The following is a 56,532-nucleotide window of genomic DNA, read 5'->3' as shown; positions in this document are numbered from 1 at the left end:
TGACGTCATCGACATTCCTGAAGAGGCGAGAGAGGACACCGAGCAACTCGGCAGCAAGCCCAAGTTCTGGGTGACCTTGAACGGCCAACGTTGGCTGTTCAAGGAGGTTCGCCCCAACACGGGGGAGGACTGGGCGGAAAAAGCAGCCGCGGAAGTCGCGGTGGCCCTGGGCGTGACGGCCGCGCGTGTTGAGCTGGCGCAATATGGCGGCCGGCGAGGATGCATCTCGCTGAATTTTGTCGACACGCGCCGCGGCGAAGCACTCGTCCACGGCAACGAAATCATGGCCGGCCATGTGACCGGCTATGACCGCGCCAAGATCTTTCGGCAGTCGGACCATACGTTGGCGAACGTGGTGTCCGCAGTCAGGGCCATGTTCGACCAGGAGCCACTGATTCATCGCGTGCTGACCAGGTTGGCCAGCTATCTCGTGCTCGATGCCCTGATCGGGAACACGGATCGCCATCACGAGAACTGGGGATTTCTGGTCCGATCCAGCATGGAGGGCGGCAATGAGGTGATTTCGGTCGCCCCCAGTTACGACCATGCGTCATCGTTGGGGCGAGAGCTTCTGGATGCCAAGCGTTCCCAGATTTTGAGCCATCGGCAGCTCGGTCGTTACATAGAGCGCGGTCGGGGCGGCATCTTTCTGGATGCCGCCCAGCCGCATGGAGAGAACCCACTGCGCTTGGTGCTGCAGTCTTCAAAGGACTATCCTGCGTACTTCCGCCCTGCACTCGCACGGGTAGCATCATTGGGCGCGGAACGCCTGCGCATGATCGTCGACCAGATTCCCGACACGAGGGCATCGTCATGTGCCAAAGCCTTCGCGCTCGAAATGATGCTGTGCGCGCAAACCTCGTTGAATGAGATTCGCGAATGAATACCTTGTTTGTCGCCTGGCAAGCACCCGAACCCACACGGGCTTGGTTCCCCATCGGTCGCCTCGACGCTGATCCACATGACTATGTGTTCCGCTACACCCGCGGTGTTCTGAAAGCGCGACAGCAAGCTGGATTCGAGGCGTTGGTTTCTTTCCCAGACCTGCAACGTCGCTACGAGGCCGTGGAGCTGTTCCCGCTGTTCAAGAACCGAGTGCTGGATCCGAACCGAAAGGATTTCGCGGAATATCTTCATTGGCTGGATCTGGATCCGGGCCAAGCCGATCCGATCGAAATCCTGGGCATTACCGGCGGGGAGCGTCAGACCGACAGCCTGGAAGTCTTCCCGCAGCTGAAGAAAGTACACGACGGCACGGTGACCGCCCGCTTTTTCCTCCACGGTCTTCGACATGTGTCGGAGGCCGCGCAGTTACGAGCCAAGCGCCTGCAACCTGGAGAGGCACTTCAGGTCGCCATTGAGGTCAACAACCCCGCCACGGGCCACGCCATCCAGCTCCAGACTGCGGATGGTCATCTGATTGGCTGGGCGCCGCGGTATCTGATCGACGACCTCCGGATCCCACTTCTGGAGCGTCCGTCCGCTCACGCCTGTGTGAGGCGAATCAATGAGGCTGGGGCGCCGTTCTCTCGTCGAGTGTTGGTTGAGTTGACCTGCGGCGTGCCGGCCGCTTTCGAGCCGATGACGTCCAACGACTACGCCGTGCTGGCCCCCTGAACTCGGGCAGACTGCCCACAGCTCACGGCCGGCACCGGCACGCCCGGGTTGCGCCGCCCACTCAAAACCTGAACTCGACACCCAACAGCCAGGCGTTCACGTTGACGCGGGTGTAGCGCTCATAGCCGAGCGTCGCAGCGATGTTGCTGCCCAGATGCATCGCCAGCCCGGCGCCGGCGGACACCGAGGTGCGGTCGCCGGTGCGATCGCCGCTGCGCTTCATCTGCGTCTGGCCCAGGCCGATGCGACCGGTCACACCGAAGAGGCCGTTCAGCGGCAGCTCGCCCGTCAGGGCCACGCCACTGTGCCGCTCAGGATAGGCGTAGCTGGTCTGCCAGCGCAGCAGCTCGAAATCGAGCCCGCGGGTGAAGACCTCCACACCCCACTCCGGCGCGAACCGATAGCCCAGCCCGCCACCCAACGACGGGCTGCCCCCATTGCGATAGGTCGGATTGCTGCCATCGGTCTTGCCCGCCACGATCGTGGCGTACACACCTGGGCTGAGGTCTGCGGCGTGGGCGGCACTGGCCCCCACGGCGGCGGACACCACCAGCACGGTGGTGGCGAAGGTTGTCTTCATGCTGCTCCTGTTCACTTTGTAGGGTGACTCGCCCGGGCTGGGCGATGGCAGCATAGCCAGTGGACACCGGCGTACAGGAAGTTCCCCCTTCCGGGTGTGACCGGGCGACCTCGGCGTGGTCAGCCGACGTCGGGGGACCGCCGGCTCACCGCACCATGACGTGATGGGCCCGGAGTGACCGAGGGTCAGGGCTTGATGCTGTAGTTCACCGGCACCCAGGCGTAGCCCTTGCCCTCGGCGCGCAGACGGCCGATGCCGGGGAACGAGACATGGGCCACTGCGACGTAGTAGCCGTTCTTCGCGGCGTCGGCATAGGCCTTGCGACGTTCCGGCATGGCGAGCTTGGAATCGTTGTCGAAGTTGATGGTCACCGTGGGATCGGGAAACTGCACCGCAGCCACATGCATCAGATCGCCCCAGACGGCCAGCTTCTGGCCGCGGCTCTCCACCATGTAGACCGTGTGGCCCGGGGTGTGGCCATAGGCGGCGTGGGTGCGAATGCCGGGAATGAGCTCGGTTTCGCCGCTGAACGGCTTGAGGCGACCCGCGTCCTGGTACGGCTTGAGGGCCGCGATCACGCCGGGGAAGAAGCCGCGATGGCCTTCGGCCACCTTGGCCGCATTGTCCGGATTGAGCCAGAAATCGGCGTCATGCTGATCCATCCGCACCACGGCGTTCGGGAACACCACCTTGCCGTCCTGGAACAGGCCGCCCGCATGGTCCGGGTGGAGGTGGGTGATGTAGATCTCGTCGACCTGCTCGGGCTGGTAGCCGGCAGCCTTCAGATTGGCCAGCAGGCGACCGGCGGTCGGTCCGAACAGACCTGCCGCACCGGTGTCGATCAATACCAGCTTGGTGCCGGTGTTGATCAGGTAGCCGTTGACCGAGGTCTCGACCGGCGGCTTCAGATAGGCCTTCTGCAGGGCCTTCACCACGGTGCCGGGCTTGGCCTTGTCCATCAACTGATCGACCGGCAGGTCCAGCGTGCCGTCGTTGAGGGCGGTGATCTCGAAGTCGCCCAGCATCATGCGGTAGTAGCCGGGGGCCTGGGTCTTGATCTGCGGGGCGGCAGCCTGCACGCCGGCGGCGGCCAGGGCGAAGGCCAGGCCGAGGGCCGCGGCGCGGCGATTGAGTTGGAACATGGCGAAGCTCCTGTCGGGACGTTCGATGAGTGTCATGGGCACGCGCAAGGTGTCTCGGCGCGGCGAGGCGCAGCATAGCGAGACGGCCGGATCTCTGCCGTCGAGCCGAGTCATGCCCTGTCCTTTCGGAGGATCTGCGCGGCGGCATGGGAACCATGGCCTCGGCGTGCGCACCCAGGTCCCCAGGGTTAGTCCTTGCGCAATGCTGCGTAAAGGGTTCTACGCTGTCGGCGGCGGGTCTGCTCGCCCTAAATTCCACGATCCACTACCGAGGCGCCGGTCACCGGCGCCCACCCTTGCGCCGATGAGCAACCTCATCCTGGAGACACGCAAACTGACCAAGGCATTCAAAGGCTTCACCGCCGTGGATGCCGTGGACCTGCAGGTTCAGCGGGGGCACATCCACGCGCTGATCGGCCCCAACGGCGCCGGTAAGACCACCTGCTTCAACCTGCTGACCAAATTCCTGATCCCGACCCACGGTCAGATCCTGTTCAACGGCACCGACATCACCGGCGAGAAGCCCGCGCAGATCGCGCGCCGCGGGGTGATCCGGTCGTTCCAGATCTCGGCGGTGTTTCCGCACCTGACGGTGCTGGAGAACGTGCGGATCGGCCTGCAACGCTTCACCGGCACCAGCTATCACTTCTGGAAGGGAATCACGGCGCTGCGTCGCCTGGACGACCGCGCGCTGGCGCTGCTGGCGCTGGTCGACCTGCGCGACATGGCCGATGCCCGCGCCGCCGACCTGCCCTACGGCCGCAAGCGCGCCCTGGAGATCGCCACGACGATGGCGATGGAGCCGGAGCTGATGCTGCTGGACGAACCCACCCAGGGCATGGGCCATGAGGACGTGGACCGGGTCACGGCCTTGATCAAGCGGGTGGCGGAAGGCCGCACCGTGCTGATGGTGGAACACAACATGAAGGTGATCAGCAGCATCGCCGATCGCATCACGGTGCTGGCCCGCGGGGCGGTGCTGGCCGAAGGCGATTACGCCACCGTCTCCAAACATCCCAAGGTGCTCGAGGCCTACATGGGCAGCGATGCCACCGAACTGCAGGGAGCACACTGATGGCCCCAGCCACTCGCCGCGCGTGCATCGGCCATCGTCCCGAGGCGGGCCGACACGCTCACCCTGGTGAAGAACGCCGCCGTGTGGCGCCGGCCGACCTGGGCCGACAGCGACGGGCACGCCGATGAGCGCAGCGCTCGAACTGCGCGGCCTGCAGGCCTGGTATGGCGAGAGCCACATCCTGCATGGCATCGACCTGACCGTCCCGGCGGGGCAGGTGCTGACGCTGCTGGGACGCAACGGGGCCGGGCGCACCACCACGCTGCGCGCGATCATGGGACTGACCGATCGCCGCAGCGGATCGATCAAGGTACATGGCCAGGAGACGATCGGCCTGGCGACGCATCGCGTGGCGCAGCTCGGGCTCGGCTATTGCCCCGAGGAGCGCGGCATCTTCGCCTCGCTGAGCACCGAGGAGAACCTGCGACTGCCGCCGGTGCTCAAGGGCGGCCGTGGCAAGGTCATGTCCGAGGCCGAGATCTATGCGATGTTCCCCAATCTCTCGGAGCGCCGCCACAGCCCCGGCACGCGTCTGTCGGGCGGCGAGCAGCAGATGCTGGCGGTGGCCCGCATCCTGCGCACCGGTGCGGACATCCTCTTGCTGGACGAGATCTCCGAGGGTCTCGCTCCGGTGATCGTCCAGGCCCTGGGTCGCATGATCACCGCGCTGAAAGCGCAGGGATTCACCATCGTGATGGTGGAGCAGAACTTCCGATTCGCCGCGCCGCTGGCGGACCACTTCGTCGTGATGGAACACGGCCAGGTGGTCGAGTCCTTTCCCGCGTCGCAGCTGGACGAAAAGCGGGCGCTGCTTGATGAACTGTTGAGCGTTTGAGTCTGAAACCCGACCTGAGCCGGTCGAGCGAGGCCCTTGAAAGGCCCGTCATCAAAGGAGACAAGCGATGAAGATGTCCATCAAGACCGTGGCCCTGGCCTCGGTGCTGGCCTGCGGCAGCCTGGGCGCCCAGGCGCAGGTGTCGGGCGATGTGGTGAAGATCGGGTTCATCACCGACATGTCCAGCGTGTATGCGGACATCGACGGTGCGGGCGGCGTGGAGGCCTTGCGCATGGCCATCGCCGACCTGAAGGGCCAGGTGGCCGGCAAGAAGATCGAGCTGGTCTTCGCCGATCACCAGAACAAGGCCGACGTCGCCGCCTCCAAGGCACGCGAATGGTTCGACACCCAAGGCCTGGACTTGCTGATCGGTGGCACCAACTCCGGCACCAGCCTGGCGATGGCCAAGGTGGCGGCGGAGAAGAAGAAGCCCTTCATCGCCATCGGCGCGGGCACTGCGCGGCTGACCAATGAGGAATGCACGCCGTTCACCATCCACTATGCCTATGACACGGTGGCACTGGCCAACGGCACCGGCGCTGCGGTGACCAAGTCGGGGGGCAAGACCTGGTTCTTCCTGACCGCCGACTATGCCTTCGGCAGCTCGCTGCAGTCGGACACCTCGGCGGTGGTGACCAAGTCGGGCGGTCAGGTGCTGGGCGCGGTGAAGCACCCGCTCAATGCCAGCGATTTCTCGTCGTTCCTGCTGCAGGCGCAGAGCTCCAAGGCGCAGATCCTGGGTCTGGCCAATGCGGGTGGCGACACCATCAATGCGATCAAGGCGGCCAACGAATTCGGCGTCACCAAGACGATGAAGCTGGCCGGGCTGCTGATGTTCATCAACGATGTGCATTCGCTGGGCTTGAAGACCACCGAAGGCATGTACCTCACCGACAGCTGGTACTGGAACCAGTCGCCGGAGGCCCGGACCTGGAGCCGTCGCTTCTTCGAGAAGATGAAGCGCATGCCGTCGTCGCTGCAGGCGGCGGACTACTCGGCGGCGACGCATTACCTGAAGGCGGTCGAGGCGCTGAAGTCCGATGACGGCGAGAAGGTGATGGCGCAGATGAAGGCCACGCCGATCAACGACTTCTACACCAAGGGCACCATCCGCAAGGAGGACGGCCGCGCGGTGCACGACATGTTCCTGCTGCAGGTGAAGTCGGCCAAGGAATCCACCGAGCCATGGGACTACTTCAAGGTGGTGACCCGCATCCCCGGCGAAGACGCCTTCACCAAGCCCGCAGACAGTAAGTGTAGGAAGTAACCCCCCTACCGCCTGCGGCGGCCCCCCCAGGGGGGCGAGCAGGAGCCCGGCAAAGCCGGATCTCCGTGCTCCGCTTGACCTGTCGGCCGCCCGGTGGGGTGAGAGCTCAGCGCCCTCGCCGGTGGCGGGGTGGGATGGGTGCATCGCGTATCGTCAATTGCAACAGGAAGCGCACCGTTCATGTCTGAAGTGTTTGGAGTGCCTCTGCCGGCGTTGCTGGGCCAGTTGCTGCTGGGCCTGGTGAACGGGTCGTTCTATGCGATGTTGTCGCTGGGACTGGCCGTGATCTTCGGGATGCTCAACATCATCAACTTCGCCCACGGGGCGCTCTACATGATGGGCGCGTTCCTGGCATGGATGGGGATGAGCTACTTCGGCATTAACTACTGGGCGATGCTGGTCCTGGCCCCGCTGATCGTGGGCGCGTTCGGGCTGCTGATCGAACGGCTGCTGCTGCAGTGGCTCTACAAGCTCGACCATCTCTACGGCCTGCTGCTGACCTTCGGCATCACGCTGGTGATCGAAGGCGTGTTCCGCTCCTTCTACGGCGTCGGCGGCCAGCCCTATTCCGTCCCCGACGCCCTGTCAGGCGCCACCAACCTCGGCTTCATGATCCTGCCCAACTACCGCGCCTGGGTGGTGGTGGCCTCGCTGGTGGTGTGCCTCGGCGTCTGGGCCCTGATCGAGAAAACCTCCCTCGGCGCGACACTGCGCGCCGGCACCGAGAACCCGAAGCTGGTGCAGGCCTTCGGCGTGAATGTGCCGCGGATGATCTCGCTGACCTACGCCGGCGGCGTGGCCCTGGCCGCCTTCGCCGGGGTGCTGGCCGCGCCCATCCTGCAGGTCAATGCCCTGATGGGCTCCAACCTGATCATCGTGGTGTTCGCCGTGGTGGTGATCGGCGGGATGGGCTCGATCCTCGGCGCCATCCTCACCGGCCTCGGCCTGGGCGTGGTGGAAGGCCTGACCAAGGTCTTCTATCCCGAAGCCTCCAACACCGTGGTGTTCGTCATCATGGCCCTGGTGCTGCTGGTGCGCCCCGCCGGCCTCTTCGGAAAAGAACGATGAGCCCCTTCTGCGCCGGCGTTTGCGCAGCGGTTCGCGCCGCTGTCTGCGCCCCAGTTTGCGCCGTCACCCCCTCCGTCCCCACCCTCCGTCGCGCCTGCGGCCACTGACATGAATTCAAAGACTTCAGGCTATCTGGCGCTGTTCGTGGCGGTGGCGCTGCTGCCGCTGCTGGGCGTCTATCCGATCTTCGCGATGAAGGTGATGTGCTATGCGCTGTTCGCCTGCGCCTTCAACCTGCTGATCGGCTTCACCGGGCTGCTGAGCTTCGGCCACGCGGCCTTTCTGGGCACCGCCGCCTATGCCGCCGGTCATGCGCTGAAGGTCTGGGGCTTTCCGCCGCTGGTGGGCATCGCCTTCGGCACGCTGATGGCCGGCCTGGCGGGCTTGGCATTCGGCCTGTTGGCCATCCGGCGCTCGGGCATCTATTTCTCGATGATCACCCTGGCGCTGGCCCAGATGCTGTTCTTCTACTTCCTGCAAGCCCCGTTCACCGGCGGCGAGGACGGCCTGCAGTCGGTGCCGCGCGGCAGCCTGCTGGGGCTGAATCTGGAAAACGACACGTCGATGTACTACGTGGTGCTGGCGATCTTCGGCGGCGCGTTCTGGCTGATCTACCGCACGGTGCATTCCCCGTTCGGCCAGGTCCTGACCTCGATCCGCGAAAACGAGGCCCGCGCCACCTCGCTGGGTTACGACACCGATCGCTTCAAGCTGCTGGCCTTCGTGCTCTCGGCATCGCTGGCGGGGCTGGCCGGTGCGACCAAGACCTTGGTGCTCGGCTTCGCCACGCTGACCGATGCGGTGTGGACCACCTCCGGCCTGGTGATCCTGATGACGCTGGTGGGCGGCATGGGCACGATGGTGGGGCCGATCGTCGGCGCGCTGTTGATCATCGCGCTGGAGAACAAGATCGGTGACCTGGGCCAGTGGCTGGCCGGCGTCACCGGCATCGAGTGGTTCGTCGGCCTCGGCGAATCGGTCAGCCTGGTGACCGGGCTGATCTTCATCCTCTGCGTGCTGGCCTTCCGCCGCGGCCTGGTCGGTGAAGTCGGCGCCCTGTGGCTGCGGCTGCGCGGTCCCGGCAAGTCGGCCTCGGGCCATTGATCGGATCAGCCGTCGCCTGCCTCCATGCCGCCAGCTTCGCGTCGATGCTCGTTAAATCGATCCTTATCGACTTACGGCTCGATTTAACGAACATAACAACTTGGGATCAAACTTAGACAGATCGCTGGAATGATCGTAATATCGATCCTTAAGCCGATAAGGCTCGATTTAACGAACATGAAAGTCAATCAAACGGCAAGCCTTCCTCACCACCTCATTGACGAGGCTGTGCGTATCGGCGCGAAGGTCGCCCGGTTGCGCGTTGCGCGAGGAATGAAGCAGACCGAAGCAGCGCTGAGAGCGGGCATTTCCCGCAATACCGCCTATCGCATCGAGCGCGGTGATCCTGGGTTGGCGATGGGGCAGCTGCTGCGATATGTCGACGCCATTGCTTCCGGAACGACATTGCTTCATTTGCTGACCGAAGACGATCCCGCCTTGACGCGACAACAGCGTCACGAGCAACGACAACGCGTTCGAGGCCTCACACAGGCGGAACTGGATGACCTGAACTTCTGAGCACGCCATGGCCGCCAAGGATTCCCGACTCGCAGTCTTTGCCAATCTTTCAGGTGGGTGGGTACCTTGCAGCCAACTGCAATTGACCGAGACAGCGAACACACTGATCGCCTCCTCCCTCGCCTATGGCCTGAACTACCTCAAGCGGTCCAACGCCATTGAGATTGACCCGGTCGGCCTCGGCCTGTCGGACCGCCAGGCGATACAGGGTGTGCGCCTGCAACCACCGAACCGGCTTGCTTTCTTCGGTGGCATCCGCGATGCAGCACCCGACGCCTGGGGACGACGCGTCATCGAGGCAAAGCTGAAGGTTCCCGCGAACAGTCTGCCCGAGTCACAGTACCTATTGCACGCGGGCAGTGAGCGTGTCGGCGCTCTGGACATCCGCGCCACATTGAACGACGCGCCAAACGCCGCGACCGGCCAACTTCACACGCTTGCTTATCTGATGGAGGCTGCCCAACGTATCGAAGCGGGATTGCCTGTCCCGGCGCAGTTGGACGCCATCTTCATCAACGGAACGGCCATGGGCGGTGCTCGGCCAAAGGCATCGGTACGTGACGAATCCGGCGTGCTCTGGCTGGCGAAATTTGCCAGTGGCCAGGATCGAATCGACGTGCCGCTCATCGAATATGCAGCGCTACAGCTTGGCCGCGAAGCCTCGCTGAATGTTCCACCGGTCCGTACGCTGCAGGTGGGGGACCGCCGCGTCATGATGATCCGACGCTTCGATCGATATTGGGCCTCCACCGGAGAGCTCCCGACCCCGCACATCCCATTCACGGACACCATCCCAACGCCGGGGGCGGCTGAGCATCGACTCGCGTTCAACAGCGGTCTGACCTGGGTCGGCTGCGACGAAAGCGAATCACGAGAGAAGTCCTACGGCGACTTGGCAGAGGCCATCCGACGCTATGCCCATCCGAGCGTGATCAGATCAGACAACGCAGAGCTCTTCAAACGGATGATCTTCAACATCCTGGTCAGCAACGATGACGACCACCTCCGAAACCACGGCTTCATCTGGGATCCCCGCCTCCCAGGTTGGAGACTGAGCCCCCTCTACGATGTCATGCCCCGTCCGAGTCTCGCCACTGAGCGATTTCTCCATTTGGGCATCGGCCCTCAAGGACGCGTTGCCACGCTCGACAACGCGTTAGCCTCACATGCCCGCTTCACACTGTCAGAAAGAGAAGCCGCCCTGCTGATCGGCCAAGTTTGGGGCGTCGTGAGAGAGTGGCGTGTCTACTTCGAGCGCGACGGCGTGCCCGACTCGGAAATCGAACTCATCGCACCCGCCTTTCGCCACATTGACACCGTCTCCAGCCACGAGCTTCGGCGCAAGTTGCCCTGAGCGCACCTTCCCGCGCTTCGTCCTGCACATCCAGCGCGACAATCCCCCGCATGACCTCAGCCGCTCCCTCCTCCGCCGCGCCGTCACGCCTGTCGCTCTATCTGAATCTGGTCCGATGGGATCGGCCCGCCGGCACCTATCTGCTGCTGTGGCCCACGCTCGCCGCGCTCTGGATGGCCGCCGACGGCTGGCCCGGTTGGCATCTGCTGCTGGTCTTCGGCCTGGGCACGCTGCTGATGCGCAGCGCCGGCTGTGCGGTCAATGACGTCGCCGACCGCGAGTTCGACAAGCACGTCAAACGCACCGCACAGCGGCCCGTCACCTCCGGCCAGATCACCGTCAAGCAGGCCCTCGGCCTGGGCGCGGTGCTGACGCTGGTCGCCTTCGCGCTGGTGCTCACCACCAATGCGCCGACGATTCTGCTGTCGGTCGCTGCGCTGGCCGTGACCATCCTCTATCCCTTCACCAAGCGTTGGGTGTCGATGCCGCAGGCGGTGCTGGGCGTGGCCTTCTCGTTCGGCATTCCGATGGCGTTCTCCGCCACGCTGGGCGGACGTGAATGGGGCTTGCAGGCGATCCACGCCGCCGTGCCGCTAGCCGCCTGGGGCCTGCTGGTCGCCAACCTGTTCTGGGTGCTGGCCTACGACACTGAATACGCGATGGTCGATCGCGATGACGACATCCGCATCGGCATCAAAACCTCCGCCCTCACGCTCGGCCGCTTCGACGTCATCGGCGTCATGACCTTCTACGGCGTGTTCCTGGCGCTGTGGACCGGCCTGGGCCTGCGCCTGGGCATGGGCCACTGGTTCCTGGCCGGCATGGCGATCGCCGCCGCCCAGGTGGTCTGGCACTACATGCTGATCAAGGACCGCACCCGGGAAGGCTGCTTCAAGGCCTTCCGCGAGAACCACTGGGTGGGGTTTGCCGTCTTCGCCGGCACGGTCGTGGACCTGACGCTGCGCTGAACGCCGCTGCCGTCCCTCAGGACAGCAGACGCACGATGGCATCCGGGTGGATGGCCCAGCCGCCCAGCCCGGCCAATCCCATCAGCACACCGAAGCCGGTCGGCACCAGCGCCGCGGCATACAACCACCAGAGCTGGGTGAGCGCGGTCACCGCCAGCATCGCGATGGCAATGGCCAGCAGCGCATCGGAGAGATCGAACTGATCGTCCCGGTAGTTCAGCGCGTCATAGGTCTTCTGATCGGCGGCGGCGAGCTGACGCAGTTCTTCCTTCTTCTGCGCCTGATCGGCGGCCAGGGCGCGGTACTTCGCAATCGCCTGCTGATAGCCCTCCGCCGCGGAGGCCGGCGCGCTCAGCGCCTGCAGCTCCAGCTGCGTCAGCGTGGCCTTGGCCACTTCCTCCCGGGTGTTGCGGGCCTGGTAGAAGGACCAGTGGTCCAGGCGGTCCGCCTGGGCCTGCTCCATGGCCTGGACGATGTTGTCGTCCTTGATCTTGCAGATGCCCATGAAGGTGGCCAGCAGCGCCACAGTGACCGCCACGGTGGCATTGAGGCGCGGCGAACGCGGCGGAGGTCCCTCGCCGGGTTCCATGGCCTGCCGGGCGTTCTCGATCAGTTCTTCAGGGTCGATGTCCATCGATGGGCGTGGCCGCAAGGCCAGAGTGCGTGAAAGCGCGAAAGCCTGGAGAAGGCCGCGTGACGAGCGGTCACCCAGCGCGCCGGGGATCGCCGTCCATCATGCGGCAGGTGCTCACCGTCGTCGGCGCTTGAGCCGCAGCGGACCGGGGTGGCGCTCGGCCACGGCGGGTGCGAACAACTCCATCACCCGCAACAGCTTGCCGTGTCGACGAAAGACCGAATTGCGCGACCACTGCATGCCCGCTGGCGCCTCGGTGCCGGTGGCTTCCCGCCACTGCCGCTGCATCTGCGCATGGGTCGCGCCATGGCGGGTGACCCGCCGCGGTTGCAGCTCGCTGCGGTGGATGCGTGGATCGTCATAGAGCAGGTGACCGAGCGGACGGCTGCCCAGGCCCTTCAGCGCCTTCCACGGCCCCTTCAGCGAATCGCCGTGCACCGCCGAGCGGGCCCACACCAGCGGCTGGCCGTCGACCCGCAGCAGCACCTCGCGCACCACCGTCAGCCCGCGACGCGGCAGCCCGAGCGCCGCGCGCTCCTGCGGCCGCAGCGGCGCCGTGGTCTGGCGCAGCACCTGCACCTCGAAGCGGGCCCCCGTGGCCGCCAGCCGCTTGCTCAACGAGCCCGGTGCGCGCAGCCAGGCCCGCAGGCCCCAACGATCGGCAATCCCCATCGGCAATGGTCGAGGTCAGTAGGAACGGTAAAGGAACACCGAAGCCGCGAACGGCATCGCCTCAGACACGGCCGAACTCGTCACCCAGCTCGCGGGCGCGTCGGTGCGCCGCCTGAACCGCCCGCTCGACGGCCTGGCCAACACCGTCGGCCTGGAGACTGGAGATGGCGGCATGGGTCGTCCCGCCCTTGGAGGTGACCTTCTCGCGCAGCACCGAGGGCGGCTCGCCCGAGTGCTGCGCCAAGGCCGCCGCACCGCCGCAGGTGGCCAATGCCAGCTCGCGGGCCTGGGGCTCGCTCAGGCCCAGCGCCTGCGCGGCCGCGACCAGATGCTCGATGACGAAGAAGAAGTACGCGGGGCCGGAACCCGACAGCGCGGTGACGGTGTCGAGGTCCGCTTCCCGATCGACCCAGACGCTGCGACCGGTCGGCTGCAGGATGCGGGCCACGAGCGCTCGGTCGTCTGCGGTGACCTCATCGCGCGCATACAGCCCGGTGATGCCTTGGCCGATCAGCGCCGGCGTATTGGGCATGCCGCGCACCACGCGCGCGGCACCCACGGCGGCGGCAATCGCCTCGCTGCGCAGGCCGGCCATCACCGACAGTTGCAAGGCCTGGCCCACCCAGGGCGCCACCGGCACGGCCGCCTCCTGGAACAGCTGCGGCTTGACCGCCCACACCACCGCCTGGGCCCGGGCCAGCGAGGCATCGGCCGCCGCCAGCGGACTCACACCGAACTCGGCCGCCAGACGTTCACGCTGGGCCGCGACGGGCTCGACCACCAACAGATCCTCGGCCGGAAGACCCGCACGGCGCAGGCCACCAATGATCGCGCCGGCCATGTTGCCGCCGCCGATGAATGCGATGCAGGGACTCATGGGGCGGCAGTGTAGCCCTGCGTGACGGCGCATCAGTCCGATGCCCGCGCCCCCGCACGGCCATGGGCCCGCCGCATCGATCCGCAGCGTTGGCCGCCCGCCGCAATGACCCGGCGTTGGACATCGTCCATGGGTCAGGTCTGAGTCATCGCCACAAGCCGCTGGCTGCGGCTAGAGGCGTCAGGCGACGGGCGACGGTGGCCGGCTCAGTGAACGCCCGCCAGCAGCGCGGCGTTCCCGCCGGCAGCGGCGGTGTTGATGGTGAGGGTCTGCTCGGCCACGAAGCGGTAGAGCTGGCGCGGCTGAGCCGCCTCCGCGGTGGCGATGACCGGCAGGATGGCGCCGTCACGGCTGGCCAGCTCACGCTGGACCGGTCGCAGCACCGCGGCCGCTGCCACCACGCCGGCCAGGCGCGGCGCGCGCAGCACCGCCCCCAGTTGGTCCGCCGGCAACAGCGCGATGGCGCCGGCGGCGATGCCGCCGCGCAGCAGCGTCTGGCGCAGCTCCTGCGCGATGTCGCCACCACCCACCAACGCCACGGCATTGCCGGCGACCAGCGCCGCGCCCAAGGCCTGGGCCAGCTCCAGCGGCGAGGCGCCCTGCGCCAGCACCGCCATCACGCCGCGGCCATGCAGGCGCAGCTCATTGCTCTCACCGGTCGGGCCGGGCAGCGTCTGGTCGACCAGCCCGGTGCGTGCAGCCTGCGCGAGCGCGCGCCAAGCGGCAGCGATGTCCTCGCGCTGACCGGCCACGGCCCGTTCCAGCGCGGTGGCACGCTGGTCCACCGGGCGAGCGGCCCAGGCCTCGTGCGCCTGGAAGAGCGCCCCCAGGTCGGCGCCCGGCGTGGTGGTCGACACCGCGCCCGCACTGGCCGAGCCGGCAGCGCCGTCCGCTGCGGCGGCGCCGGCTTCGGCGGGCGCGACGAAACGCATCAGGTAGTGCGGGCCGCCGGCCTTCGGTCCGGTGCCGGACATGCCCTCGCCGCCGAACGGCTGCACACCCACCACCGCACCGATGATGTTGCGGTTCACATAGACATTGCCGATGCGGGCTTCCGACGCCAGACGCAGTGCGCGGCTGTCGATCCGCGTCTGGATGCCCAGCGTCAGGCCGTAGCCCAGAGCGTTGATCTGGCGCACCACCTGGTCGACGTCGCCGTTCCAGCGCACCACATGCAGCACCGGGCCGAAGATCTCCTTCTTCAGCGCGTCGATCGACGGCAGCTCCACCGCCACCGGCGGCAGCAGGCGTGGGCAGGCATCGGCCACCCCGGCCTCGGCAATCAGCGTGGCCTCGCGCTTGAGGCGCTGGACATCGCCGGAGATCGCCTGGAAGGCCTCGTCGTCGATCAGCGGACCGACGTCGGTGGCCAGATCGGCGGTGTCGCCGACACGCAGCTCTCGCACCGCGCCACGCAGCATCTCGATGACGCCGTCGGCCACCGCCTCATGCACCGCCAACAGGCGAAGTGCGGAGCACCGCTGACCCGCGCTGCGGAAGGCGGACTGCACCACGGCATCGATCACCTGCTCCGGCAGGGCGGTCGAGTCCACGATCATCGCGTTCAGGCCACCGGTCTCGGCGATCAGCGGCAGCACCGCAGTGCCCGGCTTGGCGGCCAGTTGGCGGTTGATGATCTGCGCCACCTGGGTCGAGCCGGTGAAGCAGACACCGGCGGTCTGGGGCGACGCCACCAAGCGCGCGCCCACCGTCTCGCCACGGCCATGCAGCAGCGCCAGCGCGTCGACCGGCACACCGGCCGCATGCAGCAGGGCGACGCAGTCGCGGGCCACGGCGGGGGTTTGCTCGGCGGGCTTGGCCGCCACCGCATTGCCCGCGGCCAGCGCCGCCACCACCTGACCGGCGAAGATCGCCAGCGGGAAGTTCCACGGCGAGATGCACACGAACACACCGCGGCCGTTCAGGGCCAGGCCGTCAGCGGCCAGGCGTTCGGCCTCGTCGGCGTAATAGCGCATGAAGTCGATGGCTTCACGCACTTCGGAAATCGCATCGCCCAGGCTCTTGAAGGCTTCCTTCACCAGCAAGGCGCAGTACTGCGGCAGTTGGGCCTGCAGCGCGTCGGCAGCGCGTCGCAGCACCGCGGCGCGTTCGGTCACCGGGGTGGCGTTCCAGGTGCCGAAGCCGGCCTGCAGGCGCGACATCGTGGCGTCGACTTCCTCCGGCGACGCCTCCACCAGCGTCGGGACCTGGCACTGGGCCAGCGCGTCCAGCAGCGGCTGGCGCTGGGTGGGCACGGCCAGGTCCAGGCCCGCGGAGTTGTCGCGACCGCGCCCGGCGTGGTCGCGGTACAGGTCGATCGGCAGCGGCAGGCTGGAACGGTCCTGGATCAGGGTGAGCGGCGAGGCCAGCAGCTCCTCAGGCGCCACCGACGGATCGGCCAGTTGGTGCACGAAGGAGGAGTTCGCGCCGTTTTCCAGCAGACGACGCACCAGGTAGGCCAGCAGGTCGCGGTGCTCACCGACCGGGGCGTAGACGCGGCAGGGGATGCTGCCGTCCTTCAGCACTTCGCGGTAGACGCCCTCGCCCATGCCGTGCAGGCGCTGCATTTCGAACTTGGCGCCCAGGGCCCGGGCCATCTGCACGATGGCCGCGATGGTGCCGGCGTTGTGGCTGGCGAACTGCGGATAGATCACGTCGTGGTGGCGCAGCATCGCCTGGGCGCAGGCGAGGTAGGACACATCGGTGTGCGGCTTGTGGGTGTAGACCGGATAGCACGGCAGACCTTGCTCCTGCGCGCGCTTGATCTCGCCATCCCAATAGGCGCCCTTGACCAGACGGACCATGAAGCGCAGGCCGTGACGGCGCGCGATGGCCGCCACCTCGTCCACCACCGCCCGCGCACGGGTCTGGTAGGCCTGCACCGCCAGGCCGAAGCCGCGCCACTGCGGGAAGTGGGTCGCGATGCGGGCCGCCAGTGCGTCCAGCAGCTCGAGCGACAGCTCCAGTCGATCGACCTCCTCGGCGTCGATGGTCAGGTTGATGTTGGCCTGTGCGGCCTTCTCCACCAACTGCCACACACGCGGCAGCAGCTCGGCATAGACCCGCTCGCGTTGCAGCACCTCGTAGCGCGAGAACAGCGCGGAGAGCTTGATCGAGATCCCGTCGCTGCCTTCCGGCGATTCCGCCTTGCGGCCGCCGGCGATGGCGGCGATCGCAGCCAGGTAGGACGCCTGGTAGCGCTCGGCGTCCTTCTCGGTGCGGGCGCCCTCGCCCAGCATGTCGTAGGAGAAGCGCAGTTGATGACCCGCGCCGGCCGGGCCGGTGCTGCCGCCCAGGGCGCGGTCCTGCGCCTGGCGGGCGGCGTCGGCCTCGCTCATCGCCTCCTGGATGTGTCGACCCAGCACGAACTGCCGGCCCAGGAGCTGGATCGCGCGGACCGTGGCGCCCACCACCGTCTGCGCGCCGAGGCGCTTGAACAGGCCGGCTTCGGATTCCGCATCGGGCAGGAACTTCTTGGACAGCGAGATCGCGCTGGCCGCCAGACCGGCCAGCATCTTGTGCGGACCGTCGGAGCTGCCGTCGAACTGGGCGCGGCCCAGCTGGTCGGCCGTCAGCGCGATGGCGGTCTCGGCATCCGGCACCCGCAGCAGCGCCTCGGCCAGACGCATCAGGGCCAGGCCTTCCGCGCTGGTGATCGGGTATTCGCGCAGCAGCGACTCCATCGCCCAGAACGGCGCCGGATTGGCCCGCACTTGGCTCACCCAGGGCCGGGCCTGGTCCAGCACCGCCGACCAGTTCAGGGACTGGAGCTCCTGCGCCAGGGATCGCACCAGCGGAAGCTCGGCACGATAGGGATCAGGCAGGCGGGAGACTTCGGGCGGCAGGGCAAAGGCGGTCATGGGCGTCCTCAAGGCGTGACAAAGGCCCGGCAGACAAGCGCGGCCGGACCCCTAGTGAATGGCGCGACTGTAGAGAGGCTCGATCTGGATTAAATTCGGTTCGAAGGGGTCTGGACCGACGAAAATCCAGCCGACCCGGGCCACACCCCCGCACTTCAGTTCGATACGGTGCCGTCACCCGTCGCGCCGCAACCTGACATCGACACCATCCATGACCCCGCCCGACGACCTCGACAAGATCGATCTGCGCATTCTGCGCGTGCTGCAGCAGGATGGCCGCATCAGCAACCTGAAGCTGGCCGAGGAGGTGCATCTCTCGGCGACGGCGGTGCTGGAGCGGGTCAAGCGCCTGACGCGCGAGGGCTACATCCTCGGCTATGAAGCGCGGCTGAACCCGGCCAAGCTGGGGGCGTCGATGCTGGTGTTCATCGAGATCCTGTTGGACCGCACGGTGCATGACGTGATGGACAACTTCCGCGCGGCGGTCCAGGCCCGGCCGGAGATCCTGGAATGCCATCTGGTGGCCGGCGGCTTCGATTACCTGCTGAAGACCCGGGTGTCGGACATGGCGGCCTACCGCGAGTTCATCGGCGCGGTGATCTGGACGTTGCCCGGCGTGCGCGAGACCCGCACCTATGCGGTGATGGAAGAGATCAAGCACACCACCGCGTTGCCGCTTTGAGACGTCGGCGTCGGGGGAGCCTCTGGCCCCCCGAGAACGCCGCCCTCGGCGGGCTGGGCGATCCCTCTGCGCTCGACCACATTGAAGGGCTGTTCACTGCCCCTTCGTCGAGGATCGCCGATGACCGATCGCCCCCCGCACCGCCGAGCGCCGCGCCCGTCTCCGGATGGCGCCGTGTGGACCCCCGTGCCGCCGCAAGTGCCGCCGCAGCCCCATGGCGCACCGCCACTGACCGGCCCCGCCGTCGCCGCCGGGGGCGCCCTGACCGAGGACGCCACGCCGGCCGACAGCAACTGGCATGAGTCCAGCTACGTGCTGGGCCGCGGACTGGAGGTGCGCGAACTCAGCGCCAAGGAGTGGGGCATTGGCGCCATCCGGGCTCGGCCCTCGCCCTCGGCATCGGCATCGGCATCGGCATCGGCATCGGCATCGCAGTCGCACCAGCACCAGCACCAGCACCAGCACCAGCACCAGCACCAGCACCAGCACCAGCACCAACCTCAGCCTCAGCCTGGACCAGGGTCAACATCGGGCGCCAAGGCCATGGCGCTGCGCCATTCCGCAGCAGGGGCCGGTCTCAAGCCGGGCGGGCCATCGCCATCGGCTCAGGCATCGCCGCCCGGTGGTGCAACTGGTGCCGGGTGTACGGATGCGGACGCCCCGACAGCTTGAGGCTGAGCGCCGTCACCCACTGATGGGTGCGTGTGGGGGGACTGACCCAGGGCGCCGCGCTCAGCACGCCCAGCATCACCACCGCCAGGGCCGCGCTGCGGCGCAGGACGCGCCCGGAGGCCGCATCGCTGATCGAGGGTCGGGCCCCCTGCAGGGCATACAGGCTGGCCGCCACCCCCAGACCGAAACCCAGCACCGCCTCCGACGCGGAATGCGCCCCCACCGGCAGACGTGAGTAGGCGATCACCGCCGCCAGACCCACCGCCGCGCCGAGACCCGCCGCACGAAGCCCGGGCGACCGGCACGCCTGCAGCCCCAGCCAGGCCAGCAGCGGCAGCACCGACGCCGCACTCATGGCGTGGCCCGAGAAGCCGGTGAAGTCCCAGGCGGCGATGCCCATGCCCCAGCCCATGAAGGCGATCTTGGACACGGTGGTGAGCACGAAGGCGGCCACGAAGCCCAGCAGCCAGCGGCGTACCACCGGCCGTTGCTGCGGGCAGGCCCACAGACCGATGGCGGCCAGGGCGGCGAGCGGCAACAGCACCTGGGCTTCGCCCAATCGGGTGAGCAGATGCCAGAACGGCATCCACGGCGAGACCTCCGGCGGGGCATAGCCGGCCACGCCGAACGGAGAGGTCGGACTCAACGGCGCCGCGGTCGCGACGGACAGCGCAGTGGAAGCAAAGTCAACAGGCATGCGGGTCAGCTTAAGGGCTGATCGTTGCGGCTTCAGGAACCGAAGCCGCTCCAAACGTCAGCAATGTCGCAGTCTGACCGCCTCGTGTGAGCCAGGGATGAGCGCGACGTATGCCGTACGGAATGACGGCGTCGATGGCGCTCAGCGTCCAGCGTCCAGCGTCCAGCGTCCAGCGTCCAGCGTCCAGCGTCCAGCGTCCAGCGTCCAGCGTCCAGCGTCCAGCGTCCAGCGCTCGGCGTTCAGCGTCCAAGGTGCAAGGTCGGCCTCCGCCTTCCGGCGCTCACCGACCCACGCTCACGCCAGCTGCAGCCGCTTGGACGGCCGCCGGGGCTCGGGTGGCGGCGTGTAGGTGAAGTCCTCGGCCGCCATGGGTCGGCCGTAATACCAGCCTTGCGCCCAGTCGCAGCCCTCGCGGCGCAGCCATTCGGCCTGTTCCAGGGTCTCGACGCCTTCGGCCAGGACATCCAGATGCAGGCTGCGCGCCAGCACGATCACGGTGCGCGCGATGGCCGCCACGTTGGCATCGCTGCTCAGTTCGTTGACGAAGCTGCGGTCGATCTTCAACGTGTTGACCGGCATGCGCCTCAGGTAGGCCAGCGAGGAATAGCCAGTACCGAAATCATCGATCGCCACCCGCACGCCGCGCTTGGACAGGCGGCTCAGCAGGCTGATGGCCTGTTCCGCATCTTCCAGCAGCAGGCTTTCGGTCACCTCCAGCTCCAGGGCGTGCGGCGGGCAGGCGGTGTCGGCGAGGATGAAGTCCACCATCTCGATGAAGTCCGGCTGGCGCAGTTGGCGCGCCGAGACATTGACCGCGATCTGCTGGGGCTTGCCCTCCTGGCCCTGCCAGCGCGACACCTGGGCACAGGCCTGTTCCAGCACCCAACGGCCGATCGGAATGATCAGGCCGGTGTCCTCGGCCAGCGGAATGAAGTCGGCCGGCGAGATCGGACCGCGGGTTGGGTGGCGCCAGCGCAGCAGGGCCTCGGCACCGATCAGCGCGCCGTCGGACAGCCGCACCTGGGGCTGATACTCCAGGCGGAACTGCGCCGCTTCGTTGGCCTGGCGCAGCGCATGGGTCAGCTCGAAGCGTTGCTGCACCGCCTGGGTCAGCTCCGGCCGGTAGGCCTGGACCGTGCCGCGCGCCTGCAGCTTGGCGCGGCACATCGCCACCTCGGCATTGCGCAGCAGATCGTCCACCTGCACCCCGTCCTCCGGGAACAGCGCCAGCCCGATGCTGGCGCCGACATTGAAGCGGTGATGGTCGATGACGATGGGATCGTCCATCGCCTGGATCAGGCGGTCGCCGAGCCGCATCGCGGTCTCTTCATCCACCAATCCGGAGAGCACGACGACGAATTCATCCGCCCCGACGCGCGCCACCGAATCGGACAGACGCACCACGTTCACGAACCGCGCCGCCGCCGTCAGCAGCACCTGATTGCCAGCGGCATGGCCGGCGATGTCGTTGACATCGCGAAAGCCGTCCAGGTCGATGTAGAGCACCGCCACGCAGGTCTGCTCGCGCTGGGCAATGCCGATCTGGCGGGCGATCCGGTCCCGCAGCAGCGCCGCATTAGGCAGGCCGGTCAGGCCGTCATGCAGCGACTGGTGCAGCAGCTCGGCTTCGGTCTGCTTGATGCGGGAGATGTCGGTGAGCACGCTCAGGTACTGCACCTGGTCGGCCGATTCGCCGGGCACCCGGACAAAGGTCACCCACATCGGAATGGCGTCGCCGTTCTTGTGGCGCTCGGTGACCTCGCCGCTCCATTTGCCGTGGGTCTCGACCTGCTTCCAGAGATCGCGCAGCTTGTCGGCGTCCTGTTCGGTGTCCCGCAGCAACAGCGGTCGCTTGCCCAGCAGGGTTTGGCGGTCGTGGCCGATCATGCTGCACATGGCTGGATTGACATCGCAGATGCGCAACTGGTCGTCGATGACCATGATGCCCTCGCCGCAGTGCTCGAAGACGGTGGCGGCACGCCGGGCGGCTTCGGTGGCGAGCTGCAGCCGGGTCACGTCGCGGGCGATGGCCACCTGGCCCAGGCAGAGGTCCTCGTCATGCACCGGGGCGCTCAGCACATCCAGGCAGCGGGCCTCGCCGAGTTCATCGTCCTGCCAGATCTGGGACCGGCCGATGGCGGTGCCGACCGTCCAGGCCGGCGGGCGCGGCAGGTCGTCATCCCGTCGGCCCAGCAGTTGACCTTCGGTCAGACCGATGACCCGCTCGAACGCCGGATTGCAGCCTTCATAGGCGCCGGTGGCGTCCTTGAAGAACATCGGATCGGGGATGGCATTGAGCAGCGCACTCAGGCGCGCCCGTTCCCGGCGCACCCGCTGCAGCTCGCCGCGGCGGCGCTGCAGTCGAAGGCGTTGCTGCAGGAACAGGCTCAGCAGCAGGCCGAGCGTCAAGCCAGCCACCACACAGGTCAGCACCAGCCAGAACACGGCGCCACCGGAGGTGAGCCAGGCCGGTGCGCCCGCGGTCAAGCCATCCTGTGGTCCGGTTACCGACGCGCGCACGCCAGCGGGCGCGAGCAGGCTCGCAGCCAGCGCGGACACGCAAAGGCGTCCCCAACGACAATGCAGGCGATAACGCTTGGAACGCATGGTGGGCCCATGTTTTTATAGGTCGGATGCGCCTTGGGGCGGCATCCGTCGGTCGGTCCGCGCATGGCGGCCCTTCCCTCTCGCTCGACGACGGCGGAGTATGGTCGGCCGGTTGCCCCACGGCCAGTGTTCAAAGCGATGCGGCGAGGCGAGTTCCCTGCAGGATTGCACGCTTTGCGTCCAATTCTTTCGCCTCGAAGGCGCCACCTATGAGATGCACCGACCGACCGGCCGCACGCAAAGGCGCCTCCAGTTCACGCAGCGGCTCCTGACCGGCACACAGCACGATGGTGTCCACCGCCAGATGCTCGGGATCGGTGCGCTGTTCACCCAGACTGATCCACAAGCCCTGTTCATCAATGCGCTCATAGCGCACCCCGCTGAGCATGCGCACCTGCTTCATCTTCAATGCGGCGCGATGGATCCAGCCGGTGGTCTTGCCCAGACCCTCGCCCGGCTTGCCGCTGCGGCGCTGCAGCAGCGTGATCTCCCGGGTGGGCGGCGTCGGCCGAGGCGGCACCAGCCCGCCGCGCACCTGGGTCGGATCGCCCACGCCCCAATGGGCGCGCCAGGCCACCGGATCCAGCGCTAGGGAGTGCCCGGCCTCCAGCAAGAATTCCGACACATCGAAGCCGATGCCGCCGGCACCGATCACCGCCACGCGCGGCCCCACCGTGGCCTCACCCCGCAGCACCTGCAGGTAGGACACGACCTGACCCCGTGCCTGACCCTCCGCCTGGCCGGGAATGCGCGGATCGCGCGGCGTGACGCCAGTGGCGAGCACCACCTGGTCGAACGCCGACAGATCGTCGACGCCCACCCGCCGACCCAGCCGCATCTCCACCTTCAGCACCGCCAGTCGCCGGGCGAAGTAGCGCAGCGTCTCGTGGAACTCTTCCTTGCCCGGAATGCGCTTGGCGAGGTTGAACTGGCCGCCGATCTCGTCCGCGGCGTCGAACAGCGTCACCGCATGCCCGCGCTCGGCCAGCGTGGTGGCCGCAGCCAAGCCGGCGGGTCCGGCGCCCACCACCGCCACGCGCTGACGTGGCTGGTCGACGCGGATCGGCTGCACGCGCAGCAGGGTTTCATGGCCGGCCCGCGGATTCACCAGGCAAGAGGCCACCTCCTGCTTGAACACATGATCCAGGCAGGCCTGGTTGCAGGCGATGCAGGTGTTGATCTCATCCGCCCGACCTTCGGCGGCCTTGCGAACGAAGGCGGGATCGGCCAGCAGCGGCCGCGCCATCGAGACCATGTCCGCGGCGCCCTCCGCCAGCAGCGATTCGGCGACCTCGGGGGTGTTGATCCGGTTGCTGGTGATCAGCGGCACCCGCAGCCCTTCGGCCTGCAACTGCTCGCGCAGTTGGCGGGTCACCCAGGCAAAGCCGGCACGCGGCACGCTGGTGGCGATCGTCGGAATGCGGGCCTCGTGCCAGCCGATGCCGGTGTTGATCAGGGTCGCGCCGGCCTGGACCGCCGCGCGGGCCAGTTGCAGCACCTCCGACCAGTCGCTGCCCTCGGGCACCAGGTCCAGCATCGACAGCCGGTAGATGATGATGAAGTCCGGCCCGACCGCCTCCCGCATGCGGCTGAGGATCTCGATCGGCAGGCGCATCCGGTTCGCATAGCTGCCGCCCCAGCCGTCGGTGCGGTGGTTGGTGTGGGCCGCGAGGAACTGGTTGATGAAGTAGCCCTCGGAGCCCATGACCTCCACGCCGTCATAGCCCGCGTCGCGCGCGAGCGAGGCGCAACGCACGAAGGCGCGGATCTGCCGCTGGATGCCGCGCTCGCTCAAGGCACGGGGGGTGAACGGCGAGATCGGTGAGCGCAGCGCCGAGGGCGCCACGCTCAGCGGGTGGTAACCGTAGCGGCCGGTGTGCAGGATCTGCAAGGCGATCTTGCCGCCTTCGGCGTGCACGGCGCGGGTCAGCACCTGATGGCGGCGTGCGGCACCGGCGGTGGCCAGGGTGCCGGCGAAGGGCTTGGCCCAGCCCTCGATGTTGGGCGCGTAGCCGCCGGTGACGATCAGGCCGACCTGGCCGCGGGCACGCTCGGCAAAGTACTCGGCCAGCCGCTCGAGATGCCGGCGCGAGTCCTCGAGTCCGGTGTGCATGCTGCCCATCAGCACCCGGTTGCGAAGCGTGGTGAACCCGAGGTCCAGGGGCGAGAGCAGCTGTGGGTAGGCGTTCATCGCGCGGATGCTAGCGCGCGTCCGGCCGCTGCCGGGAGTGGGCAACCCCGGGGCCGCGCAAGCCCCGGCCAACCCTTGTGTGTAGCGACCTCGACATCTTTGCGGACCTCCGGGACGTGATGTGTCCGGCTCGATATCGAACTTCACAAAGCTGGCAAGGCGCCACAAGCCGCAGCAACACGCCCCCGATTCAATGCCCGAATCCTTGTTAGGAGTAGGACGATGCGATTGAAGACCTGGGCCTGGGGCCTGAGCATGGCCGGCGTGGCGCTTTTGAGTGCTTGCGGGGGTGGCGGCGACGACGACAAGGCGCAGATGCGCCTGCTCAACGCCAGTGTGGGCTATGCCTCGCTGGACATGACGGTGGACGACACCACCGTCAGCTCCGGGGTGGCCTATGCGAGCGTGGGCGACTACGCGAACATCAGCACCAGCGACACCGGCACCGAGATCCAGAACAGCTCGGTCGGCAGCACGGTGGCGTCCACGACACCCTCGCTGACCGCCGGCACCAAGTACACGCTGATCGCCTACGGTGCGGCCGGCTCGGCCAAGACGGCGCTGCTGCAGGAAGACCAGGAAGCGCCCGACGCCGGCAAGTCCAAGTTGCTGGTGCTGAACCTGGCCCCGGATGCCGGCGCGCTGGATGTCTACATCACCGCCGCCGACGAGACGCTGGATGCCGCCACGGCGGTGTCCACCGGCATCGCCGCCGGTGGCGGCAGCGGCTACAACACGCTCAACGCCGGCACCTATCGGATCCGTCTGACCGGTACCGCCGACAAGAGCGACGTGCGCCTGGACATCCCGGCGGTGACGCTGACCTCCGCCGGCGTCTCGACGCTGGTGCTGACCGGCACCTCCGGCGGTGTGCTGGTCAACGGCATGCAGATGATTCAGCAAGGCGCGGTGACCAACTTCCCGAACACCACCGCCCGTGCGCGTCTGGTGGCCGCGGTGGGCAGCAGCGCGGTGGTGGCCGGCACGCTGGGTGACACCGAGCTGATGGGCAATTCGACCTCGCCCACCATCGGCGCCTACAAGACCCTGACCGCCGGCACCAGCACCCTGACGGTGTATGTGAACGGCAGCCCGGTGACGCTGAGCAGCCCGACCCTGGCCGCCGGTGGCGACTACACGCTGATGGTGTGGGGCTCCGCGAGCGGACCGGCCCTGAAGGTGCTGAGCGACGACAACCGCCTGCCCACCAGCACCGGCTACGCCAAGATCCGCCTGGTCAACGGCGTGGCCAGCGGCAGCACCGGCCTGACGCTGAATGTGGACTACAGCGCCCTCGCCTCCAACGTGACGCCGGGCAATTCGTCCTCGCCCACGTCGACGGCAGCCTCCACCACGGCGCTGTTGACGGTGACCTCGCCAACCGCGACCACGCCGGTGTACTCGCTGTCCGACCTGACGCTGCTGTCCTCGGGCGTCTACACCGTGTTCGTGCTGGGCGACACCACCAACATGATCGGCTCGCTGCGCCGCGAGCGCTGAGCCCGGCAGCGCCTGGAATGGCGCAGCCTCCTGAATCGGGGCCGATTCGATCCGACGCCGCCAGCGGCGTTCGGGCGACCGGTCCCCACGTTCCTCCCTGTTGGCCACGTCCTCTTCCGAGGCGTGGCCTTTTTTTTGTTTCATCGGACCGCATCGACGGCAGCGGCGCGGCTCACCCGACGGCCGCGCCGGCGTGGACGTGTCCTCCGGACTGCTGACGATCTTCGACCCTGGCATGCGGCAACATCGCAGCATGAGTGCCGCATCGCCCGCCACGCCGGAACCTTCGCCGTCGTCGTCGCCATCTCCCTTGCCATTAACGTCGACATCGGCCTCGGCGTCATCACCTGCCTCGCCATCGGCGCCATCAGCGCAAGCAACGCCTTCGGCACCGTCCATGCCGCCGCCGACCGTCTTTCAGATCCGGCGGCTGCGGCAGCTCTGGCGGTCGGCGGGATGGCCGTGCCAGGACCTGCTGGAAGTGGAGCTGCTCACCCGGGGATGGCTGGAACGTCAACGCGACGGCTTGGGGCGCGAGACCCTGCGCCTGACCGACGCGGGCCTGGCGGTGCTGCACCAGGGCCATCAGAAGAATCGCGCGCTGCGCAACCGGCACGAGGATCTGGTCGAGCGCATGGCGCTGGAACTGCAGCGGGCCGGGCGGATCGTCTGGCGCGGCCTGTCGCTGCGCGCCGGTCTGCCGCGCGAGGACGAGGCCGAGAAGATGCGCTGGGTCAACGCCATGCCGGATCTGTACTCGGTGCGTCAAACCACCGTCGAGGACTACCTGGAGCCGGCGGTGCATGAGATCAAGGTCAGCCGTGCCGACCTGTTGGGAGAGCTGCGGCGACCGGCGAAGTCCCTGGCCTACCTCGCCCTGAGCGGTCAGTGCTGGTATGTGCTGCGCGCCGGCATTGCGACGGTCGAGGAGATCCCGCCGTCGTTCGGGGTGTTGATCGCGCACGAGGTGGGTCAGGACGGCGGCCTGCGCTTCGAGCTGGGGCGGCCGGCACCACGCCGCGCGATGCGGCCGGACTTCGGCACCTGGATGGCGCTGGCGCGCGCCACACCGGTCGCGCCGCCCCTGGACGATGGCCAGGACGGGCTCGCCGACGCCTGACCGCGGGGGCTGCGCTCACACGCGGGCATCGGCGCAGCCGCCGCAACCGGCTGTCAACGGCATATCGGCACGCGCTCAACCGGCGATCGACCGGCGGTCAAAGGGCGATCACCCGGCCCTCAATCGGGCCTCAACCGGAGCTCGTCCGGATCGCCTCCGAACCTCCACCGCGCCGCAGCCCGGCCTCAGCCCTTCTTCTTCAGCAGCCCCTCGCAGGCAGCCTTGTCGCCGCTGTCCTGCTTGGCGCAGACGGCGTCCAGCTGGGTGCGCAGTCGGCCCAGGCTGGCGTCATGCTGGCCGCCGGCATTCCAGGCGACCAACTGGCTGCCCACCTTCTGCAGCGACCGGGCGCTGCGCTCATAGAAGGCGCCCTTGTCCTTCTCGGCCTCCAGCAGCAACTGGGAGGCGGCCTTTTCGATGCGGGCAGCATCCTGGGGCGCCAGTTCCACCAGCGCGGCCAGGTAGTTCGAGCCCCATTGCAGGCGGGTGGCCGGACCTTCGCTCTTGTTGAAGGCCTCTTCATACCAACGCAGCGCCTCGTCCTTCTTGCCTTGCTTGCGGGCATTGCCGCCGAGCTGGCTCATCAGGTAGTAGGGCGAATGGCTCTTGGTCAGGCTGGACTTGAGCAGGGCGTCGCTCTCGTTCCACAGACCTGCGCGGCCGAGCAGGTGCGCGGCCGAGGTGATGACAGACTGACGCTCATAGCCGTCTGTGATTTCCTTGTCCGACTTGGCGGCGGCGGCCTTCACCTCCGTCAGCAGGGTGGGATTCAGCTTGGGCTGCAGCTCGGTCTTGGGCGCGTCCAGTCGCGCCAGGTCCACCCGGGCGATCAGCGCTTGCAGACGGTCGGCGCGGGAGAGCGTGGCATCCGCCTCGAAGCGCTTGAGCGCCACATCCAGCTTGGCGACCAGCGCCTGGCGCTCCGCACCGGGCGTGGGCGCCAGGGCGCGGGCGATGTCTTCGGCATAGTTGCCCAACACATCCATCTGCGCCCGGGAGGCCTCGGCATCAGCCAGCAGCCTGTCGACACGGGCACGCAGCGCGGCATCGGGCTTCAGTCCCTTGCCGTCTTCGGTGATGGCCAGGGCCTTGAGCCACAGGCGGCTAGCGGTTTCCTCGTCGACGCCCTGGCTGGCGGTCGCCAGCTTGGCCAGCAGGGCCGGACGCTGGGCGATCGGCACGAGCTGCTGTTCGTCGGTCTCCCACGAATAGAAGCCCAGCAGCTTCCACTCGCTGGCGCTGAGCTTGCGACCGGCCTGCGCATCGGCCAGCACCGTCTTCACCGGCCGGCCACCCGCCAGACCGATCTGCAGCACCCGCATCACCTGTGGCGCATCGGCCTCACCCGGCAGCCGGGTGAGTTCCTGGCCGTCGGTGTTGAACAGGATCATGGTCGGATAGCCGCGCACCTTGAAGCGGGCGCCCAGGCGCTGGGCGCCGGGGTTGTCGCCGTCGATGTGAACCGCCACAAAGGCGCGCGACTGCTCGATGAAGTCGGCGCGGTTGAACAGCGTCGCCTTGAGCTGGTTGCACGGCGGGCACCATTTCGCGCCCCAGTACAGCAGCACCGGCTTCTTCTCGCTGCGGGCCTGGGCGAAGGCGCGCTCGATGTCCGCATCGGCCGAGGCGCTCTGCCAGGACACCGACGAGGCGGCGCTGGCCGCCATCGCCGACGGCATCAGCGAGGGCACGCTGGCCAGGGACAGGGTCAGGGCCGCCGCCAGCAGGCTGAGGCGGAGCGGGCGTTGCAGCGAGGCGCGTCGGATCATGGTCGTCGTGATCGGGTGGATCAGGTGGATCGTCAGAAGGTCCGACGCCGGCCGGAGCGGTCGGCGGCGGGCCGGAACGGCGGGTTCCGGCAGCGGTCAGGCATTGTGACGCCGACCGGGCGTCCTCGATATGCGGGTGGCTTCTAAGCTTGCGCCCGATTTGCGCGCGCACGGGCGACTGGCGGAGCCGCCACAGCCGCCTTCGCCTGCGAGTCAGCGCTCGGGCTCGGGTGCGGGTGCGGGTGGCGGTGCGGGCGCGGGTGCCGCAGCCCGGATGGCGGCCCGCATGAGCTCGCGTCGAGCCAGGCTCTCGGCGGGCCAGTGCGCGAGGCGGTCGTAGTACTCGGGCACGGCCGGCACGTCCTCAGGCAGGCGGACCCAGGGCTGCCGGGTGGCGGTGAAGATGTGGATGTCCGGCGGCATCAGGTCGGGCTGGTCCAGCGTGCCCACCCGCACGAAGTGCACCGACTCACCGGCGCCCGCGTAATGGCTGGAGAGCGCAATCCAGCAGGTCGGGCACCGCCAGAAGATCTGCCCCTTGCCGCTGGCCGACGGGGTCGGGACCCGCTGCGGCATGTCTCCGAGCCATTGCAGCCGGTCCGCTTCGATCATCGCGTTGATGGCGAAAGCGCCACCGCTCTCGCGCTGGCACCAGCGGCAGTGGCAGCAATGGACAAACAGCGGCCGGCTCGACAGCCGGTAACGGATCCGTCCGCAGTCGCACCCCCCGTCGAAGGAGGCCTCAAGGGCTGCAGCGTGTCCGGTCTCCGAAGCGATCTCCGTCATGTGAGGCTCTCCCTGAGCGGTCAGGCGCCCTCGCCCTCTCGGACGCCCCTGTCGGACCTTTGGCCGGTCCGCGGCGCGCTCTGCGAGCAAGGGCATCCAGGCAACGTGGGATGGACGGCCGGCGCGCCACGCGGGGCGAGTGCAGTGCGTGTCATGCCACGCATCCCGCCCGTCGGCGTGCCGTTCGGGCGGGGGCGTTGCCGTGGGTGGTGCGGCTTACTTCAGCAGGCCTTCGGCCTTCATCGCCGCCTGCACTGCCGGCCGGGCGGCCACCCGGGCGCGGTACGCGACGAGGTTGGGATAGCCCGACACGTCGACGTCCACGCGCTGGCCCCAGTTGGTGACGGTGAACAGATAGGCGTCGGCCACGGTGAAGGCGTCGCCCATCAGGAAGGGCTGGCCTGCGAGCTGGCTGTCGACCCACTTGAGGCGCTCATGCAGCTTGGCGCGGTAGATCGCCTTGCCGTCCTCCGGCATGGCCGGATTGAACAGCGGGCTGAAGCTCTTGTGCAGCTCGGTGGTGATGAAGTTGAGCCACTCCTGCAGGCGGTAGCGCGCCAGCGTGCCGTTGGGCGGTGCCAGCTGCTTGTCCGGCACCTGGTCGGCGATGTATTGCACGATGGCCGGGCCTTCGGACAGGCGTTGGCCGTCGTCCAGCTCCAGCAACGGCACATAGCCCTTGGGATTGATGCCGTAGTAGTCGGTGCCGTCGGGCAGCTGGTGGGTCTTGGTGCTGGCCAGCACGGTGTCGTAGGCCAGGCCCGCCTCCTGCAGCACGATGTGCGGGGACAGCGAGCAAGCGCCGGGGCTGTAATAGAGCTTCATGGGGGTCTCCTGGGGTTCCTGCATCGGGAAAGGCTTGGGGCCTCTTGGGGAAGGCGAAACGCGTGGCACGTTACGCGCCCGGCGACGAATCCGCAATGGCGGCCACCCCGGCGAGGACCAACCGCCGCCCGTCTCTGCCGGGCGCGGGCTGCGTCCCCCACAGGGAGGGAGGCGACTCTCGCCGACGGAGTCATCCGCCCGCTGATGGCTGCCATCCATCCCATCCGGGCGTCGGTCCATCCCGCTGGTCGACCGCCCGCCACAGCGACATCCCGCACGCTGCGCCGCGCTGGCCATAATGCGCCGGCACCTAGGAGAGGAGCGAGTTCATGGGATATCAAGCGCCGTCACAGGCAAGACCCGGCCCCGGCCGGTCGTGGATTCAATCGCCAAGGCCGGCGCAGCGGGCACAGCAGCCGCAGCAACCGGGACGGTGTGTGGCGCAGGCCATCGCCTCGATCGGCATGTCGCTGGGCCTGGGCGTCGGCCTGGCGGCCGGTCTGCTGGCCAGCCCCGCTGCCCAGGCGGCCGACGCCGCCAGCGTGCTCAAGCCCTGCCGGATCGAGGGCGTCTCCACCGAGGTCCAATGCGGCCGCATCCAGCGGCCGCTGGATCCGGCGCGTCCGGACGGCAAGCGCATCGAGCTGCACTTCGTGGTGGTGCCCGCGCTGGCGCGCAACAAGCTGCCGGATCCGGTGCTGTTGCTGGCCGGCGGGCCGGGCCAGAGCGCGATCTCGCTGACCGGCACGGTGTTGCCTCGCCTGTCTCGCCTGAACTACCGGCGCGACCTGGTCTTCATCGATCAGCGAGGCACCGGACGGTCTGCGCCGCTGCAATGCCGCAGCGACCTGCCGCTGACGATGAAGGAAGCGATGGAGCCGCAGGCCCGCGAACGTCAGCTCGATGAGTGCCGCCGTCAACTGGAAGCCCTGCCGCATGGCGACCTGCGCTTCTACACCACCACCATCGCGATGCAGGACATGGACGCCGTGCGCGACGCGCTCGGCGTGAGCCGGTGGAACCTGATCGGCGCCTCCTACGGCACCCGTGCCGCGCTGGAGTACGAACGCCAGTTCCCGACCCATGTGCGCCGCGCGGTGATCGACGGCGTCGCGCCGCCAGACATGGTCCTGCCGGCCGCCTTCTCACGCGATGGCCAGGCCGCGCTGGATGCGGTGTTCACCGCCTGCGAGTCCGACCCTGCCTGTAAAGCACGATTCCCGGCGCTGCGCACCGAATGGCAGGCGCTGCTCAAGAGCCTGCCGCGACGGGTGACCCTGCAGCATCCGATGACCGGCCAATCCGAGGAGGTGATGCTGACCCGCGAATCGCTGCTCGGCGCGGTGCGTCCGCCGCTGTATGTCCCGCCTCTGGCGGCTGCACTGCCGGCGGCCATCCATGACGCCAGCCAGGGTCGCTTCAGCGCCCTGGGCGCGCTGGCCGGTCAGGTCGGCGGCGGACCCAAGGCCACGCGTCTGGCCGCGGGCATGCATTTCTCGGTGATCTGCGCCGAGGACATGCCCCGCCTGGCCCAGTCCACCGATGTGCCGGGCGCCGACTTCGGCCTGGCCGATCGCACGCTCTACACCAGCGTGTGCAAGGACTGGCCCCGCGGCACGGTGCCATCGGCCTTCTACGAGATCCCACCCGCGCAGACGCCGGTGCTGGTGCTCAGCGGTGGGGCCGACCCCGTCACCCCACCGCGTCACGGTGCACGTGTGACCGAGCGCCTGGGCGCCAAGGCGCGGCATGTGGTGGTGCCGCAAGCGGGCCACGGCGTCGCGCTGACCCTGGGCTGCATGCGGGATGTGGTGTTCCGCTTCATCGACACCGAACAGGACGACCAGGCGCTGAAGGTCGAGGCCGACTGCGCCGCCCGCATTCCGCGTCCGCCGATCTTCCTGCCCCCCGACCCGGCCACCGTGGCCGCTGCCGCGTCCGCCATCCAGGCGGCCGATGCCAAGGACGATGCCAAGGAGGCCACCCGATGATCCGCATCGACGCCCTGCACAAGGAATTCGAAGCCCGCACCGGCGGTGGCCTGTTCAAGCGTGGCGGCAAGAAGGTGGTCACCGCCGTCGAGCATCTGGACCTGCAGGCCCCGAACGGCCGCATCACCGGCTTGCTGGGCCCTAACGGCGCCGGCAAGACCACCTCGCTGCGCATGCTCGCGGGCCTGTTCCTGCCCGATCGCGGCACCATCCAGGTCGACGAGATCGACGTGCTCCAGGCGCCACGCGCCGCGCTCGCCCGCATGGGCGTGCTGGGGGATGCGCATGGCCTGTATCCGCGCTTGTCCGCAAGGGAGAACATCGTCTACTACGCCCGGCTGCAAGGCATGCCGATGGACCAGGCCCAGGCCCGGGCCGAGGCGCTGGCGGAGTTGCTGGACATGCGGAGCATCCTGGAGCGTCGCGCCGACGGCTTCAGCCAGGGCGAGCGGATGAAGACCTCGCTGGCCCGCGCCTTGGTGCATGACCCGGCCAACATCGTGCTGGACGAGCCCACCAACGGCCTGGACGTGCTGGCCACCCGCGCGCTGCGGGAGGTGCTGCGGCATTTGCGCTCGCCGGAAGGCGGCAACAAATGCATCGTCTTTTCCAGCCACATCATGCAGGAGGTGGAGCAGCTCTGCGACCAGGTGGTGGTGATGTCCCACGGGCGCTCGGTCGCCACCGGCAGCGTCGAGGACCTGATGGCGCAGACCGGCAGCGATCGCTTCGAGGACGCCTTTGTCGCCCTCGCCTTTCCTGAAGCCACGACGGCGGCCTCCGGTGCCGCCGCCACCGACCGCCAGGAGCAGCCCGCATGAGCCGCGACTTCCTCAAAGCCTTCCGTACCGTCTTCGCCAAGGAAGTCATCGACGCGATGCGTGACCGCCGCACCCTGCTGCGGCTGATGATTCCGGCGCTGCTGATGGGCCCGCTGATGCTCTTCATGATGTCCAGCCTGGTCGCCTCCTTCGAGGAGCGCGCCGAGAAGCGGGAGGTCAGCGTCATCGGCATCGAGCATGCGCCGACGCTGCGCAACTTCCTGGAGCGCCAGACCTACGTCATCAAGACCGCCCCGGCCGATTACGAGGCCCAGCTGCGCGCCTCGCGACTGCCGGAGCCGGTGCTCATCATTCCGGAGGATTTCGAAGTCCTGCTCGCCGGCGGCATGCCGGTCACGGTGGAGATCGTCAGCGACAGCGCCAACCAGCGCGCCTCAGTGGGCGTGGGGCCGCTGCAACGTCTGCTGCAGGGCTTCGGCCGCGAGCGCACGATGCTGACGTTGGCGCTGCGGGGCATCGGCAGCGACCAGTTGCAGCCGCTGGTGATCGAGGACCGTGATCTGGCCAGCGTGCAGGCCCGCGCGACACGGATCACCGCGATGCTGCCGATGTTCATCATGATGGCGGTGCTCTACGGGGCGCTGACCGCGGCGCTGGACAGCACCGCCGGTGAGCGGGAGCGGGGCTCGCTGGAGCCGCTGCTGGTCAATCCCGCGCCGCATGCGGCGATCGTGGCGGGCAAGTGGGGCGCGGTGGTGCTGATGGGAATGACGGTGGCCTTGCTGTCCAACATCAGCTTCCTGCCGGCGCAGCAGCTCATGCGCAGCGACAGCCTGCAGGCGATGTTCCAGTTCGGCTGGCCGGAAGCGGTGAAGTTCCTGCTGCTGCAGATCCCGCTGGGCGCCGGCTTATCGGCCGTGCTGATGGCGCTGGCGATCCGCACCAAGACCTTCAAGGAGGCTCAGGCCAGCGCCACCCTGGTGATGACGGCGGTGTCGCTCACGCCGATGATCTCAATCATGAATCCGGGCGCGGATTCGGCCTGGCATGTGTGGGTGCCTGGGCTCGCCCAGAACATGCTGATGCTGCAGGTGCTCAAGGGAGAGGCCCTGACGATGGCGCAGGTGCTGCCCACCATCGGGGTCGGCGCGCTGTTGACGGTGGCCGGCCTGGCCTTCGTGACCCGCTCGATGCGCGCCGCGGTGGCGCGCTGAGCGGTCGGTCCGAGAGGTAGAGGAGGACCGATGCACGTCTGGCGCCGTCTCTCACCGATCGATCGGTCGATCGGTCGATCGGTGGAGGCGTCAGCGGTCCTCGGGGCTCAATGGCGCAAGGCCAGCGCGCGCTGCACCTGCTCCTGCCAGGGCAGCGTGTGCACGATGCCGTTGAGCTGGATGGCCGATTCCATCGGTGCCAGCACCTCGCCGGCGCGGTTGAGGAACTGCAGGTTGGTCACCAGGGCCATGGGATCGACCATGGAGACCATGCCGTACGGCATGCACACCCAGTCCCAGGCGACGCCGGCGGCGCCCAGTTCAGACTCGCCCGACCACAGGGTTTGCCCCATGGCTGGACGGTCATCGTCTCCCGTGACCAACACGCGCGTGCTCAAATGCGCGAACTGCAAGCGAGGCAGGCGCTGGACATCACACAATATTCGCGGCCACGCGTACACAATCCAGGCTGGAGTCATTTGTCAGAATTGTTGAGTTGAATTGGTGGGCTTGTAGCTCCCTGTCCCGAAGTGTCGGCACGACGGGGCAAGCTCGCCAGCTGTAAACCCTAGCAGGGCGCGCCGGACGTGACTCCTTCACGAGACCCTGCGGTGCCCCTGTCACGGAGACCCAAGGACCGGCCCAGTGCCGAGGCGATCCATGCTGCAAGGCGGATATCAATCAGTGCTGGAAGCTCGCTCACGGGATGAATTCCGCAGCGAGATCACGCGCTTTGCCCACGATCTCGACTTCGAGCGCTTCTCGGCGATCCTGGTCGTGGACCACCCCATTGGCGGCTCCGATTTCATCTCGGTGCAGAACGCGCCGGCGGGGTTCTCGGACATCTTCAATGACCCCCGACTGGGCAAGAAGGATCCGGTGATGCAGCACTGCAAGCGGCAGAGCGTCCCGATCGTCTGGAACCAGCAGACCTACGTGAAGAACGATGCGCCGGAGCTCTGGGAAGCCCAGGCACCGTTCGGCTACAAGGTCGGGATCTCGCTGGCGCTGCATCTCCCGGAAGGCCGGCACTTCGTGCTGGGCGTGAACCGTGAGCAGACCCTGCCCAGCAATCCGGTGACGCTCACCCGCATGGTGGCGGACCTGCAGCTGTTCGCGGTGCATGCGGTGGACGCGGCGATGCGCGTGCTGCTGCCCATCGGCCAGGAGACCGATGCCCCTCGGCTGACCCCGCGCGAGCTCCAGTGCCTGCACTGGACGATGGAGGGAAAGACTGCGTGGGAGGTGGGGACCATCCTGTCCATCAGCGAACGCACAGCGGTGCTGCACATCAACAACGCCATGCACAAGCTGGGCTGTACCAACAAGCATCAGGCCGTGCTCAAGGCCTTGCGGATGGGTCTGATCCGCTGAGCTTGCCTGCTCGGATCGCTGGTAAACACTGTAAGAGCTGACAGTTACCGGCAGGTCCTGCCGCTGCTTCAATTCGTTCCGTGCTGATTGAACCGATGCACGTCACCGAATCTGGAGCCTCTCATGCAAGCCCACGAACAAGCTCATCGCCAATCCGTCGTTTTCCAACCGCTGAACGGCCCGATCGAACTGGATCCGGCCTTCCTTGAATTCGTCGGCGGCGGCACGCCCAAGGGCACCTGGAGCGAAGAAAGTCTGGTCGCTTCCCTGGCCACCGGCACCGAGCCGACCCCCAAGGGCACCTGGTAAGTCCAGGTCGAGTCGGGCGGGGCGCATCGTCCCTCCGCCCCTCTGCCCCCCAATTCCCCCAATCGCAGCGGACCATGGGGCGCTCAAGCGCCGCATCCCCGCCGCTGCGGTCGCTGATCCTCCCGGCATTGGACCGTTGCTCGTCTCGGTGCCCGGTAGTTCAGCCACTGTCATGAACAGGTCAGCGCCTTCAGCGCGCCGCTCGTGTCGCGATCTTCATCGCCACCGGGCTGCCGAACGCGGGATCTGTGACCTCGACCGGCGGGCGATGTTCCGTCGTCGAGGTGCCGCCTGAGCCCGCTGGGGCCTTCGGTCAACGACCAAGGCTCCCGGTGTGCAAGTCCGAACCCTAAGGGAGGAGTTGCTTGGTTTGCAGGCCCAACGGCAGGCCGTCCGTGCGCATGCGCAGACCCCTGCAGCGGGAGGCGTTGGGCCTGCAAGCCGAGCTCCTGGATGATCATGCGGCAGGCTGCCGGACGCCGTCCCGAGCGTCACGCGCCGCCACCGTCCATGGCAGTGCGCATGCGCTTGCTGAGACGTCGCCAAGTCGACCCGGACCGCCGATCAGCTTGATCGAGCGGCGCGCTTGCGTGCATCACCTGCCCGCCGTTTCACAACGCCCTAACCTCGAGCGTCTCGGAAGTCGCCGCTTGCCGGCGTCGGTGGTCAGCCCGGCGAGACACGAAACGCGAAACGCGACTGTAGATGGCTATGACCGCCATCAACGGGACCAATTGGTCGCTCCAGTTGCGAATCATTAGCATCCACCTATCTGATCAACGAAATTGATAGGGGAACGCAATGACCAAGACCGCCACGTTCGGTGTGCTCCACTTGGGCACTTCCTTTGGGGTGACCTACGCGATGACCGGCAACCTCGCGGTGGCCGGTGCTGTAACCTTCGTCGAGCCCTTGGTCAACACGGTGATGCACCACTTCTTCGACAAATATTGGGGCCACCCCTCGCTGAAGGCTTGGTGGGCCCAGCGCCGCGCCGCACGTGCGCAGCGCGAGGCCGAGGCGGTGCTGGCGAAGGTCAATCCGGTCTGAGCGGTCCTGGGACTGAGCCCAGCCTCAACCCGCTCGACGGCGCCTGGTGGATGCCTCACACGGCCGGGGCTGGGTGACCGCCGACTGCGCGGGTCAATCCGGCCGGATCTTGGCGCGGGCGACCACGGCCTTCCAGCGCTGTTGTTCCTGGGTGATGAAGGCCGCGAACTGTGCCGGCGTATTGCCGATGGCTTCGGCGGCATCGTGGCTGAGACGCTCACGCGAGGAGCTCGACTTGATCGCCTTGACCGACTCCGTGGCCAGTTTCTCCACCGCTGCCGGCGCGAGGTTGGCGGGAGCGCACAGGCCGTACCACTGCGTCATCTCGAAGCCGGGGAAGCCCTGCTCGGCGACGGTGGGCACGTCCGGCAACTGAGGCAGCCGCTCCTTCGACCCGGTGGCGATGCAGCGCAGCTTGCCCGACTTGATGAACTGCATGATGGCCGGGGCACCGACCGACGCGGCGTCCAGGCGGCCGGCCAACAGGTCCGTCAACTGCGGCCCAGTTCCCCGATAGGGCACATGCAGGATGAACAGGTCGGACACCATCTTGAGGTATTCCATCGCCAGATGGCCGGCGCTGCCGTTGCCCGCCGAGCCGTAGCTCAGGCGTCCCGGCTTGGACTTCACCAGGGCGATGAACTCCTTCAGATTGCGGGCCGGCACATCCGGATGGACCACGTACAGGCTGGGCACCTTGGCCAGCAGGGTGATCGGCTTGAAATCCTTGATGGGGTCGTAGGGCAGCTTGTCGTACATGAACGGGTTGACCGCCAGCGTCCCGATGTGCCCGAGCACCAGGGTGTGCTGATCTTCGGCTCGAGCGACGTCCACCATCGCAATGTTGCCGCTGCCACCCGGTTTGTTCTCGACATAGACCGTCTGACCCAGGGTCTTGCTCAGCTCGATCGCGGTGGCACGAGCGACGATCTCGCTGCTGCCGCCCGGCGCAAAGGGCACGACCAACCGCACGGAACGCGTCGGCCAGCCCGCGGCGCCCTGGGCACTGGCCCACCCCGGCAGACCGGCGATGAGGGAACCGGCGGCGGCGGCCTGGAGGAATCGGCGACGGGGGTCGTCGAGCGCGGCGGGCGCGTCGAGGTCGGTCTCAGCGCCGGCGGGCAGCGAGGGGAATCGGGTCATGGGCGTCTCCGTCAGGGATCTTGTCGATCTTGTGTGCCCTGAATGTACGGAGCCCAGCTGTCACGGTGCTGTCTGCTCTTCCATCCAGCCCAGCCATCGCATGGCTTGTTCACGGTTATCGCCGCACATGTCTTCCGACGGCGGTAGCGAGCCACAGACCTGGGGGCGATCCGGATGGCCAAAGATCTTGCATCGCAGCGCGTCGTCGAGCTGGATGCACCGCACCCCGGCGGGCTTGCCGTTCGGCATGCCTGGAATCGGACTGGAAATCGAAGGCGCGATGCAGCAGGCAGCGCAGTGGGGACGGCAGTTCATGGTGGCGAAATTGTCGCGCGGACCAGGGGGAACGAACGACTTGTATAAAGCATCCCGACCGGCAGATTGGCAAGGATTTGGGTCTCGCCCGAACCTACCGCTCTGCCTATGCTGGGAGCCTTCATCCCGCGACAAGCAGGCACATCAAGCGCAGGCGCAGTCAAGGTCCGCATTTGCGTTTGATCATCGGACGAAGCGTATTCGGCAACGGTGAGCATTGACTCCCCAGAACGACCTCCTTAAAGTCCCTTTCCAACAACGCCGCTGGGTTCAAGCTGATGAGGTGCAACTGTGCCTCTGACGTACCCAGCGGCTTTTCTTTCTTGGCGATGGCAATTACTGGCCCATTCCGCTCCTATGACAAGCCCGCCTTCAGCACCCCCGACCTGATTGCAAAATTGCAAGGGCAAGGCCTGGGAATTTCGGACCCGGGATACGCCGGCGGCATCTTGGATCGCATCAGTTACTTCCGCTTTCGTGGGTATCTCCATCCCTATCTCGACCTGTCCCATGCAGCGCGATTGCGCCAGGGGCGGAAGACCTTCAAGGCGGGGGCCACCTTCGAACGGGCCTTGGAGATGTACCGCTTCGATGAAGGGTTGAGGCGCCTGATCTTTGGACTGCTTCCTGAAGTTGAAGTGGCGCTGAGATCGGTACTCGATGCCACCCTTTGCCAAATTGCCGGACATGGTTTTTGGCATCTGCAGCCAGAGTGGTTCAAGACGAACCAGCATCCCAAGCGTCTACTTCACTCGCTGAGCGCGTCATTTTGTGAGTCGGGCGAAGCCTATGCCAAACACTACCAAGCCACCTATTTCAACGAACACGCAGGCCCCTATAAGCATCTGCCACCGTTTTGGGTACTGTGCGAGCTGACCACCCTGGGCCAGTTGAAGGAAATTTTTGAATCACTGTGGGAAGGCGCACCGCCGTTTCCACCAGCCAAGTTGCCCAAAAGCACCGTCCTCGACAAGATGGCGCAGCGTCGCTTCGGTGCCGATCACTACAGAGACCTCGTGAGATGGGTGCATGTGCTGAGGGACATCCGCAACGTCTGTGCCCATCACGGAAGGCTCTGGAACAGGAACGTGATCGCGCCACCCGGCTTGGCCAAGAAGGTGTCGACGCCATTTCCGGTTTTGCACACCGGTTCGAACATCCCAAAAATGAACACTGTCTATGCGGCGCTGATTGCATTGCGGGTCATGTCCAGGCGGCTAGGGATAACAGACGGCATCAAGTCCGGTTTGCTTGCGCTCCTAAGCTCATTTCCTGAGGCCAATCAACCTTCTCAGAAGCACGCTATGGGAATGCCCACCGACTGGGACCGAGATACCGTTTGGGGTTGATGAGACCCGGGCGCTCATGGACAAAAACTTCGCGGACCTGGACTGCAATCGATGGCCCTGACGGGGTGACTTATCCACACCCCCGCGTAAAATCGGCGCCCTTCCCTCATCTGGTCTCCAGCCCGGCCCGCCCTCGCCTGTCATGGCTTCGGCCCGCTCCGCCGCGATGCTGGACCGCGCTGCCATGCTTTATCCGAAAGAGTTCGATGTGATCGTCGTCGGCGGCGGCCATGCCGGCACCGAAGCCGCCTTGGCGGCGGCCCGCATGGGCGTCAGCACGCTGCTGCTGACCCACAACATCGAGACGCTTGGCCAGATGAGCTGCAACCCGTCCATCGGCGGGATCGGCAAGGGCCATTTGGTGAAGGAGGTCGACGCCCTCGGCGGCGCCATGGCCGCCGCCACCGACGAAGGCGGCATCCAGTTCCGCATCCTCAATGGCTCCAAGGGACCGGCGGTGCGCGCCACCCGGGCCCAGGCCGATCGGGTGCTCTACAAGGCGGCCATCCGGTCTCGGCTTGAGAACCAGCCCAACCTGATGCTGTTTCAGCAAGCGGTTGACGATCTGATGGTCGAGGGCGATCGCGTAGTCGGCGCCGTGACCCAGTCCGGCCTGCGCTTCCGCGCCCGTGCCGTGGTGCTGACGGCCGGCACGTTCCTGGATGGCCGCATTCACATCGGACTGCAGAACTATGCCGCCGGCCGCGCGGGCGATCCGCCAGCGGTCTCGCTATCGGCACGGCTCAAGGAACTCCGGCTGCCGCAAGGTCGCCTGAAGACCGGGACACCGCCGCGGCTGGATGGACGCACCATCGATTTCTCGAAGTGCACCGAGCAGCCCGGCGATCTCGATCCGGTGCCGGTGTTCAGCTTCATGGGTCACGCGGCCCAGCATCCGACACAGCTCCCCTGCTGGATCACCCACACCAACACCCGCACCCACGACATCATCCGGTCCGGCTTCGAGCGCAGCCCGATGTTCACCGGCGTGATTGAAGGCGTTGGCCCGCGCTATTGCCCGTCCATCGAGGACAAGGTCAATCGCTTCGCCGACAAGGACTCCCACCAGATCTTCCTGGAGCCCGAAGGCCTGACCACCCATGAGTTCTATCCGAACGGCATCTCCACTTCCCTGCCCTTCGACATCCAGCTCGCCGCCGTCCAGTCCATCCCCGGCCTGGAGAACGCACACATCCTGCGCCCCGGCTACGCGATCGAATATGACTATTTCGATCCTCGCGAGCTGAGGTCCAGCTTTGAGACCCGTGCCATCGGCGGCCTGTTCTTCGCCGGCCAGATCAATGGCACCACCGGCTATGAGGAAGCTGCGGCGCAAGGACTGTTCGCCGGTCTCAATGCGGCGCTCCAGGTCCAAGGCAAGGACGCCTGGCTGCCCAGCCGGGACCAGGCCTATCTCGGCGTGCTGGTGGACGACCTGATCACCAAGGGCGTCACCGAGCCCTACCGGATGTTCACCAGCCGTGCCGAGTTCCGACTGCAACTGCGCGAGGACAACGCCGACATGCGGCTCACCGAAGCGGGCCGCCTCTTGGGCCTGGTGGACGATGCCCGCTGGGACGCATTCAACCGAAAGCGCGATGCTGTTTCACGTGAAACAGAGAAGCTGAAGTCGACTTGGGTGCATCCCAACATCCTGCCGGCCGGCGACGCAGAACGTCTCGTCGGCAAGGCGCTGGAACGGGAGTACAACCTCATCGACCTGCTCCGGCGGCCTGGCGTGAGCTACGACACCGTCGCCGAAGTGGCCGCCATCGCTCGCCCTGAGGCCAGCGTGTCCCGGGCGCAGCTCGTCGACGCCCTCGGTCAGACCCTGGCGGATGCAGTGGTGGAACAGGTGGAGATCAGCGTCAAATACGCGGGTTACATCAGCAAGCAGCAGGACGACGTGGCCCGCGCATCGAACTACGAGCACCTGCGACTGCCGGACGAACTGGACTACGGCCTGGTCACTGCCCTCTCCTTCGAGGCACGCCAGAAGCTGAACAAGCACCGACCGGAGACCTTGGGTCAGGCGTCGAGAATCTCGGGGATCACGCCGGCAGCGATCTCGCTGTTGCTGATCCATCTGCGCAAGGGCCGCTTCAAGGGTTTCGCTGATCAAGCCGGCACCGACAGCCCAACGCCGCAAGTGGCCTGAATGGATCACGATCGAGGCGCCCCATCGGCTGTGATCCCGGCGCGCCTCCCCCGTCATCTGATGCACTGCACCCCAATCCTCACTGCAGCTCCCTTCACCATCCACTGGCCGACGCCCGCAACGTCAACGTTGCCGAAGCGGGGCCCGCGTCCCATCCTTTGATCTGATGACTGAACAAGCCCTGCGCGCCCCTCTCGCCGCCGCCGCCGAGACCCTGAGCCTCGGACTGACCGATCTCCAACTGGACCGGCTGATGGACTACCTCGGCCTTCTGTCCAAGTGGAACAAGGTCTACAACCTGACGGCCGTCCGGGAGCCTTCGGCCATGCTGACCCAGCATCTGGTCGACAGCCTCAGCCTGATTCCCCCGCTGCGTCGCCATGCGGCCGGTCAACAGCTTCGTCTGATGGATGTGGGCAGCGGCGGCGGACTGCCTGGCGTCGTCATCGCGATTTGCGACCCGAGCATCGATGTGACTTGCGTGGACGCGGTGGGCAAGAAGGCCTTCTTCATCGCCCAGGTGGCTGCCGAACTCGGGCTGCCCAATCTTCATGGCGAGCATTCGCGGGTCGAGAAACTGAAGGCCGCTCCCTTCGACGTGATCACCTCACGCGCGTTCGCCTCCTTGGCTGACTTCACCGAGTGGACCCGGATGCACCTCAAACCGGGCGCGGTGTGGGCGGCGATGAAGGGCCAGCACCCGACCGAGGAACTGAACGAACTCGCCCAACGAGCACCCGAGTTGACGGTGTTCCACGTGGAACAACTCCAGGTTCCCGGGCTCGACGCCCAGCGGTGCCTGCTCTGGATTCGCCCGGAAGCCACACCTTCGACCTGAGGCCGCCCGCTTCGGGCGCGCCCGCATCACCACGCAACGGTGTAGCGGTTAAGCTCTCGCCCCTGCCCGTCCCGACGCCCATCGTGGTGTTTTGGTCCCAATGACCCCGCGTCGACGGCTCCGCCGCAAGGGCCCTGAGCCAACGGCCTGGTCCCGAATCCCTGCCTCCCGAAATAGTCATGGCCAAGATCTTCTGCGTTGCAAACCAAAAGGGTGGCGTCGGCAAGACGACCACCACCGTGAATCTGGCCGCCGGTTTGGCGAAGGTGGGCCAGCGCGTGCTGGTGGTGGATCTGGATCCCCAGGGCAATGCCACCATGGGGTCCGGCATCGACAAACGTGCCTTGGCCCTGACCGTCTACGACGTCCTGCTGGAGTCCGCCACCATCGCCGAGGCACGGCAGCGCAGCGAGGCCGCAGGCTATGACGTGCTGGGCGCGAACCGAGAACTGGCCGGCGCCGAGGTGGAACTGGTCGAGCTGGATCGTCGCGAACAGCGGCTGAAGACCGCGCTGGCCGCTGCCGCCGCGGATTACGACTTCGTCCTGATCGACTGCCCGCCGTCGCTGTCCATGCTGACCTTGAACGGCCTGTGCTCTGCGCATGGCGTGGTCGTGCCGATGCAGTGCGAGTACTTTGCGCTGGAAGGCCTCACCGACCTGGTCAACACCATCAAGCAGATCCACGCCAATCTCAATCCGGATCTGCAGATCATCGGCCTGCTCCGGGTCATGTTCGATCCCCGCATCACCCTGCAGCAGCAGGTCAGCGAGCAGCTGAAGGCGCATTTCGGCGAGAAGGTCTTCGACAGCGTCATCCCGCGCAATGTCCGGCTGGCGGAAGCGCCGAGCTACGGCATGCCAGGCGTGGTGTTCGACGGCGCCTCCAAGGGCGCTCAGGCCTTCATCGACTTCGCCAAAGAAATGGTCCAGCGCGTCAGCGCCATGCGCTGATCCCACCACGGCACGCCTGCCCGAGAGCGCCGTGAGTCTGACGCCCACACCGCCCCTGTCCCTCTCCGTCGAGGCACTCGACGCCCTGGGGCGCCGCGCTGAACGGGCCGGCCTGAATGCCGCCGCCGCGCCACACGAGGCCCGCGTGGAAGGCTGGCTGCTGCGGCTGTCTCCCGGCAAGGCCAAGCGCTCCCGCTGCGTCAATGCCCTGGCCGCCGGCACGCTGCCGTTGGAGGAGATTCTTGCCCGCTGCCGCATGCCCTTCGATCACGCCGGCTTGCCGCTGATCCTGAGGCTCACGCCTTTCAGCCAACCCGGCGACCTCGACGATCGACTCGCAGCGATGGGTTGGACCGCCTTCGATCCCGCCGACGTCATGGTCCTGCCCACACTGGAAGGGTTCGGAGACACCGGCCGCCTGCAGGCACTCACGCCCGTCGACTACGCCGCGCTGATCGGTCGGCTTCGAGGGTCCAGTGCGGAAGACATCCACGGCCACGCCCAGCGGCTGGCGCACGCGCCGGTACCGCATCAGGCCTTCAAGCTGGAGGACCGCGGCGAATTACTGGCCTGCGGGCAGATCGCCATCGACCCTGCCATCACGCCCGCCACCGAGCCCGCGAACGACAGCGGCGCCACACCGCCCGGAAGCGGTGCCATGGCCGGCCTGTTCGACATCTTCACCCCGGAAGCTCAACGGGGCCGCGGGCATGGACAGCGCCTGTGTGCCGCCCTGCTGGCTGAATCGCGTCGCCAAGGCGCTCAAAGCGCTTACCTGCAGGTTGGGGCTGACAACCACACGGCGCGGCGCCTGTACGCCCGTCTGGGCTTCCTGACGGCCTACCGCTATCACTACCGCAGCAGCGACCCACGCGCCTGGGCGTAAGGACGGCCCGGCCACGCCGAGCGGTGCCGGGTTACCGGGCGTCATCGAGGAAGGAATGGGGACTGCTCAGAGGACCGCTCAGGTCCCGAGCACCCGGCTCAGTCCCTGGATTGCCAGACCTTCAGCAAGGTGTGGCGGGTGAACCCCGGCACGAAGTCATGCACATGGCTGATGCAGGCATAGCCGAGGTGCTCATAGAGCTCAGCCACCTCGTCCAACAGGGTCTCGACCAGCACATCCACGCATCCCCGGCGAAGGGCCAGCGCTTCGATCTGCCGAAGGCAGTCGCCGCCCAACCCCTGCCCGCGGCGCTCATCGGCCACCCACAGGTAGCTGATGTAGAGCCGCTGGAATTCGGTCCGGCCAAAGGCGCCCGCGACCAGTTCGCCGTGCTCATACAGCGCGACCGCGATGTCCGCCGCATCACTGCCCTGGGCCTGCTGCCGACCGTGGGTGATGACGCGATCGCGGATCAGGTCCAGGTCGGCTTGCGGAACGGCGCCATCCCGGCGCCATTCCTGGGGTGCGGTCATCACGTGGGTGTGAGAGCGAACGCGGGGATCAGACCAGGCCGAGCGTCTCATCCACACCCAGGTGGACGTTCATGCTCTGCACGGCGGCGCCGCTGGCGCCCTTGCCCAGGTTGTCCAGGCGCGCCATCACCAGAATCTGCTGCTCACTGCCGAACACGAAAAGATCGACGTTGTTGGTGTCGTTGCAGGCCTGCACATCGAAGAAGCCGGAGGCCAGGGTGTCCGGGTCCCGCAGCGGTTGCACGCGGATGAAGCGCTCGCCCTCGTAATGCGCGGCCAGCGCATCCCGCACCTGCTGGGGCGTGGTGCCCGCACGCAGTTGGCTCAGGTGCAGCGGCACCGTCACCGCCAGACCCTTGTAGAAGTCGGCCACGATGGGCATGAACACCGGTGCCGTCCGCAGGCCGGTGTGGGCCATCATCTCCGGCAGATGCTTGTGCGCCAGACCCAGCGCATACGGACGCGGCGACTTCAGCTGCTGGTTTCCGCCGGCCTCGTATTCCGCAATCATGGACTTGCCGCCACCGGAATAGCCGGTGATCGACGTGGCGGTGATCAACGCCTCGGGCGAGAGCAGACCGGCATCCACCAACGGGCGCACCGCCAGGATGAAGGCGCTGGCATGGCATCCCGGGTTCGCAATGCGCTTGGAGGCCCGGATCGCATCCCGCTGGCCCTTGGCGAGCTCAGGCAGCCCGAAGGCCCAGCCGGCCACCGTGCGATGCGCCGTGCTGGCATCGATCAGGCAGGTGCGGGGATTGGTGATCATCGCAGCGGCCTCGCGCGAAGCGGCGTCCGGCAGGCAGAGGAAGGCGACGTCCGCGGCGTTCAGGAGCCGGGCCCGTTCATCGGCATCCTTGCGCTTGTCGGCATCGATGCGAAGCACCTCGATGTCGGCGCGCTGCGCCAGGTATTCATTGATGCGCAGGCCGGTCGTGCCTTCCTGCCCGTCCACATAGACCGCGTACTTCATCACCGCCGCTCCTGCAAAATCCGCTGCTGTCAAACGAAGCGCGAAGCATAAGGCCAATAGATGTCCGACATCCTCACGCCGACCGATGTCCCGATGGATCCCTCGGCGCCCCCCTCCCCCGATCGACCACTCGATCGACCGGTCTTCCTGCTCCCCGGCTGGCTGAACTCCGACCCCGACCATTGGCAGAGCCATTGGGAGCGGCGCCATGGCGATCAGCGCGTCGATCAGGCCGACTGGGAATGGCCGCGACGGGGCGACTGGATGGCGCGGCTGGACGAGGTGCTTCAGCAAACGCCAAGCCTGTTGGAACGCCCCGCCCTGCTGGTCGCCCACAGCCTGGGCTGCCAGCTGGTGGCGGCCTGGGCGGCGCATTCGGCGCACACGGCGCGGGTGGCCGGCGCGCTGCTGGTGGCCGCGCCCGACACCGAACGCGAGGACATGCCGCCCCAGCTGCACAACTGGCGCCCGATCCGCCGACAGCGGCTGCCCTTCCCGAGCATCCTGGTCGCATCGACCAATGATCCGTTCTGCAGCCCCGAGCGAACGGCCGGCATGGCCAGCGACTGGGGATCGACCCTGGTCGTCGCCGGTGCGCGGGGTCACCTCAACGCGGCCTCGCAATTGGGCGACTGGCCCGAAGGCCGCGACCTGTTGCGCAGGATCACCGACAATCCCGCCCCATGGTGACAAAGAAACCCAAGGGCCTGGGCATGGGCCTGGAGGCCCTGCTCGGCCCCAAAGTCAGCGACGCGCCCGCGGCGCGCGAAGGCGAACCCGGTGTGCTGCCGCTGGCGCAGATGCAGGCTGGCAAGTACCAGCCACGGACTCGCATGGATGAAGGCTCGCTCTACGAGCTGGCCGAAAGCATCAAGGCGCAAGGGATCATGCAACCGATCCTGGTGCGCCCGATCGCGCCCAATGGGGCGGTGCGCTACGAAATCATCGCCGGTGAGCGGCGCTTCCGTGCCGCACGCCTGGCCGGATTGGCGGAGGTGCCGGTCCTGGTGAAGGCGGTACCCGACGAATCCGCCGCCGCGATGGCGCTGATCGAGAACATCCAGCGCGAAGACCTCAATGCGCTGGAAGAGGCGCAAGGCCTGAAGCGTCTGGTGGATGAATTCGGTTTGACGCACGATCAGGCGGCGCAGGCCGTAGGTCGTTCGCGCAGTGCAGCCAGCAACCTGCTGCGGCTGCTGCACCTGGCTGAGCCGGTGCAGAACATGCTGATGGCCGGCGACATCGACATGGGTCACGCCCGAGCCCTGCTGTCGCTGGATGGCGCGCATCAGATCACCAGCGCCACCGAAATTGCCGCCAAGAAACTCAGCGTGCGCGAGGCCGAGAAACTGGTGCAGCGCCAACAGGCATCGTCCGGTCGTCAGGCGCCGCTGCTGCGGGTGAAGGCGTCCAAGAGCCGCGACGTGCTGCGGCTGGAGGAAGAGCTGTCCGATCTGCTCACCGCGGAAGTCGAAATCCGGGTGAAGAAAAAGACCAAGCGCGGTGAGCAAGGCGAGGTCGCCATCGCCTTCGGCTCACTGGATGAGTTGAATGGCTTGCTGCAAAAGCTGCGTGGGCCGGATGCAGAAGGCGCCGGCGACTGAAGCTTTGTATCGCCGCTGAAACCAAGCTCGCATCATGTGAGCAAAAGCCGCCTTCGGCCATCCCGCCGATGCGGCTTTTTTCATGCTTGCGACGGGTATTTCCCCCAGGTGGGGGACGGTCAACCCGGTATCGCCCCACACGTTGTAGCAGGGTCACGTCTTGCTATCGCGCATCGACGCCGATGGGCGTAGCATCAACCGACACAAAGCCTCGCCGGCAACGCGGTCGTCCTTCAGGACGCGCTGCAAGCCGGCCCGGTTTGGACCAGCATAGGCTGGCCGCTTGCTGAGATCACGCTGAGCTCGGAAAGCTCTGATGACGCCTTGAGTCATGGACGTCGCCAGAACTTCCTGGACGAACGCGGGGACCGATGCTTATCGGGCCGCGCTTCGCCTCCCAATGACAACCCTGGAGGTCAGCATGGATGTGATCAGCCATTTCGCGGCACGCTACGAACGCAGCAAGGTCGAGGAACTCACGCTGGAGGAGTACCTGGCGGAGTGCAAGCGAAATCCCCTCGCCTATGCCACGGCGGCCGAACGCATGCTCAAGGCGATCGGCGAACCGCAGATGCTGGACACGCGCAATGACACGCGTTTGTCGCGCATCTTCCAGAACAAGGTCATCAAGATCTATCCGGCCTTCGCCGAGTTCTTCGGCATGGAGGACGCGATCGAGCAGGTGGTGAGCTACTTCCGCCATGCGGCGCAGGGGCTCGAAGAAAAGAAGCAGATCCTCTATCTGCTGGGCCCGGTCGGCGGCGGCAAGAGCTCGATTGCGGAACGCCTCAAGCAGTTGATGGAACATGTGCCCTTCTATGCCTTGAAGGATTCGCCGGTCAACGAGTCCCCGCTGGGCTTGTTCGACCCGGTCGAGGACGGCCCGCTGCTGGAGCGCGAATACGGCATCCCGCGTCGCTACCTCAACCGCATCCTCAGTCCGTGGGCGGTGAAGCGGCTTGACGAGTTCGGCGGCGACATCCGCAAGTTCAAGGTGGTCAAGCGTCTGCCGAGCGTGCTCAAGCAGATCGGCGTGGCCAAGACCGAACCCGGCGACGAGAACAACCAGGACATCAGCTCGCTGGTGGGCAAGGTCGACATCCGCAAGCTGGAGACTTATGCGCAGGACGACCCCGATGCCTACAGCTATTCCGGCGGCCTGTGCCTGGCCAACCAGGGGCTGCTGGAGTTCGTGGAAATGTTCAAGGCGCCAATCAAGGTGCTGCATCCGCTGCTGACGGCCACGCAGGAAGGCAATTTCAAGGGCACCGAAGGCTTCGGCGCCATTCCGTTCGACGGCATCGTGCTGGCCCACAGCAACGAGAGTGAATGGAAGAGCTTCCGCAACAACAAGAACAACGAGGCCTTCCTCGACCGCATCTACATCGTGAAGGTGCCCTACTGCCTGCGCGTCAGTGAAGAGGTGAAGATCTACGAGAAGCTGATCCGCAATTCCTCGCTGGCCGAGGCCAAGTGCGCGCCCGGCACGCTGAAGATGATGGCCCAGTTCGCGGTGCTGACGCGGCTGAAGGATCCGGAGAATTCCAGCGCCTTCAGCAAGATGCAGATCTATGACGGCGACAACCTGAAGGACACCGATCCCAAGGCCAAGTCCATCCAGGAGTACCGCGACTATGCGGGCGTGGATGAAGGCATGTCCGGGATCTCCACCCGCTTCGCCTACAAGATCCTGTCCAAGGTCTTCAACTTCGATTCGACCGAGGTCGCGGCCAATCCCGTCCATCTGATGTATGTGCTGGAGCAGCAGATCGAACGGGAGCAGTTCGCGCAGGATGCGGAGCAGAAGTACGTCGGCTTCATCAAGGAAGTGCTGGCACCGCGCTATGCCGAGTTCATCGGCAAGGAGATCCAGACCGCCTACCTGGAGAGCTACAGCGAATACGGCCAGAACATCTTCGACCGCTATGTGACCTACGCCGACTACTGGATCCAGGACCAGGAATACCGCGACACCGACACCGGTGAGGTGTTCGACCGCTCGGCCCTGAATGCGGAACTCGAAAAGATCGAGAAGCCGGCCGGCATCAGCAATCCGAAGGACTTCCGCAACGAGATCGTCAACTTCGTGCTGCGGGCCCGGGCCAATCACGCGGGCAAGAACCCGGCGTGGACCAGCTACGAAAAGCTGCGCACGGTGATCGAGAAGAAGATGTTCTCCAACACCGAAGAGCTGCTGCCGGTGATCAGCTTCAATGCCAAGGCCAGCGCGGACGAGGCGAAGAAGCACGAGAACTTCGTGCAACGCATGGTCGACAAGGGCTACACGCCCAAGCAGGTGCGCCTGCTCTGCGAGTGGTACCTGCGGGTGCGCAAATCCAGCTGAATGGGCTCCCCCCCTACTCGCTGCGCGAGCCCCCTCAGGGGGCGAGGACGAGGGACCGGCGGACCCGGTCCCTGGCCTCTGCTGGGGAAAGGCCTCGGTGGCGCGTGGTGGTGCGGGTGTGGGATTGGACCGGTGGTGGGCCGGCTCTAAAGCGATCGGGCCGCGGGTGGATCGCATTGAACGAGGTAGTGCATGCTTCAACAGATCATCGATAGACGGCTGTCGGGCAAGAACAAATCGATCGGCAACCGCGAACGCTTTCTGCGCCGCTACAAGGACCAGATCCGCGATGCGGTGCGCCGGGCCGTGGACAGCCGCGGCATCCGGGACATGGAACGCGGCGAGGATGTCCACATCCCCAAGCGCGACCTGAAAGAACCGGTGTTCAGCCACGGCGACGGCGGAACCCGCGAGGTGGTGCGTCCCGGCAATACCGAGCACATCAAGGGCGATCGCATCGCCAAGCCCCAAGGCGGCGGCAAAGGCCAGGGCGGCTCGCAGGCCAGCGATTCCGGCGAGGGGGACGACGATTTCGTCTTCCACCTCAGCAAGGAAGAGTTCATGCAGGTCTTCTTCGAGGACCTCGCCTTGCCCAACCTCGCCCGCACGACGCTGGCGGAAACGCCGGAGTACAAGACGGTGCGTGCCGGCTATGTCACCGACGGCACGCCCACCAACCTGCATGTGGTGCGCTCGATGCGCGGCGCCCTGGGCCGGCGCATCGCGCTGGGGATGGACAAGCGGCGCGAGTTGCATGAGCTGGAAGCCCGACTGCTGACACTGCAGCAGGAGGAAGACCTGTCCAAGCCCGACATCAAGGCCCTGCTGGCCGAGACCGAGGCCCGCATCGTGCTGCTGCGCCAGCGCATCGGCGCGATCCCGTTCCTGGATCCGATCGATCTGCGCTTTCGCAATCGCATCAAGGTGCCGCAGCCCACGACCCGCGCCGTGATGTTCTGCCTGATGGACGTTTCCGGCTCGATGGACGAAAGCCGCAAGGATCTGGCCAAGCGCTTCTTCATCCTGCTCTACCTGTTCCTGACCCGGCACTACGAGAAGATCGAGGTGGTCTTCATCCGCCACCATACCCAGGCGCAGGAGGTCGACGAGCAGAACTTCTTCCATGCGACCGAAACCGGCGGCACGGTGGTGTCCTCTGCCCTGGTGATGATGGAAGAGATCATCCGCGCCCGCTATCCGGCCGGCGACTGGAACATCTACGGCGCCCAGGCCAGCGACGGCGACAACTGGCATCACGACAGCGGCCGCTGCCGCGAACTGCTCTCCGAAAAGATCCTTCCCCTGTGCCGCTACTACGCCTATGTGCAGGTGGCCGAAGCGGAACAGAACCTCTGGGAGGAATACGCCAAGCTGGCCGACGAAGAACCGCACTTCGCGATGCGCAAGGCGGTGGAGGTGGCACAGATCTACCCGGTGTTCCGCGACCTCTTCAAGAAGGAAGGGGTCAGCGCTTGACCGCGCCGTCGCTGCCGCGTGAGAACGCAGCCGTCGGCCCGATGGATCAGGAGGATGAAGCGATGAGCAGTCTGGAAAACCGCCGCCATGTGGGCCTGGGCATCACCCAGGGGGAATACGGCGGACGTCGCGTCCGCGCGCCGCTGACGCAGATGCGGCCGCTGGAGAAGCGTCCTGCGCAGCCCCTGCCCTCGCCCAGTGATTGGACCTTCGAGCTGGTCGAGCAGTACCACGACGTGATCCGCCAGACCGCCGAGCGCTACGGCCTGGACACCTATCCCAACCAGCTGGAGGTCATCAGCGCCGAGCAGATGATGGACGCCTATGCCTCCGTCGGCATGCCGGTGAACTATCGCCACTGGAGCTACGGCAAGGAGTTCATCGCCACCGAGCGCAACTACAAGCGCGGCCAGATGGGTCTGGCCTACGAAATCGTCATCAACTCCGACCCGTGCATCGCCTACCTGATGGAGGAGAACACGATGGCGATGCAGGCGCTGGTGATCGCGCATGCCTGCTACGGCCACAACAGCTTCTTCAAGAACAACTACCTGTTCCGCATGTGGACCGATGCGTCCTCCATCATCGACTACCTGGTCTATGCGAAGAACTACGTCGCCGATTGCGAGCAGCGTCACGGCCTGGATGCGGTGGAATCCACGCTGGACTCCTGCCATGCGCTGATGAACCATGGGGTCGACCGCTACCGCCGGCCGGCCAAGCTCTCGCTCGCCCAGGAACAGGCATTGCGCAAGGACCGCGAAGCCTATGCCCAGCGCCAGGTCAACGACATGTGGCGCACCCTGCCCCGTCGCCCGGAGGACGAAGCCAAGGCGGAAGAGAAGCGCCGCTTCCCCGAAGAGCCTCAGGAGAACCTGCTGTATTTCATCGAGAAGAACGCGCCGCTGCTGGAGCCCTGGCAGCGCGAGATCGTGCGCATCGTCCGCAAGATCGCGCAGTACTTCTATCCGCAGCGTCAGACCCAGGTGATGAACGAAGGCTGGGCCACCTTCTGGCATCACCGGCTGCTCAACACCATGTATGACGACGGCTATCTGTCCGACGGCATGATGATCGAGTGGCTCAAGTCCCACACCAATGTCGTGGCCCAGCCGCCGATGGCCCAGATCAATCCCTATGCGCTGGGCTTCGCGATGTACACCGACCTCAAGCGCATCTGCGAACACCCCACCGACGAAGACCGCGAATGGTTTCCCGGCGTGGCCGGCGCCGACTGGCTGCCCACGCTCGACCATGCGATGCGCAATTTCAAGGACGAGAGCTTCATCGCCCAATACCTCAGCCCCAAGCTGATGCGGGACTTCCGGCTGTTCTCCATCCTCGATGACGAACACCAGGCCGAATACGAAATCTCCGCCATCCACGACGAGCCCGGCTACCAGCATGTCCGGCAGGCGCTGTCGCGGCAATACGACCTGTCGACCCGCGAGCCCAACATCCAGGTCTGGAATGTCAACCTGCGCGGCGATCGCTCCTTGACGCTGCGTCACACCCAGCATCTGGACCGTCCGCTCCACGACGACGCCCAGGAGGTGCTCAAGCACGTGGCGCGGCTCTGGGGCTTCGGCGTGCAGATGGAGAGCGTCAATGCACGCGGGGATGTCACTCGTCGGTGGAGCGTTCCGGGACCGCAGCATTGACTCGCTGCCCCCCGGTCACGCACGCGCTGCGGGCTCTCCAGCGCTCGGACTGCGGCATCACGAAATCGCAGGGCGGGCAAGGCCACTGCGGCCCTCACAGGTGCGGCTGCTGAGGCGCGGCGGTCCCGCGGTGCCGTTCAGCCAAAGATCTTGCCGGGGTTCATGATGTTGTTCGGATCCAGCGCGCGCTTGATCGTGCGCATCTGATCCACGGCATCCTCACCGGCCTCCGCCAGCAGGAAACCCTGCTTGTGCAGGCCGATGCCGTGTTCCCCCGTGCAGGTGCCCTCCAGCCGAATCGCCCTCGACACCATCTGCGCACTCAGCCGCTCCGCCGTGGCGCGCTCGGCGGGAATCGCCGGGTCGATCAGATAGCCCATGTGAAAGTTGCCATCGCCCACGTGTCCGACGATGAAATAAGGCAGGCCGCTGGCCTCCACCTCGTCGATCGACGCCTGGATGGACGCCGCCAGCTGGGAGATCGGCACACAGGTGTCGGTGGTGACGCAGCGGCAGCCTGGCTTCATCTGCAGGGCAGAGAGATAGGCATGGTGGCGCGCGGCCCACAGACGGGTGCGGTCTTCCGGGGTGGTGGCCCATTCAAAGTCGGTGCCGTCATGCTCCCGTGCGATCTCCTGCACCAGCGCGGCTTGCTCCGCCACGCTCGCCTCGGAACCGTGGAATTCCATCAGCAGCATCGGCGCTTCACGCAGCGTCAGCTTGTCGTGTCGATTGACGGCCCGCACCGCATGGGCGTCCAGCAGTTCGCAGCGAGCGATCGGCACGCCCATCTGGATGATGGCGATGGTCGTGCGCACCGCCGCGTCGATGCTCGCAAAGGAACAGACCGCCGCAGACACGGCCTCCGGCAGCGGGTACAGCCGCACCGTCACGTCGCAGATCACGCCCAAGGTGCCCTCGCTGCCGACGTACAGGCGAGTGAGGTCATAGCCCGCACTGCTCTTGCGGGCGCGAGAACCGGTGGGCAGCAAGCGACCGTCCGGCGTGGCCACGGTGAGCCCCAGGACGTTTTCCTTCATCGTTCCATACCGCACCGCGTTCGTGCCGCTGGCACGCGTCGCGGCCATGCCGCCGAGCGACGCATCGGCGCCCGGGTCGATCGGAAAGAACAGGCCTTGCTGCCGGATCTCGGCATTCAACTGGTTCCGGGTCACGCCCGCCTGCACCGTGGCCGTGAGGTCCTCCGGATGAATGCGAAGGATGCGATTCATCCGCGACACATCCAGGCTGATGCCACCCTGCACCGCCAGCAGATGCCCTTCCAGCGAAGTGCCCGCCCCGTACGGAATCACCGGAACCCGGTGCGCATTGGCCAGCGCCAGCACCGCAGCAATGTCCTCATTGGACTCGGCAAACACCACCGCTTCAGGCGGCGGGACATCAAACGGCGATTCATCCCGTCCGTGCTGCTCGCGCAGGGCCAGGGCGGTGCTGCAGCGAGCACCGAAGCGCTCACGCAGCGCTTCCAGCATCGCCGTGGGTAGCAGCCGGGGCAAGAGTTCGGGGACGTGGTGAAGAAGCGGGTCACGGGGCGCGTTCATCGATGTCTCCTGCGGACCAGCGAGCGACCGGTCATCCATGCCGCCCTCGCGGCCCAGGCGTCGATTCTAGGAAGCAACGCCACCACCAGACGCCGCACCGGCCTTCAGATGAATGGGCAGGGGCTTTAACTTGCGTCTGGCCCGTTGGAGTGACAGCATGACTGGGCCGTCATGTCCGATTCGCTCCGTGCGAACGCGCGGGGTCTGCGGCATCCGACGGCCTGTTCGCGCACGCCTGAGGAGATCGCCATGTCCTACACCTGGTTGTGGACCCTGTTCACTGTGTTGCTGATACTGCTGGCTGTCGCCACCTTGCGGCTGGATTGGCTGAAGGTCTGGTGGTTAGACCAGTGGCGCCATCCGCCCGGTACCGACGATCCCGACACCAACGACATCGATCCCGGCCAGCCCGCCACGCTGGCGCAGCGCCCACAGGCGCACCGTGTCACCAGACCGGCCCATGCGCCGCATCCGTCGTCCCAGGCCCATGGCGCCGCGGCCCTGCACCGCCCAGCGCTGCATCGCAGCGGTCGCCGACATTGAGCACGGCCCCTGTTGATCCGCCGCGCAGGGCCACCCCACTTCGCCGAACGACGCTTCAAAGCCCGTGACGCCATCGGCGCACTGGGCGAGCCGAACCACACGTCCGATCGATCTGCGGCAAGATGGCGGGTTTTCCGCAGCTGATGCGCCTTCGCGCGAGACCGACATGGCCAACCGACTTTCCCAGATCGCAACCCGCACCGGCGACGACGGCACCACCGGCCTGGGCGACGGCACCCGCGTGCCCAAGGACCATCTGCGGGTCCAGGCCATGGGCGATGTGGATGAGCTGAACTCGCAGATCGGCGTCCTCCTGGCGGAGCCCCTGCCCGACGACGTGCGTGAGCTGCTGGTGACCATCCAGCATGAGCTGTTCAATCTGGGCGGTGAGCTCTGCATGCCGGGCTACAGCCTGCTGAAGAACGTCGCGGTGCTGCACCTGGACCAGGCGCTGGCCGACTACAACGCCACGCTGCCCCGACTGGCCGAGTTCATCCTGCCGGCGGGTACCCGCAGCGCAGCGATTGCGCATGTGTGCCGCACCGTGGCGCGCCGCGCCGAGCGCGCCGTGGTCACCCTGGCGGCACAAGAGACCCTCAACCACGCACCGCGCCACTATCTCAATCGCCTGTCCGACCTGCTCTTCGTGTTGGCGCGGGTGCTCAACCGCGCCAATCTGGACGGCAAGGGGGGCGACGATGTCTATTGGAAAAGCGAACGCATGGCCCGCTATGAGGCGAACGATGCCGCACAGCCCGTCGACGACAGCGATGCCGTGACCGCGCCCTGATCGATTCCGGGAGGCCTGCGGCTCCCCTGCCTTCCGCTCAAGGCGATAAGCCTGCCACGGCCGCTTTCAGGCGCTGCGCATAGGCTTCCCTGAGTGAGGTGGGGGCCACCACCTCCACCTGTCCGGCATGGCGAAGCAAGTCCATCAGCAGTTCGGTGGCATCGACAAAGGGCAGTTCCAGCTGCCATCGCCCTTCCGGCAGCCATTCGCTGCGCTGTGCCGGATGCCATTCCTCGCTGGCCACCCAGGGCGCGGCGCTCTCG

The 56,532-nt window shown here is 66.7% G+C and carries 50 protein-coding genes (2 of these 50 cut by a window edge); 31 read left to right on the top strand and 19 right to left on the bottom strand.

All coding sequences use genetic code 11. The features are described 5' to 3' along the window. Together N4261_RS00735 and N4261_RS00730 are read left to right on the top strand one after the other, a co-directional pair. Positions 1-883, top strand: partial view of a HipA domain-containing protein gene (locus N4261_RS00735; protein WP_261758307.1) — the 3' portion only. The gene continues 8 nt to the left of window position 1, outside the view; 883 of the gene's 891 nt are visible here — the last part of the coding sequence; its start codon lies off the left edge, out of view; its stop codon occupies positions 881-883. Further along, positions 880-1,617, top strand: a complete 738-nt coding sequence (locus tag N4261_RS00730; RefSeq protein ID WP_261758306.1) for a hypothetical protein — start codon at positions 880-882, stop codon at positions 1,615-1,617. The genes N4261_RS00735 and N4261_RS00730 overlap by 4 nt, the downstream gene beginning before the upstream one ends. A 61-nt stretch (positions 1,618-1,678) precedes the next feature. Here the strand turns inward: N4261_RS00730 and N4261_RS00725 are convergent, their stop codons facing one another. Both N4261_RS00725 and N4261_RS00720 read right to left on the bottom strand, forming a co-directional pair. Further along, positions 1,679-2,197, bottom strand: a complete 519-nt coding sequence (locus N4261_RS00725) for an outer membrane beta-barrel protein (protein WP_261758305.1) — start codon at positions 2,195-2,197, stop codon at positions 1,679-1,681. A gap of 185 nt (positions 2,198-2,382) precedes the next feature. Next, positions 2,383-3,339 carry an MBL fold metallo-hydrolase gene (locus N4261_RS00720; protein ID WP_261758304.1) on the bottom strand — a complete coding sequence of 319 codons (957 nt, stop codon included), beginning with the start codon at positions 3,337-3,339 and terminating at the stop codon, positions 2,383-2,385. Positions 3,340-3,643: 304 nt separating this feature from the next. Here N4261_RS00720 and N4261_RS00715 point away from each other — a divergent pair, with 304 nt between their 5' ends. From N4261_RS00715 to ubiA, 8 genes are all read left to right on the top strand, one after another. Continuing rightward, entirely contained in the window at positions 3,644-4,414 is a 771-nt protein-coding gene (locus tag N4261_RS00715; RefSeq protein ID WP_261758302.1) for an ABC transporter ATP-binding protein, read from the top strand. A gap of 124 nt (positions 4,415-4,538) precedes the next feature. Continuing rightward, a complete protein-coding gene (locus tag N4261_RS00710; protein ID WP_261758301.1) occupies positions 4,539-5,249 on the top strand; it encodes an ABC transporter ATP-binding protein in 711 nt (236 codons plus the stop codon). A 67-nt stretch (positions 5,250-5,316) separates the two neighbouring features. Next, positions 5,317-6,516 (top strand): ABC transporter substrate-binding protein, encoded by a 1,200-nt coding sequence (locus tag N4261_RS00705; RefSeq protein WP_435531987.1) that lies wholly within the window; start codon positions 5,317-5,319, stop codon positions 6,514-6,516. A gap of 180 nt (positions 6,517-6,696) precedes the next feature. Continuing rightward, a complete protein-coding gene (locus N4261_RS00700; RefSeq protein WP_261758300.1) occupies positions 6,697-7,584 on the top strand; it encodes a branched-chain amino acid ABC transporter permease in 888 nt (295 codons plus the stop codon). Positions 7,585-7,692: 108 nt separating this feature from the next. Next, the gene (locus tag N4261_RS00695; protein ID WP_261758299.1) at positions 7,693-8,688 is read left to right on the top strand and encodes a branched-chain amino acid ABC transporter permease; all 996 of its coding nucleotides are present in this window, start codon (positions 7,693-7,695) and stop codon (positions 8,686-8,688) included. A 177-nt stretch (positions 8,689-8,865) separates the two neighbouring features. Continuing rightward, entirely contained in the window at positions 8,866-9,207 is a 342-nt protein-coding gene (locus tag N4261_RS00690; RefSeq protein ID WP_261758297.1) for a helix-turn-helix domain-containing protein, read from the top strand. 7 nt (positions 9,208-9,214) lie between these two features. Next, a complete protein-coding gene (locus N4261_RS00685) occupies positions 9,215-10,561 on the top strand; it encodes a type II toxin-antitoxin system HipA family toxin (protein WP_261758296.1) in 1,347 nt (448 codons plus the stop codon). Between the two features lie 50 nt (positions 10,562-10,611). Continuing rightward, entirely contained in the window at positions 10,612-11,529 is a 918-nt protein-coding gene (ubiA, locus tag N4261_RS00680) for a 4-hydroxybenzoate octaprenyltransferase (RefSeq protein WP_261758295.1), read from the top strand. Positions 11,530-11,545: 16 nt separating this feature from the next. Here the strand turns inward: ubiA and N4261_RS00675 are convergent, their stop codons facing one another. The 4 genes from N4261_RS00675 to N4261_RS00660 all read right to left on the bottom strand — a co-directional run bounded on the left by N4261_RS00675 (position 11,546) and on the right by N4261_RS00660 (position 17,572). Continuing rightward, complete coding sequence (locus N4261_RS00675) at positions 11,546-12,163, bottom strand: DUF4337 domain-containing protein (protein ID WP_261758294.1); 618 nt, start codon at positions 12,161-12,163, stop codon at positions 11,546-11,548. A gap of 114 nt (positions 12,164-12,277) precedes the next feature. Beyond that, positions 12,278-12,835: a chorismate--pyruvate lyase family protein gene (locus N4261_RS00670; protein ID WP_261758292.1), complete on the bottom strand. Its 558-nt coding sequence runs from the start codon at positions 12,833-12,835 to the stop codon at positions 12,278-12,280. Positions 12,836-12,896: 61 nt separating this feature from the next. After that, positions 12,897-13,712, bottom strand: a complete 816-nt coding sequence (gene proC / locus N4261_RS00665; protein ID WP_261758290.1) for a pyrroline-5-carboxylate reductase — start codon at positions 13,710-13,712, stop codon at positions 12,897-12,899. Between the two features lie 206 nt (positions 13,713-13,918). Then, positions 13,919-17,572, bottom strand: a complete 3,654-nt coding sequence (locus N4261_RS00660; protein ID WP_435531986.1) for an L-glutamate gamma-semialdehyde dehydrogenase — start codon at positions 17,570-17,572, stop codon at positions 13,919-13,921. A 211-nt stretch (positions 17,573-17,783) separates the two neighbouring features. Here N4261_RS00660 and N4261_RS00655 point away from each other — a divergent pair, with 211 nt between their 5' ends. Next, positions 17,784-18,254: an Lrp/AsnC ligand binding domain-containing protein gene (locus N4261_RS00655; RefSeq protein ID WP_261758289.1), complete on the top strand. Its 471-nt coding sequence runs from the start codon at positions 17,784-17,786 to the stop codon at positions 18,252-18,254. A gap of 577 nt (positions 18,255-18,831) precedes the next feature. Here the strand turns inward: N4261_RS00655 and N4261_RS00650 are convergent. From N4261_RS00650 to N4261_RS00640, 3 genes are all read right to left on the bottom strand, one after another. Further along, a complete protein-coding gene (locus N4261_RS00650; protein ID WP_261758287.1) occupies positions 18,832-19,623 on the bottom strand; it encodes a phosphatase PAP2 family protein in 792 nt (263 codons plus the stop codon). Positions 19,624-19,917: 294 nt separating this feature from the next. Then, positions 19,918-22,110, bottom strand: coding sequence for a putative bifunctional diguanylate cyclase/phosphodiesterase (locus N4261_RS00645; protein ID WP_261758286.1), 2,193 nt, complete (start codon positions 22,108-22,110; stop codon positions 19,918-19,920). 250 nt (positions 22,111-22,360) lie between these two features. Then, a complete protein-coding gene (locus tag N4261_RS00640; protein ID WP_261758284.1) occupies positions 22,361-24,421 on the bottom strand; it encodes an NADPH-dependent 2,4-dienoyl-CoA reductase in 2,061 nt (686 codons plus the stop codon). A 222-nt stretch (positions 24,422-24,643) separates the two neighbouring features. On the opposite strand from N4261_RS00640, the gene N4261_RS00635 reads away from it, so the two are divergent. Together N4261_RS00635 and N4261_RS00630 are read left to right on the top strand one after the other, a co-directional pair. Continuing rightward, positions 24,644-25,921 carry a DUF4397 domain-containing protein gene (locus N4261_RS00635; RefSeq protein WP_261758283.1) on the top strand — a complete coding sequence of 426 codons (1,278 nt, stop codon included), beginning with the start codon at positions 24,644-24,646 and terminating at the stop codon, positions 25,919-25,921. 397 nt (positions 25,922-26,318) lie between these two features. Beyond that, positions 26,319-27,041, top strand: a complete 723-nt coding sequence (locus tag N4261_RS00630; protein WP_261758281.1) for a hypothetical protein — start codon at positions 26,319-26,321, stop codon at positions 27,039-27,041. A gap of 185 nt (positions 27,042-27,226) precedes the next feature. Here the strand turns inward: N4261_RS00630 and N4261_RS00625 are convergent, their stop codons facing one another. The 3 genes from N4261_RS00625 to gstA form a co-directional block, all read right to left on the bottom strand. After that, positions 27,227-28,810 (bottom strand): thioredoxin family protein, encoded by a 1,584-nt coding sequence (locus N4261_RS00625; RefSeq protein WP_261758280.1) that lies wholly within the window; start codon positions 28,808-28,810, stop codon positions 27,227-27,229. Between the two features lie 213 nt (positions 28,811-29,023). Continuing rightward, positions 29,024-29,596 (bottom strand): GFA family protein, encoded by a 573-nt coding sequence (locus N4261_RS00620; protein WP_261758279.1) that lies wholly within the window; start codon positions 29,594-29,596, stop codon positions 29,024-29,026. A 216-nt stretch (positions 29,597-29,812) separates the two neighbouring features. Further along, positions 29,813-30,421 carry a glutathione transferase GstA gene (gene gstA / locus N4261_RS00615; protein WP_261758276.1) on the bottom strand — a complete coding sequence of 203 codons (609 nt, stop codon included), beginning with the start codon at positions 30,419-30,421 and terminating at the stop codon, positions 29,813-29,815. 329 nt (positions 30,422-30,750) lie between these two features. Between gstA and N4261_RS00610 the strand changes: the two genes are divergently transcribed. Genes N4261_RS00610 through N4261_RS00600 form a run of 3 tightly spaced genes read left to right on the top strand, consistent with a single transcriptional unit; the run spans position 30,751 to position 34,408 of the window. After that, entirely contained in the window at positions 30,751-32,412 is a 1,662-nt protein-coding gene (locus N4261_RS00610; protein ID WP_261758275.1) for an alpha/beta hydrolase, read from the top strand. Beyond that, the gene (locus tag N4261_RS00605) at positions 32,409-33,233 is read left to right on the top strand and encodes an ABC transporter ATP-binding protein (protein WP_261758273.1); all 825 of its coding nucleotides are present in this window, start codon (positions 32,409-32,411) and stop codon (positions 33,231-33,233) included. The genes N4261_RS00610 and N4261_RS00605 overlap by 4 nt, the downstream gene beginning before the upstream one ends. Then, on the top strand, positions 33,230-34,408 hold the full coding sequence (locus tag N4261_RS00600) for an ABC transporter permease (protein ID WP_261758272.1): 1,179 nt from the start codon (positions 33,230-33,232) through the stop codon (positions 34,406-34,408). Before N4261_RS00605 ends, N4261_RS00600 begins: the two co-directional genes overlap by 4 nt. Before the next feature lie 107 nt (positions 34,409-34,515). On the opposite strand, the gene N4261_RS00595 is transcribed toward N4261_RS00600, so the two are convergent. Continuing rightward, on the bottom strand, positions 34,516-34,887 hold the full coding sequence (locus N4261_RS00595) for a DUF4902 domain-containing protein (protein ID WP_494338142.1): 372 nt from the start codon (positions 34,885-34,887) through the stop codon (positions 34,516-34,518). Between the two features lie 181 nt (positions 34,888-35,068). On the opposite strand from N4261_RS00595, the gene N4261_RS00590 reads away from it, so the two are divergent. The 3 genes from N4261_RS00590 (at position 35,069) to N4261_RS00580 (ending at position 37,141) form a co-directional block, all read left to right on the top strand. After that, the gene (locus N4261_RS00590) at positions 35,069-35,782 is read left to right on the top strand and encodes a helix-turn-helix transcriptional regulator (RefSeq protein ID WP_261758270.1); all 714 of its coding nucleotides are present in this window, start codon (positions 35,069-35,071) and stop codon (positions 35,780-35,782) included. 123 nt (positions 35,783-35,905) lie between these two features. After that, the gene (locus N4261_RS00585; protein ID WP_261758269.1) at positions 35,906-36,091 is read left to right on the top strand and encodes a hypothetical protein; all 186 of its coding nucleotides are present in this window, start codon (positions 35,906-35,908) and stop codon (positions 36,089-36,091) included. Between the two features lie 801 nt (positions 36,092-36,892). After that, positions 36,893-37,141, top strand: a complete 249-nt coding sequence (locus tag N4261_RS00580; RefSeq protein WP_261758268.1) for a DUF2061 domain-containing protein — start codon at positions 36,893-36,895, stop codon at positions 37,139-37,141. Positions 37,142-37,234: 93 nt separating this feature from the next. Here the strand turns inward: N4261_RS00580 and N4261_RS00575 are convergent, their stop codons facing one another. Then, positions 37,235-38,284 carry a Bug family tripartite tricarboxylate transporter substrate binding protein gene (locus N4261_RS00575; RefSeq protein ID WP_261758266.1) on the bottom strand — a complete coding sequence of 350 codons (1,050 nt, stop codon included), beginning with the start codon at positions 38,282-38,284 and terminating at the stop codon, positions 37,235-37,237. 60 nt (positions 38,285-38,344) lie between these two features. After that, positions 38,345-38,599, bottom strand: coding sequence for a YkgJ family cysteine cluster protein (locus N4261_RS00570; protein ID WP_261758264.1), 255 nt, complete (start codon positions 38,597-38,599; stop codon positions 38,345-38,347). A 329-nt stretch (positions 38,600-38,928) separates the two neighbouring features. Here N4261_RS00570 and N4261_RS00565 point away from each other — a divergent pair, with 329 nt between their 5' ends. The 5 genes from N4261_RS00565 (at position 38,929) to N4261_RS00545 (ending at position 44,783) form a co-directional block, all read left to right on the top strand. Continuing rightward, on the top strand, positions 38,929-39,948 hold the full coding sequence (locus N4261_RS00565) for an Abi family protein (protein WP_261760860.1): 1,020 nt from the start codon (positions 38,929-38,931) through the stop codon (positions 39,946-39,948). Between the two features lie 184 nt (positions 39,949-40,132). Further along, positions 40,133-42,106: a tRNA uridine-5-carboxymethylaminomethyl(34) synthesis enzyme MnmG gene (mnmG, locus tag N4261_RS00560; protein ID WP_261760859.1), complete on the top strand. Its 1,974-nt coding sequence runs from the start codon at positions 40,133-40,135 to the stop codon at positions 42,104-42,106. A gap of 166 nt (positions 42,107-42,272) precedes the next feature. Further along, a complete protein-coding gene (rsmG, locus tag N4261_RS00555) occupies positions 42,273-42,944 on the top strand; it encodes a 16S rRNA (guanine(527)-N(7))-methyltransferase RsmG (protein WP_261758262.1) in 672 nt (223 codons plus the stop codon). A gap of 179 nt (positions 42,945-43,123) precedes the next feature. After that, positions 43,124-43,897, top strand: a complete 774-nt coding sequence (locus tag N4261_RS00550; RefSeq protein ID WP_261758261.1) for a ParA family protein — start codon at positions 43,124-43,126, stop codon at positions 43,895-43,897. A 31-nt stretch (positions 43,898-43,928) separates the two neighbouring features. After that, positions 43,929-44,783, top strand: coding sequence for a GNAT family N-acetyltransferase (locus N4261_RS00545; protein ID WP_261758260.1), 855 nt, complete (start codon positions 43,929-43,931; stop codon positions 44,781-44,783). Positions 44,784-44,881: 98 nt separating this feature from the next. Here N4261_RS00545 and N4261_RS00540 read toward each other — a convergent pair whose 3' ends face one another. Both N4261_RS00540 and argC read right to left on the bottom strand, forming a co-directional pair. Beyond that, complete coding sequence (locus tag N4261_RS00540) at positions 44,882-45,316, bottom strand: GNAT family N-acetyltransferase (RefSeq protein WP_261758259.1); 435 nt, start codon at positions 45,314-45,316, stop codon at positions 44,882-44,884. Between the two features lie 28 nt (positions 45,317-45,344). Next, complete coding sequence (argC, locus tag N4261_RS00535; protein ID WP_261758257.1) at positions 45,345-46,289, bottom strand: N-acetyl-gamma-glutamyl-phosphate reductase; 945 nt, start codon at positions 46,287-46,289, stop codon at positions 45,345-45,347. Positions 46,290-46,382: 93 nt separating this feature from the next. Between argC and N4261_RS00530 the strand changes: the two genes are divergently transcribed. The 5 genes from N4261_RS00530 (at position 46,383) to N4261_RS00510 (ending at position 53,374) form a co-directional block, all read left to right on the top strand. Further along, a complete protein-coding gene (locus N4261_RS00530; protein ID WP_261760858.1) occupies positions 46,383-46,979 on the top strand; it encodes an RBBP9/YdeN family alpha/beta hydrolase in 597 nt (198 codons plus the stop codon). Then, the gene (locus tag N4261_RS00525; protein ID WP_261758256.1) at positions 46,973-47,893 is read left to right on the top strand and encodes a ParB/RepB/Spo0J family partition protein; all 921 of its coding nucleotides are present in this window, start codon (positions 46,973-46,975) and stop codon (positions 47,891-47,893) included. Before N4261_RS00530 ends, N4261_RS00525 begins: the two co-directional genes overlap by 7 nt. Before the next feature lie 421 nt (positions 47,894-48,314). After that, a complete protein-coding gene (locus N4261_RS00520; RefSeq protein WP_261758255.1) occupies positions 48,315-50,237 on the top strand; it encodes a PrkA family serine protein kinase in 1,923 nt (640 codons plus the stop codon). A 192-nt stretch (positions 50,238-50,429) separates the two neighbouring features. Further along, positions 50,430-51,713 (top strand): YeaH/YhbH family protein, encoded by a 1,284-nt coding sequence (locus N4261_RS00515; protein WP_261758254.1) that lies wholly within the window; start codon positions 50,430-50,432, stop codon positions 51,711-51,713. Then, the gene (locus N4261_RS00510; protein ID WP_435531985.1) at positions 51,710-53,374 is read left to right on the top strand and encodes a SpoVR family protein; all 1,665 of its coding nucleotides are present in this window, start codon (positions 51,710-51,712) and stop codon (positions 53,372-53,374) included. The genes N4261_RS00515 and N4261_RS00510 overlap by 4 nt, the downstream gene beginning before the upstream one ends. A gap of 137 nt (positions 53,375-53,511) precedes the next feature. On the opposite strand, the gene N4261_RS00505 is transcribed toward N4261_RS00510, so the two are convergent. Next, positions 53,512-54,936: an FAD-binding oxidoreductase gene (locus N4261_RS00505; RefSeq protein WP_261758253.1), complete on the bottom strand. Its 1,425-nt coding sequence runs from the start codon at positions 54,934-54,936 to the stop codon at positions 53,512-53,514. 249 nt (positions 54,937-55,185) lie between these two features. Here N4261_RS00505 and N4261_RS00500 point away from each other — a divergent pair, with 249 nt between their 5' ends. After that, positions 55,186-55,479 carry a hypothetical protein gene (locus N4261_RS00500; protein ID WP_261758252.1) on the top strand — a complete coding sequence of 98 codons (294 nt, stop codon included), beginning with the start codon at positions 55,186-55,188 and terminating at the stop codon, positions 55,477-55,479. 166 nt (positions 55,480-55,645) lie between these two features. Continuing rightward, a complete protein-coding gene (locus N4261_RS00495) occupies positions 55,646-56,269 on the top strand; it encodes a cob(I)yrinic acid a,c-diamide adenosyltransferase (RefSeq protein ID WP_261758251.1) in 624 nt (207 codons plus the stop codon). A gap of 37 nt (positions 56,270-56,306) precedes the next feature. Here N4261_RS00495 and N4261_RS00490 read toward each other — a convergent pair whose 3' ends face one another. Beyond that, a protein-coding gene (locus N4261_RS00490; protein ID WP_261758250.1) for a helix-turn-helix transcriptional regulator crosses the window boundary here: on the bottom strand, positions 56,307-56,532 show its 3' portion. 758 nt of this gene lie beyond the right edge of the window; only the last 226 of its 984 coding nucleotides appear in the window; its start codon lies beyond the right edge, outside the window — the gene reads right to left on this strand; the stop codon is at positions 56,307-56,309.

This window comes from Roseateles amylovorans (assembly GCF_025398155.2).
GTDB classification, from domain to species: domain Bacteria; phylum Pseudomonadota; class Gammaproteobacteria; order Burkholderiales; family Burkholderiaceae_C; genus Roseateles; species Roseateles amylovorans.
Note: the sequence above shows the minus strand (reverse complement) of the source record. Positions and strands in the feature narration are given on the sequence as shown.

Coding starts and splice junctions, on each gene's coding strand:
- N4261_RS00730 (WP_261758306.1), top strand. CDS start 880: ATGAATACCTTGTTTGTCGCCTGGCAAGCACCCGAACCCACACGGGCT.
- N4261_RS00725 (WP_261758305.1), bottom strand. CDS start 2,197: ATGAAGACAACCTTCGCCACCACCGTGCTGGTGGTGTCCGCCGCCGTG.
- N4261_RS00720 (WP_261758304.1), bottom strand. CDS start 3,339: ATGTTCCAACTCAATCGCCGCGCCGCGGCCCTCGGCCTGGCCTTCGCC.
- N4261_RS00715 (WP_261758302.1), top strand. CDS start 3,644: ATGAGCAACCTCATCCTGGAGACACGCAAACTGACCAAGGCATTCAAA.
- N4261_RS00710 (WP_261758301.1), top strand. CDS start 4,539: ATGAGCGCAGCGCTCGAACTGCGCGGCCTGCAGGCCTGGTATGGCGAG.
- N4261_RS00705 (WP_435531987.1), top strand. CDS start 5,317: ATGAAGATGTCCATCAAGACCGTGGCCCTGGCCTCGGTGCTGGCCTGC.
- N4261_RS00700 (WP_261758300.1), top strand. CDS start 6,697: ATGTCTGAAGTGTTTGGAGTGCCTCTGCCGGCGTTGCTGGGCCAGTTG.
- N4261_RS00695 (WP_261758299.1), top strand. CDS start 7,693: ATGAATTCAAAGACTTCAGGCTATCTGGCGCTGTTCGTGGCGGTGGCG.
- N4261_RS00690 (WP_261758297.1), top strand. CDS start 8,866: ATGAAAGTCAATCAAACGGCAAGCCTTCCTCACCACCTCATTGACGAG.
- N4261_RS00685 (WP_261758296.1), top strand. CDS start 9,215: ATGGCCGCCAAGGATTCCCGACTCGCAGTCTTTGCCAATCTTTCAGGT.
- ubiA (WP_261758295.1), top strand. CDS start 10,612: ATGACCTCAGCCGCTCCCTCCTCCGCCGCGCCGTCACGCCTGTCGCTC.
- N4261_RS00675 (WP_261758294.1), bottom strand. CDS start 12,163: ATGGACATCGACCCTGAAGAACTGATCGAGAACGCCCGGCAGGCCATG.
- N4261_RS00670 (WP_261758292.1), bottom strand. CDS start 12,835: ATGGGGATTGCCGATCGTTGGGGCCTGCGGGCCTGGCTGCGCGCACCG.
- proC (WP_261758290.1), bottom strand. CDS start 13,712: ATGAGTCCCTGCATCGCATTCATCGGCGGCGGCAACATGGCCGGCGCG.
- N4261_RS00660 (WP_435531986.1), bottom strand. CDS start 17,572: ATGACCGCCTTTGCCCTGCCGCCCGAAGTCTCCCGCCTGCCTGATCCC.
- N4261_RS00655 (WP_261758289.1), top strand. CDS start 17,784: ATGACCCCGCCCGACGACCTCGACAAGATCGATCTGCGCATTCTGCGC.
- N4261_RS00650 (WP_261758287.1), bottom strand. CDS start 19,623: ATGCCTGTTGACTTTGCTTCCACTGCGCTGTCCGTCGCGACCGCGGCG.
- N4261_RS00640 (WP_261758284.1), bottom strand. CDS start 24,421: ATGAACGCCTACCCACAGCTGCTCTCGCCCCTGGACCTCGGGTTCACC.
- N4261_RS00635 (WP_261758283.1), top strand. CDS start 24,644: ATGCGATTGAAGACCTGGGCCTGGGGCCTGAGCATGGCCGGCGTGGCG.
- N4261_RS00630 (WP_261758281.1), top strand. CDS start 26,319: ATGCCGCCGCCGACCGTCTTTCAGATCCGGCGGCTGCGGCAGCTCTGG.
- N4261_RS00625 (WP_261758280.1), bottom strand. CDS start 28,810: ATGATCCGACGCGCCTCGCTGCAACGCCCGCTCCGCCTCAGCCTGCTG.
- N4261_RS00620 (WP_261758279.1), bottom strand. CDS start 29,596: ATGACGGAGATCGCTTCGGAGACCGGACACGCTGCAGCCCTTGAGGCC.
- gstA (WP_261758276.1), bottom strand. CDS start 30,421: ATGAAGCTCTATTACAGCCCCGGCGCTTGCTCGCTGTCCCCGCACATC.
- N4261_RS00610 (WP_261758275.1), top strand. CDS start 30,751: ATGGGATATCAAGCGCCGTCACAGGCAAGACCCGGCCCCGGCCGGTCG.
- N4261_RS00605 (WP_261758273.1), top strand. CDS start 32,409: ATGATCCGCATCGACGCCCTGCACAAGGAATTCGAAGCCCGCACCGGC.
- N4261_RS00600 (WP_261758272.1), top strand. CDS start 33,230: ATGAGCCGCGACTTCCTCAAAGCCTTCCGTACCGTCTTCGCCAAGGAA.
- N4261_RS00595 (WP_494338142.1), bottom strand. CDS start 34,887: ATGACTCCAGCCTGGATTGTGTACGCGTGGCCGCGAATATTGTGTGAT.
- N4261_RS00590 (WP_261758270.1), top strand. CDS start 35,069: ATGCTGCAAGGCGGATATCAATCAGTGCTGGAAGCTCGCTCACGGGAT.
- N4261_RS00585 (WP_261758269.1), top strand. CDS start 35,906: ATGCAAGCCCACGAACAAGCTCATCGCCAATCCGTCGTTTTCCAACCG.
- N4261_RS00580 (WP_261758268.1), top strand. CDS start 36,893: ATGACCAAGACCGCCACGTTCGGTGTGCTCCACTTGGGCACTTCCTTT.
- N4261_RS00575 (WP_261758266.1), bottom strand. CDS start 38,284: ATGACCCGATTCCCCTCGCTGCCCGCCGGCGCTGAGACCGACCTCGAC.
- N4261_RS00570 (WP_261758264.1), bottom strand. CDS start 38,599: ATGAACTGCCGTCCCCACTGCGCTGCCTGCTGCATCGCGCCTTCGATT.
- N4261_RS00565 (WP_261760860.1), top strand. CDS start 38,929: ATGGCAATTACTGGCCCATTCCGCTCCTATGACAAGCCCGCCTTCAGC.
- mnmG (WP_261760859.1), top strand. CDS start 40,133: ATGCTTTATCCGAAAGAGTTCGATGTGATCGTCGTCGGCGGCGGCCAT.
- rsmG (WP_261758262.1), top strand. CDS start 42,273: ATGACTGAACAAGCCCTGCGCGCCCCTCTCGCCGCCGCCGCCGAGACC.
- N4261_RS00550 (WP_261758261.1), top strand. CDS start 43,124: ATGGCCAAGATCTTCTGCGTTGCAAACCAAAAGGGTGGCGTCGGCAAG.
- N4261_RS00540 (WP_261758259.1), bottom strand. CDS start 45,316: ATGACCGCACCCCAGGAATGGCGCCGGGATGGCGCCGTTCCGCAAGCC.
- argC (WP_261758257.1), bottom strand. CDS start 46,289: ATGAAGTACGCGGTCTATGTGGACGGGCAGGAAGGCACGACCGGCCTG.
- N4261_RS00530 (WP_261760858.1), top strand. CDS start 46,383: ATGGATCCCTCGGCGCCCCCCTCCCCCGATCGACCACTCGATCGACCG.
- N4261_RS00525 (WP_261758256.1), top strand. CDS start 46,973: ATGGTGACAAAGAAACCCAAGGGCCTGGGCATGGGCCTGGAGGCCCTG.
- N4261_RS00520 (WP_261758255.1), top strand. CDS start 48,315: ATGGATGTGATCAGCCATTTCGCGGCACGCTACGAACGCAGCAAGGTC.
- N4261_RS00515 (WP_261758254.1), top strand. CDS start 50,430: ATGCTTCAACAGATCATCGATAGACGGCTGTCGGGCAAGAACAAATCG.
- N4261_RS00505 (WP_261758253.1), bottom strand. CDS start 54,936: ATGAACGCGCCCCGTGACCCGCTTCTTCACCACGTCCCCGAACTCTTG.
- N4261_RS00500 (WP_261758252.1), top strand. CDS start 55,186: ATGTCCTACACCTGGTTGTGGACCCTGTTCACTGTGTTGCTGATACTG.
- N4261_RS00495 (WP_261758251.1), top strand. CDS start 55,646: ATGGCCAACCGACTTTCCCAGATCGCAACCCGCACCGGCGACGACGGC.